Raw genomic sequence first — 57,671 nt, 5'->3', positions numbered from 1 at the left:
CGAGGCGCATGGCCAACCGCCGACGAAGTGTCTGACCAACACCCCCACGGGCAAGCAGGTCTACGTGCCGTGCGATCTGCTCAACGCCGGCGCCAATTTCCCGCCGGGGCAGCGTTGTCCTCCACCGCTTGAGCAGTACCCGAAAGATGTGGCGGACTGGTGTGGCGAAGGCCCCGGCCTTGCGAGTCCCGCGCCCGCGAGTCCCCCGCCCGCGAGTCCCACGAGCCCAACAGGTCCGACGACCCCTGTGCGGCCTACGACCCCCGTGAGCCCAACGCGTTCTGCGACTCCGACGAGTTCTGCGACCCCGACGAGTTCTGTGACCCCGACGAGTTCTGCGACCCCGACGAGTTCTGTGACCCCGACGAGTTCTGTGACCCCGACGAGTCCCACGACCCCGACGAGTCCCACGAGCCCGGAGGTTCCGGACAGCGCGAGCTGACGACGTCCTGCATGAGGTGGCCAAGTGCGAGAGCGTCCATGCGCGGCAAAAGATTGCTTCCACTGATTGCCATCGCCGCGGGGCTGGCGGCATGTAGCAAGGCGACTCACACCACTACACCCGCCGGGCCGCCATCGATCACCAGCGAGCCCTTCGGTCAGGTGAGCGGGACACCCGTAAACCGCTACACGCTCATCAGCGGGCACGGCATGCGTGTGCGGGTCCTGAACTACGGCGGCATCATTCAGTCGATCGAGGTCCCCGACCGCACCGGGCGCAACGGCAATGTGGTGCTCGGCTTTCCGACGCTGGACGGCTACCTGAACAACACCGGATCCGCCAAAACGTATTTCGGTGCGATCATCGGCCGCTACGGCAACCGGATCGCCAAGGGAGCTTTCTCGTTGAACGGCAACGAGTATCGCCTGCCGATCAACAACAACGGCAACAGCCTGCACGGTGGCAGCGCGGGTTTTGACACGAAGGTGTGGCAAGCCAGCCAGCAGAACGGTAGCGACAGCGTGGGCCTGAAGCTCCAATATGTCAGTCCCGCAGGAGAAATGGGCTATCCCGGCACGCTGACGACAACCGTCACCTACACCGTGAACCAGAAAAACGAATTGCGCATCGACTACCACGCGACCACCGATGCGCCGACCGTGATCAACCTGACCAATCACAGCTATTTCAACCTGGCGGGTGAGGACACGCTCGACGTCTACGACCAGAAGGTCACCATTCGCGCCGACCACTACCTGCCAACCGATTCGACACAGATCCCGACCGGGCAGATTGCCTCGGTGCAGGGCACACCGTTCGATTTCACATCGCCCACCGCGATCGGCGCGCATATCAGTGCGAATGACCCGCAGCTGTTGCTGGCCCAGGGTTACGACCACAACTGGGTGATCAACCGCGGCAACAGCGCGGGGCTGGTGGAGGCAGCCAAGGCCGAGGATCCGCAGACAGGGCGCACGTTGACTGTCTCCACTACCGAGCCCGGGGTGCAGTTCTACACGTCCAATTTCATCGGCGGGGCGTTCACGGGCACCAGCGGGCATATCTACCGGCAGGGCGCGGGATTCACGATGGAGACCCAGCACTACCCGGATTCGCCAAATCAGCCGAACTTCCCGACCACGACGCTCAACCCTGGCCAGGCCTACGATTCGACAACGGTTTTTGCCTTCAGCACGGCGTAAGGTTCGACCATGAACGTCGCGGGCAGGGCCCCGGACATCCACTATGCCAAGAGCGGCGGCCTGAACATCGCGTTCTCGGTGATCGGCGAGGGGTCCGACCTCGTCGTCGCGCCCGGCTTCATCTCGCACCTCGACATCATGTGGGAGGAGCCGTCGGTCGCCCACTTCTACTCACGGCTCGCGTCCTTCCGGCGCGTCGTGATCTTCGATAAGCGGGGGACCGGCCTCTCTGATCCGACAACGCATGCGCCGACGTTGGAACAGTCCGTCGACGATATGCGCGCCGTCATGGACGCGGCCGGATGTGAAAGTGCCGACCTCGTGGGCATTTCGGAGGGCGGCACGATGGCGATGCTGATGACGGCCAGCCATCCCGAGCGCGTCAAGGCGCTCGCCCTCTACGGCACGTTCTCCCGCCTGCTCCAAGCGCCCGACTACCCGCTCGGCGTGACCGAGGAGCAGCTGTCGGCGTTGATCGAGCTAAGCGCCAAGGGCTGGGGTGAGGGCGTCGGACTGGGTGCGTGGGCCCCGAGTCGTCGGGGCGACGCCGGCCTGCGGGGGTGGTGGGCGCGGCTGCAGCGCGTCGCCGCCAGCCCGGGCATGGTCCGCAACATCTTCGCGCTCTATCCCCAGTTGGACATCCGCGACGTGCTGCCCGCGATCCAGGTGCCGACGCTCGTGCTGCACCGCCGGGGCGACCGCATGGTGAGGCTCGAGATGGGGCGCTACCTCGCCGACCGCATCCCCGGGTCTAAGTTCGTCGAACTCGACGGCACTGACCACCTGTTCTTCACGGGCGACGCCGACGCCTTGCTCGACGAGGTCGAGGAGTTCCTCACCGGCGTCCGTCCGGTGCCCGCGGTCGAGCGCGTCTTGGCCACCGTGCTGTTTACCGACATCGTCGACTCCACGAAGCGAGCGGTCGAGCTCGGCGACGAGCGATGGAAGGAGCTGCTCGGTAGGCACGACGCCCAGGTGCGGCGCCAGCTCGAGCGCTTCGGTGGCCGTGAGGTCAACACGACGGGCGACGGCTTCCTCGCCCGGTTCGATGGACCCGCCCGTGCAATCCGGTGTGCCATGGCGATCCGCGACATTCTGCGGAGCCTGGGTCTCGAGGTGCGGGCGGGCGTGCACACCGGCGAGGTCGAGCTGCGCGACGACGACATCAGCGGCATCGCCGTCCACATCGCGGCACGTGTGGCAGCAGCGGCCCGGGCGGGCGAGGTGCTCGTCTCGCGCATCGTCGTCGACCTGGTCGCCGGGTCGGGCCTCAGCTTTGCCGCTCGCGGCGAGCACACCCTCAAGGGTGTGGCGGGCGAGTGGGGGCTGTTCGCCGTCGAGGGTTGATATTTGGCGGCGAATCCCAAATCGTTTGTGTCTCAACGTCGATCGATGGGTGGTGGATTTCCTGAAAGTTCCGTCCGCCCCGACGGAATGTGGCAACGACAGCGGCCGGCACATCCTGCTCCAATAACGGCACGGACAGCCAGTCGCATGGGCGTACGTGCACCAAATCCACTGCCGCCGCGGTCTTGTCGGCGTCGTAGAGGTACGGCCCGCAGATGCGGCCTAGCCAGAACGACCCGTCGGTGTCGCGGGTCCACACGAACGAACCGTCGTCGAGCTCCGCGAATCGGGCGACCCGACGGACGAGGCGCTCCTCTTCGGCCGGCTGACTTACGCGTTGCCCGAACCCGCACACGCCGAGCCGGCGAGCGCGGTCGATGGCGGCTTGCGGATCGACGGCATCGTCGCGCGATCGCATCGGCGCGCGGTAGACGGCGACCAGGTCAGTTCCCCGCTTCGATGGCCGCGACTCGTGCGGCAGCGTCGGGTCCGCAGAAGCGCTGGAGGTCTACACCGCCACCGGCCAGCAGATCGTCGATGCGGCGCTTGAGGTCACCCGATGTGAGGTGGGCATACAGGCTCGCCCCCGGGCAAGAAGTCTGGGCAAGATCCCGGTGGCCCGCCAGTGTGTTGGTCGCGATGCCAAAGGTCCGCGCGGCCCAGGCGAATGCCAGAGCGGCGCCGCGCAGCTGGGCCTCCGACACGCCCTCCTGGTCGAAGTCCCCTTCGCAGAGGACCAGGAAATGGCCCGTCGTGTCGTAGTCCGTTGCGGTGTCGCCCGCTAGCTCGGTGCTCCGGAGTTCGTAGATGTTGCCGTTGCGGTCGACGCCGACGTGATAGGCGATGTCGATCCATCCGTGCTGGTCTTGGTGATAGCGCTGATCCTGTCTGAGGTGGCCCGGGGCGTTGCGGTTGTCGCCAAGGACCACGGCCTCGTGGTGGAGGGTCATGCGAGTGATCGTCTGGCGCTTGCCTCCCGGGTGGGCCGGACGCGCACCCCAGGCGTCGCGGCATAGCAACGGTGCTGAAGTGGAAGCGGTCAGCTTGACGCTCGACCGCGTAGAACTCGAGCAGGCGCCGACCATGGACGCCACGCCGACGCTGCCGGCCAGCCCAAGCAGCTGGCGGCGGCTGACGAAGTCCGGCCGCACATCGGGCCGGCCGGGCGGTGGCCCACACATCGTCTTCACCATACGGAGGAGGATCGCGCCAGAGTCGCTTGTCAGGAAATATCCACGGTCCGCATACGTTCCTTGGGAGCAGTTACTAGGATTCGGCGCATGGCACTGGCGAACGGTGCGATTTTCGCTGGCTATACCATTCAGCGACTGCTGGGGGCCGGTGGGATGGGGGAGGTTTATTTGGCCCATCATCCCAGGCTGCCGCGGCTGGACGCGCTGAAAATCCTTCCTGCGGCACTAACCGAGGACGGCGAGTTCCGGCAGCGATTCAACCGCGAAGCTGACCTGGCGGCCGCGCTGTGGCATCCGCACATCGTGGGCCTTCACGACCGCGGCGAGTTCGAAGGCCAGCTGTGGATCACCATGGATTACGTGGACGGGACCGACGCTGGGCGACTGCAACGGCAGCACTACCCAGACGGCCTCCCCGAATGGTACGCGACCGAGATTGTCACTGCCGTCGCTGATGCGCTCGACTATGCGCACCAGCGCAAGCTACTGCATCGCGACGTCAAACCGGCGAACATCCTGCTCACAGGGTCTGAGGTGGAACGGCACCGAATCCTTTTGGCTGACTTCGGTATTGCCCGGCGAACCGATGACATCAGCGGCCTGACTGCGACCAACATGACAGTCGGCTCGGTTGCATATGCGGCGCCCGAGCAATTGATGGGCGAGTCGATAGACGGGCGAGCTGACGAATATGCGTTGGCCGCCACTGCTTTCCACCTCCTAGCCGGTGCGCCTCCATTTCAGCATTCCAACCCTGCAGTCGTCATTAGCAGGCACCTCAATGCGCCCCCGCCGCGGCTAGCAGAGCGGCGCCCAGAGCTGGCGCGGCTAGACCCGGTGTTGTCGAAAGCCCTCGCGAAGAACCCTTCAGAACGCTACCCGCGATGCCTTGACTTCGCGCATGCGCTCAGAGCGTGCATCGCCGGCGCGGCCCCTTATCCAGATGCGAACCTTCCCAGCAACATTCGGCCGCTCGAAAGAGTGTCTGCTGTGGGCGGGCCAGCGGGCCAGGCGCCGATCACTCAGCCAGCGATGCCGTCCTCATATCACCGAACGATGCATGTTCCTTCGCCGCAACGGCCCGCGCTGCGTGCAGCCACGGTCGTACCAATGATCTTGGCGGTATTGCTGTTCGGTGCCGCAGGCTTCGCGGTCACGCAGGTTCTACGCCCGGCCCCGCAGCCTTCCACCGCCGCGCCGCAGTGGCAGCCGTACGTCGACTACGCCAAACAGTTCACGGTGTGGTTCACGAGTATCAGCGCTCAATCGGCTGATAGCGACATCCAGCGGATCCTCGACGGATCAACCGGGTCTTTCCACGATGACTTCGCTAATAGAAGATCCGACTTCAGGCAGACGCTCGTGAATTCAAACGTGTCAACCCAAGGAACCGTTAACAGCGCCGGCCTGGACTCCATCAATGGCACGACGGCGCACGTTCTGATAGCCGCGACATCCAAGGTCACTAATAACGCTGGCGCATCGCAAGATCCAAGAAGTTGGCGATTAGACGTGCAAGTCGAAAAAGCCGGCGACACGTACAAGGTGTCACGAGTGGACTTCGTGCAATGACCCGCGCCGGGCTACTGCGCGTCGGATGGTGGTTGCTCGTGGTTGCACTCGCCGTCTCGACCGTGAGTGCGGCAGCCGTGGGCGGGTGGCAGATGCAGGTCAAAAGCCGCCAACTGCCTCCCGTCGCTGACCAACCCGCCGATCGTCAGAACGCAACACAGGCGGCAAGTACCGGTACGGTGAAATTGTTGAGCTATTCGCCAGACACACTTGAACAAGACTTCAGCGCTGCCGAAGCGATGCTCACCGGCGACTTCCTCGCCTACTACAAGCAATTCTCAACTCAGGTTGTCATGCCAGCCGCTCGGGAAAAGCGCGTCACTACGTCTGCCACCGTTCTCCGCGCCGGCGTCGAATCCCTTGCCAGCCAGAATGCCTCGATACTTGTCTTCGTAAACCAATCGACCACCACGAAGGAGAAACCGTCGCCGTCAATCGCGACAAGCTCAGTGCGGGTAGGTCTTGTCAAGGTGAACGGAACCTGGCTCATCGCCAAATTCGACCCGCAATGATCGACGCACGGAGCTGCCCACCAAGGGATGAACAACGAAACACGAGATCGTTGCGAGCGCCGGGCGGGTGCATTCGCGCCAAGTTTTGAGAAGATCCAACCCGAGCGCGGAATCGAAGTAGCGCCAGTATGCCCCCCTTTTCGGGCGCAACTCTCGTAAGAGACATCCAGGCCAGCGGCCTCTAAACCCTTCTCAGCGGCTTCTCAGCGGTCTATCCATACGCTGGCGCTCCCATGTTTACAGCAACTTACTTTTGCCTACCAGGCGCACGCGTCGAGGTCTCGATTAGGTGACGCGGCAACTGGTTTGGACACCTGTTCCGGATGACACCGACGACTGTCACACGCAACCGACGAGCGGACGTGACCCGGCTCGATCGCTACGACCGGCCGAGCTTGCGCACGCCGCGGTGATGGGCGCCCTGTGCGCCGCGATAGCGATCATTGCGGTCATCCTTCCGCACGCGGGGGCGTTGGGACTGCTGGGCACTGTGCCGATGGGCCTGCTGAGCTACCGCTACAGGATCCGCGTTCTAATCACCGCAACCGTCGCCGCTAGTGTGATCGGCTTCCTGGTCGTCGGCATGAGCGGATTCGGGGCGGTGGCCCTGTGTGCCTATGTCGGCGGACTGGCCGGAATCGTGAAACGCCGCCGTCGGGGCACCCCAACGGTGCTCGCGACGTCCCTCGGCGCCGGTGTTGCCGTCGGTGTCGCGGTGGTCATCGCGTTGACGTTCCTGGTGCGGCTTCGGCATCTGATATTCCACACGATCACCGCCACGGTCGACGGGGTCGCCACGGCGATATCCCGCGTGCCGCACCTGCAGGCGGTCGCGCAAGACCTCAAGCAGTTCTCCGCCGACGCGCTGCAGTACTGGCAGTGGCTCGTCGTCGGATACGCCGTCATAGCGATCATGGGTGCCTCGTTGATCGGCTGGTGGGCGTTGTCACGAGTGCTGCTGCGCCTCAGGGGAATTCCCGATGTGCACAAACTGGATGCGCCGATCAACTCCGGGTCGATCGAGCCCATCCCGGTGCGGCTGGACGGGGTGCGCCTTCGCTACCCGCACACCGACCGCGATGCGCTGCGCGCCGTCAGCCTGGACGTGCGGGCGGGCGAACACGTGGCCGTCACCGGTGCCAATGGTTCGGGGAAAACCACACTGATGCTGATCCTGGCCGGCCGCGAACCGACATCGGGCACCGTCGAACGCCCAGGCGCGGTGGGCCTCGGTCAACTCGGTGGCACCGCCGTCGTCATGCAACATCCGGAAAGCCAGGTGCTCGGCACGCGCGTCGCCGACGACGTGGTCTGGGGATTGCCGCCCGGCAAGAGCATTGATATCGAACGGTTGCTCGGTGAGGTGGGGCTGGCCGGCCTCGCCGAACGCGACACCGGCGGCCTGTCCGGCGGTGAACTGCAGCGCTTGGCCGTGGCCGCGGCGCTGGCGCGAGAGCCCGCGCTGCTCATCGCCGACGAGGTCACCAGCATGGTCGACCAGCGCGGCCGCGACACACTGCTCGCCGTGTTGTCCGGTCTGACCGACCGTCACCGAACTGCCCTGGTGCACATCACCCACTACGACAACGAAGCCGAGCACGCCGACCGCACGATCGACCTCAGCGACTCGGCGGACAACACTGCAATGGTCGAAGCCGCAAGGGCGCCGGCCCCGACAGCCGCCGTCGTACACCGATCAAACGCCCCGGTGCTCGAACTCAACGGTGTCAGCCACCAATATGGCAGTGGCACGCCGTGGGCGCAGACCGCGCTACGCGATATCAGCTTCGCGGTCCACGAGGGCGACGGGCTGCTGATCCACGGCGACAACGGCTCGGGCAAGTCGACACTGGCTTGGATCATGGCCGGGTTGACGGTGCCGACCACCGGCACGTGTCTGGTCAACGAGCGACCCGCCGCGGAGCAGGTTGGCACGGTCGCGCTCCAATTTCAGGCCGCCCGGCTGCAATTGATGCGCAGCCGTGTCGACCTCGAAGTTGCTGCGGCAGCGGGCTTTTCACCCGACGATCACGACCGGGTGATCGAGGCGCTGGCGGCCGTCGGCCTGGACGCCGCCCTGGCGAAGCGGCGCATCGACCACCTCAGCGGCGGCCAGATGCGCCGAGTGGTGCTAGCCGGATTGCTGGCCCGGTCGCCACGGGTATTGATCCTCGACGAGCCACTGGCGGGCCTCGACGCGGCCAGCCAGCGCGGACTGGTGCGCCTGCTCGCGGATCGGCGGCGTGAGACCGGCCTGACCGTGGTGGTCATCTCGCACGACTTCGCCGGCCTGGAGGAACTGTGCCCGCGAATCCTGCACCTGCGAGACGGTCGGCTGGAATCGGCGTCGCCGCATGCGCGGGGGACCAACGAGACGGCCACCCCGCCGGCCAAGCCGACCAGCCGCCAACGGCGCCCCGTTGTGCTGCTGCGCCCGGTGCCTGGACGCTCCGCGATGCACGACTTGTGGGCTGGCACCAAACTGCTTGCCGTTGGCGCCATTTCGGTGTTGCTGACCATCAACCCGGGTTGGGTAGCGATCGGACTTGTCGGCGCGCTGGTGCTCGCGGGAGCCCGGGTAGCACGCATTCCCAGAGGCGCGCTGCCGTCGGTGCCGCGCTGGCTTCCGATCCTGCTGGTCGTCGTCGGCGCCACCGCGGCGACGGCCGGCGGCCTGTTGGATTTCCTGCGCTTGACGGCGCTCTCGGTCGTGTTGCTCGGCCTGGGCGCGCTGGTGTCGTGGACGACCAATGTCGCCGAAATCGCGCCGGCGGTCGCCACTCTGGGTCGCCGGCTGCGACCGTTGCGGATCCCGGTCGACGATTGGGCGGTGGCATTGGGGCTCGCACTGCGTACCTTCCCGATGCTGATAAACGAGTTCCGCGTGCTCTACGCCGCTCGCCGGTTGCGGCCCAGACAAACACCGCGAACCCGCGGGGCCCGCGTCCGGCAACTGGCGGCAGACGTGATCGACCTGGTCGTCGCGGTCATCACCGTGACGCTGCGGCGCGCCGACGAGATGGGCGACGCCATCACCGCCCGCGGCGGCACGGGCCAGATCTCGGCAGGCCCATCGCGGCCGAAACGGGCCGACTGGGTGGCACTCTCGATCGTCACGGCGGTGTGTGCGGCCGCCTTGACGGCGGGGCTGGTGCTGGGCGTCTGAAGGCCAGAGGTACTCAGCGCCTGACCAGGCCGCCAATGTGGTAGACACGCGCTATGTCCGCGGTGGGCGACGATCGATTGCTAGCTCCGGGCGAGACGTGCTGGCGGATTGAGCGCGCCGATCAGTTCGCCTACATCATCGACGGGGCCGATTACTTCAGGCACGTCAAGGCGGCGATGCTGCGCGCCCACCACCGAATAGTCCTGGCCGGGTGGGATTTCGACGCCCGGACGACGTTCGAGCGAGGCGCCAAGACGCTTACCGGCCCCAACCAGCTGGGCGCCTTCCTGTATTGGATGCTGCGGAAGCGACCGGCACTCGACATCTACGTGCTGAAGTCCAACCTGCGCCTGCTCCCGGCCTTTGACGGCATCTGGTTCGGCGTCACCCCGGTGGCGCTGCTGAATCAGATCAGCAGCAAGCGGATGCATCTCGCCATCGACGGCGCGCATCCGATCGGCGCTGTCCATCACCAGAAGATCGTGGTCATCGACGATGCGGTCGCGTTCTGCGGCGGCGTCGACCTCACCCTTGACCGATGGGATACGCGTGCGCATCAGCACCACAGTCGCGGCCGTCGGACGATGGGGCGCAGGTATGGGCCGCGGCACGAGGTCGCCGCCGCGGTTGACGGTGCGGCGGCCCGCGCGCTCGGTGAGCAGGCACGGACCCGGTGGCTGACCGCGACGGGGCAGTCGTTGGAGCCAGTCGACCCGAAGCACGTCACCTGGCCGCGCGGGCTGGAAGTTACTCTGCGCAACGTCGACGTCGGGATCGCGCGGACGCTTCCGGAACTCGAGGACCGCCGCGAGGTGCGGGAAGTGGAGGCCCTCAACCTTGCGGCCATCGCGGCGGCCCGCGACACCATCTACCTGGAGAACCAATATCTTGCGGCCCGGCGGCTCGTCGATGCGCTTGCCGCTCGACTCAGCGAAGCCGACGGCCCGGAGATCGTCATCGTCATTCCGCGCCGGGGCAACAATCCCCTCGAGCGGGGAACGATGGACAGCGCGCGGCACCGGCTCATTCAAATCCTGTGGGCCGCCGACGAGCATCGCCGATTGGGTGTCTATTGGCCGGTAACCGATGGCGGTGAACCGATTTACGTCCACTCGAAGGTGCTGATCATCGACGATCGATTACTGCGCATCGGCTCGTCCAATCTCAACAACCGGTCGCTGGGCTTCGACAGCGAGTGCGACATCGCCATCGAGGCGGAATCGAATAATCCGCACCACGATGGCATCCGCCGCCAAATCACTTCGGTGCGGCATGAATTGGTGTCAGAACACCTCGGCGTGTCCGTCGACGAGCTCGAGAGCGCGGTGGTCGAGTGCGGGTCGTTCGTCAAGGCCATCGAGACGTTGCGGGGGGACGGCAAGACGTTGCGACCCGTCACCGAGGAGACGGTGGCCGGTGAGGCGAGTCCGCTGGCGGAGAACGACCTGATGGACCCCGATCATGTCCCGCGGTCACTGGCCCGGAGCGTGCAACGGTTCATCGCCGGATTCAGGGATTGACCGAACTACCGGCGTAATACCTTGGCGCGCAGTCGTTTCAGGTGCCTCCGCCCACCAGGTTGTTGTTCTGGGGGCAGTAGGTCTGAACCGAGATTGTCACGTAGGTGTTGGCCGAGTCGGCGAGTCCAGGATTACTGGCGCGAAAGGCCGCGGTGATCTGCGGCACCGAGACCCCTCGGCCGATGTCGCTGCACACCAGCTTGCCGTTCGCGATGGCGGCGTCGGGATTTGCGAATGAGATCCCTCGGTCATTGAGCGCCTGAATGTATTTGTTGTCCTGATCCGGGGTGGACACGATCGACGAGGGGCCGGCCGACGGCGGTGCACCCGTTGACCCAGGAGTCGCGCCGCCCTTCGGCGTAGCCGGTGCGGCCGGCTTCGGCGCAGCCTTGTTATCGCCGGTCAACAGCGAACGCCCGAACACGATCGCCCCCGCGAGAACCAGACCGGCCGCGACGAGCGCAGCCGCGATACGCCAAGTGGCACGCCATGATTGGCGGTCGCCCGCCCGGCCGAGTTGTCCGTCGTCGTCGCGACGGTCGTCGCCGCCGCTTTCGCCGTCGCCGTCATCGTTGCTTGACCACGCCAGCTCGGCCGCATCAGGCGCTGCGGAATTGGGTACGGCGACGGTCTCGTCATTGTTGAGTCCGACGGTCTTATCGCCCGCCGGGCCCGGCTCGGCCATGACGGTCATGGTAGCCATCGCCCGCTATGCGCCGCCACCCGCAACGATTTGTGTGATCGAGTCGGGCGCCACGCCCAATCCCCGCAGGCAGAATCGCAGCGCGCGGTTGCGAACGTCGGCGCGCGCGCACTGGCCCGTTGCCCGCTGGCGGTGAGTGTGTCCCCACACGACGCCGTGAATCGACTTCGCGGCCGTCGCCGGAAGGATGTCACGAAACACGCCGAGTTCCAGACCGCGCTGAAGCTGCTCGATGAGTGGCTCCAGAATCGCGTTGTACGCGGGCGACACCAGCTCGGGCGTAGAGGACATCGCGGCCTGGGCCTCCAGGGCAACCTGGCGCACTTCCGAATCGATGTTCTCGTCGAAGGCGAGGTCGAGTCGACCCTCGATCCAGGCGGCCACCGCCGCGGCGGGGGTGGAGGCCGCAGCCATCTTCGTTCTCAGGCGCAGCACCTCATCGCGTGTCACCTCCAGAAACAGCGCCGCAACCAGCTGGTTCTTTGATTCGAAATGCCGGTAGAACGCGCGAGTGCTGAGCTGCGCGCGGTCCAGGACCGCCGCCACGCTCAGCCCCTGGACTCCCTGCTCGCGGACGGTTTTCGACGCGGCGGCCACGATGGCGCGACGCACATCGGGGTCGGGGGCGAGCTTGTTTCCCCGCCGCGTGACTGGACGGCTCGCGTAACCATGCCGACGAGTGAGCGGGTCCCCCTGATCCGTCATCAACACCCAAAGGTAATCCTCTCCATTCGCGGATCCCACCTTCCTCGTTTGCCGTCGCGCTAGGCTGCGGCCATGTCGATCGACCGTGCCGGGCTTGTCGCGGGCACCATCCGGCTCGCTTCGGGCGTCCATTTCCTCGTCGACCCGCTGGGTGCGAATCGGCTGTGGGGTGATAGCGAAGAGCCGACGGCGACGGCGCGCCTGCTACTGCGATCGATGGGCTATCGCGACGCCCTGATCGGCGGTCTGCTTGCGACGGCGGCGCTGCGTGGCAAGAACACCCGGGGCTGGTTCCTCGCCTCCGGTGGCGCCGACGCGGCCGACCTGATCGGCGGCCTAAGCGTCCACGACGAACTCAAGCGCCCCCAGCAGCTCATCGGCCTCGGTGGCGCGGTCATCGGCATCGGCGTCGGACTGTGGGGCGCTACCCGTCGCAGACCGAAGCGTCAGCGAACGGCGTCGCCGATCAGCGACCAGTAACACCTTTCGCGCTCGGTCATTTCGTTCGACGTGATCGTGCCGAAAGCCGCGGCCTCGCGCGCGAAGGTGTCGGGCGCATCGGGCAGTGCGTCCGGGCCCTCGAGGCGAAAGCAACTCGGTGCCAGCGGTCCGAAAAGCAGAGCGCGGCGCAGCTGCGGCCAGTTATCCAGCCGCGGCTCGACGCCGGCGGCCCGGGCGAAAGTGATCGCCACCAGGTTCATTTGCGTTTTCTGCGGCGAACCCCTTGTGGCGCGATAAGCATCGATCGCCAGCCGCTGGTTGATCTCGCTGCTTGCCGGGATCGTCCCGCCCCACGTGTATGCGATCCACCTGGCTTGCAGTTCGAGTGGCACGAAGTATCCGCCCGACTGGTCCCACATGCCCACAAACGCCAGCCCCGGAAGGTCGGGATGAAAGGTGTAGCGGTCGGCGTCCATGTGCTGGGAGTCGAGGTCGAGGGTGACCCGGATTTCGTCACTGAGAAACGGCAGCGACAGATGGAAGCCGGTGCCCAACACCATCGCGTCGAACTCCTCGGCATGTTCGTCGAGGAAAGTGACCGTCGCGCCCGACACGGATTTCATCCATGGCCGCACCGTGATTCGGCCCTCTGCCACGAGCGGAAGGTAGTGCTGGTTGAGCGTGACACCAGCGGCGAACAAAGACGGGTCGGGCGCCGGCGCGCCGTACTGCTCGGGGCTGCCCGCCGCCTCGATCACGATCTCCTTAAGCTGCCTTTCCGTCTCGGCCGCTGGAAGCGCCTCGTTCGCCAGGACTCCGTATCGGGTGTAGAGGCGATGGTCGGAGGGAACGCCGGCGGCGAACTTGGGTGCGACGTACCTCTGCCGCCGCTGGGTGACGACGACGTGTGCGCCGAGTTGGGTGAGTTCCGCCGCGATCTCAAGGGCACTGATCGCGCAGCCTGCCACCAGGACGCGCTTGTCGCGATACGCGCCGCCGTCTCGATAGTGGTAGCTGGAGATGGCTCGCAGGGAGCCGGAGAAGTTGTCGAGTCCTGGAAGGGGTGGGATCGCCGGGGTGTGGAACCTGCCGCTCGCCACCACCACCCGGTCAAAGGGCTCGTCGCCGCCGGCGTGACGCACGAGCCACTTCGCTGCGTCCCGACTGATCAGTTCGACCCTAGTGCCCAGCCGGATGCGCGAGGTGAGCCCAAATGTTTGGGCGTAGCGCTGCAGGTAGTCGAGAATTTCGCGGTTGGGCAGGTAAACGTGGTTGTTCGCGTGCTCGAGGTCGCTGAAGGCCGTCACGGTACGACTGCTGTTGGTGTACATGGCCGGCCATACGCCGCTGCGACCATCCAGGCCCGTCCACTGGCCACCAAGCGACGGCCCCTGCTCGAAGATCGTGGGTTCGAATCCCTGCGACAGCAGCCATCGAGCCGCAATCAGCCCGCCGGGTCCGGCACCGACGATGGCGACGCTTTCCGGGCTCCTCGTCACCTCCGGAACTGTCCCACGACTCGAACTGCTTCGCGATGACTTTCGCGCACCTGCGGTCTGCCGGAATGAAACGCGCCCCGATGCGGTTGACTGTCACCGTTCAACGACGATGGGAGCGGACATGGGTTTCGGGGTGCTGACTTTTGTCACCGATGAGGGCATTGGCCCGGCGGAGCTGGGTGAGGCGCTCGAGGAGCGCGGGTTCGAGTCGCTCTTCCTCGCCGAGCACTCGCACATCCCGGTGGACGCGAAGACCCCGTATCCGGCCGGCGGTCCGATTCCCCCGAAGTACTACCGGACCCTAGATCCGTTCGTGGCGCTGACGGCGGCGGCCGTCGCCACCGAGAACCTTACCCTTGGCACCGGTATCGCCTTGCTTCCGCAGCGCGACCCGATCCTGACGGCCAAAGAGGTGGCGTCGCTGGATCTGGTGTCGCAGGGACGGTTCCGCTTCGGCGTGGGTGTCGGTTGGTTCCGCGAGGAAATCGCCAACCACGGTGTCGATCCCTCGGTGCGGGGACGCGTCTCCGAAGAGCGGTTGCGCGCGATGATCGAGATCTGGACGAACGAAAAAGCCGAATTCCATGGGGAATTCGTGAACTTCGATCCCATCTACAGCTGGCCCAAGCCCCTGACGAAGCCCTATCCGCCGTTGTACCTCGGCGGTGGGCCGGCGAACTTCAAGCGCATCGCCGGGCTAAAGGCCGGCTGGATCTCCCTGAGCCCGTCGGCGGACCTGTTGTCGGCCCCGCTCGAGGAATTGCGGGCAGTCGCCGATCACGACGTGCCCGTCATCCACGTCCACATGGGCGAGGAATGGGAGGCGAAAGATCTCGAGGGCTACCGCGACCTCGGCGTCGATCATGTTCTGGTGGAGCTGCCCACCGAGCCCCGCGATCAGACGCTTCGCCGTTTGGACGAGCTGCAGGCGGAATTCGACAAACTGGCGTAAACCTCAAGTGCCGCAGAACGTTTGGTAGGGGCCGAAATCCTCGGGTGCGGGGCTCGCGTAGCGCTCGAGGCCGGGTCGTTCCTCATAGGGGGCGCTGACCGCCCCCAGCAGTCGCTCGACCGGATCGAGATCGCCTTCCGTGGCCGCGGCCAGGGCCTCCTCGACCAGATGGTTGCGCGGAATGTAGATCGGGTTGACGCGATCCATCGACTCGGCGTTGGGACCCAGGCCTCGCCAGCGCGACATCCAGTCGTCGAAGCCGGCTTCGGATTCGGCGGTTCCTCGGGCCACCTTGCCGAGGCGGCGGAAGAACGAGGTGTAGTCGATGTCGTTGTCCTGCAGCAGGCCGAGCAATTCGTCGACCAACGACCTGACGACCTCGTCGGCGACCTCGGCCGGCAGACCGAGTTTGGCGCGCATACCCGATAGCCAGACCGCGTCATAGCGAACACGGAACGCGCCGAACGTCTTTTCCGCGAGCGCGACCGCCTCCTCGACGTCGTCGGAGAGCAACGGCAGCAGCGCCTCGGCGAACCGGGCCAGGTTCCACCCGGCGACCGCCGGCTGGTTGCCAAAGGCGTAGCGGCCCCAGCAATCGATGGAGCTGAAGACCGTCTCCGGGTTGTAGGCCTCCATGAACGCGCACGGCCCGTAGTCGATGGTTTCACCGGAGATCGTCATGTTGTCGGTGTTCATCACGCCGTGGATGAACCCGATCAGCATCCATTCGGCCATCAGCGATGCCTGGACCGCGACCACCGCCTCGAACAGCGCGAGGTACGGGCGCTCGGCCTGCGCCGCGCCGGGGTGGTGGCGGGCGATCGCATGGTCGGCCAGCCGTCGCAGCAGGCCGATGTCGCCGGTCGATGCGGCGTATTGGAAGCTGCCCACCCGCAGGTGACTGCCGGCGACGCGGACCAGCAGGGCGCCGGGCAGCAGCGTCTCACGCTGGACCGGGCGTCCGGTAGCCACGACGGCAAGGGATCGCGTGGTCGGCACGCCCAGGGCATGCATCGCCTCGCTGACGATGTATTCACGCAACATCGGCCCCACCGCGGCCAGGCCGTCACCACCGCGCGCGAACGGTGTGGGACCGGAACCTTTCAGGTGGATGTCGCGCACTTGCCCGTGGCCGTCGACGACCTCACCCAGGAGGAGAGCGCGGCCGTCGCCCAACCGCGGCTGGTAACCGCCGAACTGATGCCCTGCGTAGGCCTGGGCGACCGGAACTGCGCCTTCGGGGACCAGATTGCCCACCAGAAACCGCAGCCCGTCGGGACTGCGCAGCCAGGCGGCGTCGAGGCCGAGCTCCTCGGCCAGCGTCTCGTTGAGCACGAGCAGCCGCGTCTCGGGAGGCGTCTGGGCCTGCCAGCGGATGGCCATCTCCGGCAACTCGCGGGAGAATCGGTCGCCCAAGGCGACGGCCATTTCCGGTGTGACGCTCACGCCACCGAGACTACGGAAACTGCTGCCGGTCGCGACTAGCCGACGGCTTGTCGGATCAAATCGCGTGCCCGGTCCAGCATCGACGCGAACGGGCCGACGGCGAAATTCAGCTTCGCCGATTCCACGCCCGGATGCGGGCGGGTTGGCGCGATGGCCTCGGCCGCCCGCACCGCTGTTCCCATCCGCTTGAGCTCGTCGGCGTCGACCTCTCGCTTCAGCACCGGGAACTCCTCGTTCTCCTCGTGCTTCGCGTGGTCGAGCACGGCGTCGCGCAACTTGGTGAGCTCGTCGATGAACCGCTGCGAGGTGATGTCGAGCTTCTCGATCTGCGAGAGCGCCTCCTTGGCGTCGTGCTCTTCGGTCAACCGGGCGTCGACGATCGTGTCGCCGGCGCGCGCCTCGCGGCGAACCCGGGGGTGCACCACCATCTCCTCGGCTGTCTCGTGCACGGCCAGCAGCTGTCGCAACTCCACGAACGGCTTTTCGCGCGCCTGCGGGTCCGACGCGTGCAGCACTTCGTCGAACATGTCCTCGATGAGGTTGTGCTGCGCTTTGAGGAACGCCACGACTTCGTCGGGCGATTGAACAATCATGTCGGCCATCGCCGATACCTCCATTGGAGCAAGGGGAGCGCGGGCTTTGGGCTGTGCACCGCTTCGGCGGAAGATACCCCGCGGGGGAACACTCAAACGCCCCAGCTCCACCGCCCTTTTTGGGCATCGCTACGGTTTAGGGAATGTATGAAGAGGTCGACACCGACGCGGCGGACCCCGCCGACATAGGCTCGCGCATCGATCCGGTTCTGGCGCGCAGTTGGCTATTGGTCAACGGCGCGCATGCCGACCGGTTCGAGGCCGCGGCTCGCTCGCGCGCCGACATCGTCGTCCTCGACATCGAGGACGCGGTAGCGCCCAAGGACAAGGCCGCCGCCCGCGACAACGTCGTGCGTTGGCTCGGCGGCGACAACACCGACTGGGTTCGCATCAACGGCTTCGGTACCCCGTGGTGGGCCGACGATTTGGCCGCGCTGGCCCGCACCCGCGTCGGCGGGGTGATGCTGGCGATGGTCGAATCGGTGGACCACATCACCGAGACCGCGAAGCGGCTGCCCGACGTACCGATCGTCGCGCTGGTCGAAACGGCGCGCGGTCTCGAGCGCGTCACCGAAATCGCCGCGGCCAAGGGCACCTTCCGGCTCGCCTTCGGTATCGGTGATTTCCGGCGCGACACCGGGTTGGGAGAAGACCCGACCACGCTGGCTTACGCTCGGTCGCGCTTCACGATCGCCGCGAGGGCGGCCAACCTGCCAAGTGCCATCGACGGCCCGACAATTGGCTCCAACGCGCTCAAGCTCATCGAGGCCACGGCCGTCTCCGTCGAGTTCGGCATGACCGGCAAGATTTGCCTCTCGCCGGAGCAGTGTGCGGTGGTGAACGAGGGGCTGTCGCCCTCGCAAGACGAAATCGGCTGGGCCAAGGAGTTTTTCGCCGAGTTCGAACGTGACGGGGGAGAGATCCGCAATGGGTCCGACCTGCCGCGCATCGCCCGGGCCACCAAGATCCTCGAGTTGGCTCGCTCCTATGGCATCGAGGCATCGGACTTCGAGGACGAACCGGTCCACATGCCGGCGCCGTCGGACACGTATCACTACTGACGCAAGACGGAGGGCCCGATGAGTACCGTCGTGGACTTTCATTTCGACCCGATGTGTCCCTTCGCTTACCAGACGTCGCTATGGATCCGCGACGTCCGTGAGCAAGTGGGGATCACGATCAATTGGCGGTTCTTCAGCCTCGAGGAGATCAATCGCGAAGACGGCAAGAAGCATCCGTGGGAGCGTGATTGGTCCTACGGCTGGTCGCTGATGCGGATCGGGGCGCTGCTGCGTCGCACTGACATGTCGCTGCTGGACCGGTGGTACGCGGCGATCGGACGCGAACTGCACGCAGCAGGTGGCAAACCACACGACCCCGCGGTTGCGCGGCGCCTGCTGGGCGAGATCGGCGTCGATGCGGCGATGTTGGATGCGGCGCTGGACGACCCGACCACCCACGACGAGGTTCGCGCGGAGCATCAGCGGGTCGTCGACGCGGGCGGGTACGGCGTTCCGACGCTGTTCTTGTCCGGACAGTGCCTGTTCGGGCCGGTGTTGGTGGACCCGCCGACCGGGCCGGATTCGCTTCGGCTGTGGAGCGTGGTGACGGGCATGGCCGAGTTGCCGCATGTCTACGAACTTCAGCGGCCGAAGGCACCGGCCGACGTCGAACTCATCGGCCGGCGTCTACGTCCGTACCTCGATGGGCGCGATTGGGTGAGTATCAACCGCGGCGAAGTCATCGACCTCGAGCACCTCACCGGCCAAGGCTGAGGCTCTCGACTACGCGGCGTGCCGCGGCAGTGCGATGCCGATGCGGAATTCGAAGTCGTTGAACATCATCGTCGGGGCGCGCGGCGGGGCCGCTGACCGATAGGTCTTACCCGTTGGGGTCGTGAATTCGGCTGTGTGAGTGTGGGTTTCGTCGATGCTCGTGCTGACCCGCCACCCGGCGGCTTCCTTGGTGTAGTTGCAGCGCTCGCACAATCCGAGGCCGTTGTCCGCAGTGGTCGAGCCGTCCTGGGACCACGGACGCGCATGATCGCGATGTCGGATCGGCGCATCGCAATAGGGAGTGCGACAACGCTGATCCCGCAACTCGATGAAGGCGCCCAGCCCCCGCGGGAAAAGCCGCGCCCGTGATTCCATCGCCACCAGCGCGCCCGCCGGGGGACGGGCGTAGAGCCTGCGCAGCGTCGCCCGAGAGCGTCGGTCGCCGACGGCGGTGGAGATCATCGCGCGGGCGATCGCCGCCGGCACAGGGCCATACCCGCGGATATCGGCCGGCGCGTTACCACCGCCCAGCAGCGTTTCATCCGAGAGGACGACGTTGACCGCGACCGGAACGGGCACGGTCGCTTCGCGGCCCGTGACCCGTTCGACCAGCGTGTCGGCCATCACCTGTCCGCGTGACCGCCCGTCGCAGCGGGTGTCCGCCTCGCGACGCAGCGCCGCGTACACCGAAACTCCCTGGGCCACCGGCAACAACGCGGTCAGATAGGTCATGGTGTCGGGTGCCGGCCGAATGGTGACGGTGCGCTCGTTCTCGGCCTTGGCCGCCCGCTCGACAACGGCGTGCGGGTCCAGGCGGTAGGCGATCGCCTTGGCGGCCGCGGCCACCCGCGCGTCGCCCATCCCGTCCAGCCGGGCCGGGTCAGCGCACAACTCTGCATCCAGCGTGCGACGATCCTCGACGTCCAAGCAGGTGCTTTCCCGCACGATCAGGGTGGCCCGCCACTCGGAAAGCATCCCGCATTCCAGCGCCGCCAGTGTGTGCGGCATTTCGTGCACCAGCGCCTTGGCAAAGCCCAAATGCCGGCCGCCCCGGGCAGGGGCGTCGCGTCGTGCCAGTGCGATCTCGCTGGCCAGCCCGCGTCCACGTTGAGCCGCGGGCACCCCGGCGGCCGCCTCGGCCTCGCGGCGTGCCGTGTCCAGCGCGACCGCGGCGCGCGCCTGGCGCGCCGCCGCCGCGGATTTGGCTCTCTCCAGTTCGGCGATGTACGCGATCAACGCCGACTCGTCGGCCTCCGGATCGAGCGCCGCCAATGTATCGAACATACGTTCGAGAGTAGCAGCCGTCACCGACAGCGCTACTCTGACCGGGTGAGCGCCAGAAAGCGCATCCGGGTGGCGCGGGTATACGACGACGCCGGCGGTGATGACGGCCAGCGGGTCCTGGTCGATCGCATCTGGCCGCGCGGAGTCCGCAAGGACGACCCCCGGGTGGGAACCTGGTGCAAGGACGTCGCGCCGTCGAAAGAACTGCGTGAGTGGTACCAGCACAAGCCGGAACGGTTCGACGAATTCGCATCGCGCTACACGGCGGAACTGCGCGACAGCCCCGCGCTGCAGGAACTGCGCAAGCTGACCAAACGCGGCGCCGTCACCCTGGTCACCGCCACCCGGGACGTCGACATCAGCCAAGCGGCCGTCCTGGCCAAGCTCCTGAAAAGCCGCTGAGACGGTCGCGCGATGCGGCTGGGATTGCACGCGCTGGGAATCGGCACCGGCGCCGACCGCGCCGTGATCGATGCCGTCGCCTCGGCCGCCGACAGGTGCGGGTTCGCCAATTTGTGGGCCGGCGAGCACGTCGTCATGGTGGACTCCTCGGAGTCACGCTATCCGTATTCCGAGGACGGTGTCATCGGCGTTCCGGCACAAGCGGATTGGCTCGACCCAATGATCGCACTGAGTTTCGCCGCGGCCGCCTCATCGCGGATCGGCGTCGCGACGGGCGTGTTGCTGCTGCCCGAACACAATCCGGTCGTGGTGGCCAAACAGGCCGCGAGCCTGGACCGGTTGAGCGGCGGGCGACTGACACTGGGGGTAGGAGTCGGATGGTCCAGGGAGGAATTCGCCGCGCTCCGAGTGCCTTTCGAACATCGCGCGGCCCGCACGGCCGAATACGTCGCCGCCATGCGCACGTTGTGGCGCGACGATGTTGCCTCGTTCGACGGGACCTTCGTCGGCTTCGATTCGATTCGGGTCAACCCCAAGCCGATCCGCGATCGCCGTATCCCGATCGTGGTCGGCGGCAACAGCGATGCGGCGCTGCGGCGCGTCGCGGCATGGGCGGACGGCTGGTACGGCTTCAACCTCGACGGCGTCGAGGCGGTGCGCGAGCGGATCGGAAAGCTGCGGCGGCTGTGCGCCGAGGCCGGTCGTGACCGCTCCGAGCTGAGGCTGGCCGTCGCGTTGAGTGAGCCCCGCGTTCGCGATATCGATGCCCTCGTGGAGTTGGGCGTCGACGAGTTGGTACTGGTAGAAGCGCCACCCGGCCGTCCCGGGGTGGCCGCCGACTGGGTTTCGGCGCTGGCCGACCGATGGATGGGTAGGCTTCCCGGTTGACATGACTGAAGCCGAACCCATCCTGCGGCGGGAGCTGACCGATATCGCCGACGAGGTGCGCGCCGTCCCGCCGCCCCCACTACCGGAATTGCCAGCGCCATACGGTTTGCGCCTAGCCGACCCGGACGCCGACGCCGAGATGATCTCCGAGTGGATGAACCTGCCGCACCTGGCCGAGTCGTGGGAGTACGCCTGGCCGCCGGAGCGCTGGCATCGCTATCTGCGTGCGCAACTCGACAGCGGGTTTTCTCGCCCGTTCGTCGCCAGTCATGATGGGGCGGACCGCGGATACGTCGAACTATACCGGGCGGCAAAGGATTCCATCGCCACCCGATACGAGTACGACCCCTACGATCTAGGCCTGCACGTCGCGGTCGCCGATTTGGACTACCTACAACAGGGACATGTGAGCTTTTTGCTGCCGCACCTGCTGGCGAGCATGCTCAACCTCGACCCGCGATGCCGCCGGGTGATGTTCGATCCGGATCACCGTAATGTCTTGGCGCGCAAGTTTTGTGAGCGTGGCGGTTGCGTGTTTTTGGGCGAACACGATATGTCCAACCGGAGGATGGCCCTGTACGCGTTGGTCCGCACACCCGAGGATGTCCCCCGGCCGCGAGAGGCGTAATCAGTAGTCGTGCTGAGCCAGCGTGATGTCACCGAGCCGCTGGGTCTCGTCCAGCGACAGTGCGGCCGGAACCATCTCACTGGTCACCAGCCCGTGGCGGCTCGTCACCTCGTCGACAATATCGAAGCTGCGCGCGATCGATCGCGGCGTGTCGACGATGATCGTGGTCACCGGAACCCGCCGCGCCAGCTGGAATAGCTTGTCCCCGTGGGGTTTATGGTCCCCATGGAATCCCCAGATACCGCGCAGCACCGTCGCCCCTCGAGCCGTTTCCGAATGCAGCAGTCGCTGCACCAGCGCCCGGTGGATCGGCAGCCCATCCTGGATGGTTCCCTCGGCCGTGTACACCATCAGCTTCTGCCACAGGGTGCGTCCCTGGTCATCGGTCGCCGGCAGCTCCTGGGGCCGCGCGAACAGCTCACCGTCGCGTTTGCACAGCCGCACCCGCTCGACGGTCAATATCGGGTTGGGCGTCGCGGCGGCCAGTTCGATTGCGGCGGCAGCGACCTGCGCCGTCGACCCGATAGCGATGATCATCACCGGAACGTTGACGTTGCGCCCGAAGAAGTGAGCCCGGTAGCGCTCGCCGTGCGCCGTCCCGTCGACACCGAGAAGCACGATCGCACCGGCAAATCCGTGCCGGTACAGGAGGTCGCATATCGCGTGGTGCGCCCGTCTGCCGGCGACGCGTTCTTGACGGCCCACGTACACGGTGAGTTTCGCCGCATCCCCGTTGTGGGCTGCCTCAGTGACTTGCAAGTCCGCAAGACCATCGGTGCCCAGCTGCGGCGTCACCAGGCGCGCGCGTTCCAGGGTCACCAGCCCACGGCCGGTCATCGCGCCGACGTCGTCGACCAGGGAACGGATCTTCGATTCGACGTCGACCGCGGCGACCGCCACTGCCGGATCCTCCGACAGACTCAGCGACACGTCGCTGCGCAGCTCGCGGCTCGGCCCGAAACTGGCGATACCGCGCAACATCACACTCGTCGCAACGTCGGTGGTGCCGAACAGGTCCAGCATCTCGTCGGCCAGAAACCGCCCGCCGGCGCCGACGGCGCGTTGGCGCTCGCCGAAGTACGCGGTCAACTTCAGGCAGGGCTGGTTCATATGTGATCCGCAATCCACTGTCCGAGCAGCGCCGCGGCCATGCCCAGCACGACGCTGACGACGACGTTGGCCACCGCCGCCCACGTCTGGCGCTCCTCGCCGAGCCGCTGCGTTTCCAGCATCCACGTGGAGAAGGTCGTGTAGGCGCCGACGAACGCCGTGTCGACCAGCAGGGCCGCATCCCTGTTCAGCGCCAGCCCGCCGAGCAACCCGAGTAGCGCGGCACCGCTGACGTTGACCGCGAGCGTGCCGAACGGAAACGGCTGCGCCACACGCCGAGCCACCGCGCGATCGACCAGAAAACGAAGCACCGAGCCGAAGCCGCCGACGACCACGACGCCGGCCCACACCAACGCCGTCGTCGCCGCGCCGCTCATCCGCGCACCCGAACCCGGCGAACCAACACGGTGGCCAGGTGCACCGCCAGCAGGCCCAACACGATGCTGGTGACGGTGTAGCCGACGGCCAGGCCCCAATGGCCGTGTTCGATCATCTTCAGCGTTTCGACCTGCATCGTGGAGAACGTGGTCAAGCCGCCACACAATCCGGTGCCGAGCAGGGGACGCCGGTAACTCGACAGCGGCAACCGCTCTAGCAGCCGGGTCGTGAAATAACCGACCAGAAAGGCGCCGACGATATTGACCGCGAAGGTGGGCCATGGCCAGCTTGCGGGATCGTCGACCGTGAGAGTGCTCAGTGCCGCGCGGGCCAGGGCGCCCAGCGCGCCGCCGGCGAAAACCGCGGCCAACTCGCGATAGTCACGACCAGGCACCTAAGCAGCCTAGGCAGGACATCGGCAGAATTGGTACATGGCTCACCCGCGCGCCGGCCAGCCGGCCCGACCCGAAGACCTCGTCGATCTGCCTCACCTGGTGACGTCGTACTACGCGATCGAACCCGATCCCGACGACGTCGCTCAGCAGGTGGCGTTCGGCACGTCGGGTCACCGCGGCTCCTCGTTGAACGGGGCCTTCAACGAGGCCCACATTTTGGCGATCACCCAGGCCATCGTCGAGTACCGCGCGGCGCAGGGGACCACCGGGCCGCTGTTCATCGGCCGTGACACACATGGCCTCTCGGAGCCGGCCTGGGTGTCGGCGCTCGAGGTGCTCGCGGCCAATGACGTCTTTGCCATGATCGACGCGGCCGACCGGTACACGCCCACGCCGGCGGTCAGCCACGCGATCCTGACCTACAACCGCGGCCGCACCGACGCGCTGGCCGACGGGATCGTGGTGACGCCGTCGCATAACCCGCCGTCCGACGGAGGCTTCAAGTACAACCCGCCCAACGGGGGACCGGCCGACACTGACATGACCAACGCAATAGCCAAGCGCGCCAACGAGATTCTGCGCTCTGGAGCGGGCGTCAAGCGCGTGCCGCTGGCCCGGGCGCTGCCGACCGCCCAGCGCTACGACTATTTGGCCAGCTATGTCGAGGACCTGCCCAACGTGGTCAACATGGATGCGATCCGTGCGGCCGGGGTGCGGATCGGCGCCGACCCGCTCGGCGGGGCGAGCGTGGATTACTGGGGTGCAATAGCCGAGCGGCACAGGCTCGAGCTGACGGTGGTCAACCCGTTGGTCGACGCGACGTGGCGGTTCATGACGCTCGACCACGACGGCAAGATCCGGATGGACTGCAGCTCTCCGGATGCTATGGCCTCGCTGATCGCGAACCGGGACCGCTATCAGATCGCGACCGGCAACGACGCTGACTCCGACCGCCACGGCATCGTCACGCCCGACGCGGGGTTGCTGAATCCGAATCACTACCTCGCGGTCGCGATCGACTACCTCTATACCCATCGGCCGGCCTGGCCGGAGGGCATCGCGGTCGGCAAGACCGTGGTCAGCTCGTCGATCATCGACCGTGTGGTCGCCGGCCTCGGCCGCAAGCTCGTCGAGGTGCCGGTTGGGTTCAAGTGGTTCGTTGACGGCCTGATCGGCGGCACGATCGGCTTCGGCGGCGAGGAGTCGGCGGGGGCGTCGTTCCTGCGCCGCGACGGAACGGTGTGGACCACCGACAAGGACGGCATCATCCTGGCGCTGCTGGCTTCCGAGATCCTGGCCGTCACCGGCTCGAGTCCCTCCCAGCGCTACGACGAGCTGACCGCCGAGTACGGGACGCCGTCCTACGCGCGCATCGACGCGCCCGCCGACCGCGACCAGAAGGCCCGGCTGGCCAAGCTGTCGCCCGATGAGGTGACCGCGACCGAACTGGCCGGTGAGCCGATCACCGCCAAGCTCACCGCCGCGCCCGGCAACGGCGCGCCGCTGGGTGGGCTGAAGGTGACGACGGCCAACGCGTGGTTTGCCGCGCGGCCGTCGGGCACCGAGGACGTCTACAAGATCTACGCGGAATCCTTCAACGGCCCCGAGCATCTTGCCGAGGTGCAAAAGACCGCCCGCGAGGTGGTGAACCAGGTCATTGGGTAGGTGCCTGACCTGCGACTTTGAACGCATGTTCCCAGTGGTGTAGCTTCGATGGGCACAACTTCTCGGGGCTATGGCGCAGCTGGTAGCGCACCACACTGGCAGTGTGGGGGTCAGGGGTTCGAGTCCCCTTAGCTCCACCAATGTGACGTCGCGAGACATTAGTTCCATCAAGCCGCGAGGATCGCTTTGGCCACTTCGTCGGGGTGGGTCAGCATTCCATTGTGCGTCCCCGGAACGACGAGGGGTTGTACACCGAGCCGGGCCGCAAATTCTGGCCCCGGTTGTGGCAGCGCGCAATCGCTGTCGCTGGCGACATAGGCGGTGGGAAGACCGAGACTCGCCGCGTCGATGTCGAGACCGCCAAGGAAGTAACCGCCGGGCTGCGGCGTCATTAGATCGGCCACCAACCGCTGCAGCTCTGGGGCAACGCCTTGCATTAACAGCTGCTCGACGTATTCCAGGCTCGGTGCAATGGCGCCGAAAGGCGATCCGTCGATCAACCGCAGCATCAACTCGCGTGTGTGTGGTGTCTCATCGACAAGGGATCTGCCGCGAACCGGCACAAAAGCGTTGTAGTAGACGATCTTGGTGACCTGGCCGACGAGTAGGTGAGCGGCACCCGTGGCGGGATAGCCTCCCCAGCTGTGCGCGACGAGGATCACGTTGTCCAGTTCGCGCCGGCGCACCTCGTTGACGACGTAATGGACTGCGTCCCTGAGTCTGTAGCCCGACGGATCATCGCCGTCGCCCAGACCAGGCAGCGTCAAGGTGATCGCATGATGGTTCGCCGCGCGAAGCCGCCGGGCAACCGGACGCCAGCACCAGGCGCCATGCCAGGCGCCCGGAATCAGCACATACGTCGACCCCTGCATCGCTTTGGCCGGGGAAGGAGCCTGTTGGTCCAATGGCGTTGTCTCCAAGATATTCATCTACCGTCCTTTAGTTGACAAAAAATACGGACGTGCCCACCGGCAGGGCGTGGGCCATCATCGGGCGGCAACGGCTGCCCGCAAAACGACTGCCGTTTAGTCGAATTCAGACACGGCAACTCGTCGTTTCAGGTTTGATTTCGTCGGCTAGCGCTGGGGTTACCAGAACATCACGACGGCGGCTGCCACCAGCAACACCGTCACGATGCCGTGAAGGGCAAGTTGTCGCAGAACGCCGCCTTGGACAAGAGGGTCCCCTTCGGTCGACTGCGAATAATCCGGCACCACATATTGATTGCGCTTTGCGCTGAATTCCATTCTCGGGCTTCGCTTTGCCGTGATGCTTTGTTCATCGATCGGGTCGGTCGCGTGAAGCCGCTGGCCCGAAGTCGTTTTGCACACAGTGTCGGGAAGCCTTGTCAGACATCGGGAGGTCGCCGAAAATAGCTGCCCACGACATGATGCTCAGAAAGACCAGCTGTATCGCGATCAAGCTGTGAGCGCATAGTTGTCGTACGGTGCCCGCCAGGGACGGCCGCGGTGGGTAATGCTCAGGAAATCGCGTCATGGTATGCCTTTCGGTGTCAGGAATCGGAAGGATGTTTGCGTACCGAAATCACTTCAGTGAGTAGCGAATTGGCAGGTGTTTGAGGCCACCGACAAACGTTGTCGCGGATAATTCGGGCTTGCCCGCGAGCTCGATCGATCCCAGCCGAGGGAGCAGTTCTCGGTAGAGACTGCTGATCTCCATCCGCGCCAGCCCGGCGCCGAGGCAGAAGTGCACGCCATACCCGAAGGCCAGATGCTTGTTGGGATCGCGGCCGACATCGAAGCGGAACGGATCGTCGAAGACCTCCTCGTCACGGTTTCCGGACACATACGCCAGATACACCGACTCGCCTTCGGCGATGTCGACCCCTCGAACAGTGGTGTCGGCAGTTGCGGTGCGCATGAATTCCTTGACCGGCGTCGTCCACCGGATCATCTCCTCGGCAGCCGTCGGCATCAGAGTGAGCTCCTGCTTCAATCGCCGTAATTCACTGGGGTTTTCGATGAGCGCACGCATTCCACCAGAGATGGCGTCCTTGGTGGTGTCGTGGCCGGCACTAGCGATGGCCACGTAGTAGGACGCGGTGTCCATGTCCGAGAGCGGTTGGCCGTCGATGCGCCCGTTGGCGATGGCCGAGGCGAGGTCTTCGGTGGGTTTTCGACGGCGTGACGCGGTCAGCGTGGCGAAGTAGTTGAGGAAGTCTTGCACCACCGCGATCCAGGCCTCGGGTTCTTGGCCGCGCTGGTGTTCGGCGTCATCGCGGCCGAACATCTCCTGGGTAAGCGTGCGCATCCGAGGGAAGTCCGATTCAGGAAGGCCGAGCAAGGACAGGATGACGTAAAGCGGGAAGTCGGCGGCGATGTCGGTGACGAAATCGCACTCAGGTCCGATCTCGCGCATTTTGTCGACATAGCGCTTGGCCAGCTGGTCGACTCGCGCCTTCAGGTCGCGCATGGCCTTGGGGCGAAACCAGTCCGCTCCGATCGCACGCACCTTGCGGTGGTGTGGGTCATCCATGTCGACCAGGGTGCGGATGCCGGTCCCGGCTTCCCGCTGTGCCATGAGCAGATCGTCGGCATCGGCGCGCGTGAGCATCGGCCGGGGCGCGCTGATGAACAGGTCATTATCGCGCTCGATCGCCATGATGTCCGCGTGCTTGGTGATCGCCCAGAACGGCCGATACGGCGGATGGTCCACCCACGCAACGGGATTGTGTGCCCGCAGTTGCCGTAGCGCCGTGTGCAGCCGTTCGTCGTCGGCGTACGCCGACGGGTCGGCCAGAACTTCGGCGGCATTATCGACTGCGGGTGTATTCATTGAGTTCCTTACTCTGCAGTTTCCGGGAGTCTGATCGGCGCGAGGCGGCCGAGGATCTCGTCGCGCCGTGCCTCGAACTGCTCGGGCAGCTGGAATCGTTTGCCCAGTTCCTGCGGCGATTCGTCGCAGTCCCAGCCGCCCTCGTTGTGTGTCACGGCCAGTTCGAATAGGGCGCCGCCGGGCGAGCGGACGTAGACCGACTTGAAGTACTTGCGGTCGCGCACTTCGGACATGTCCGTATAGCCCGCGCCCTCGATCTCGAATTTCAGGTTGTCCTGATTCTCGAGAGTGTCTGCGTTCCAGGCGAAGTGGTGGATGGTTCCGGCACCGTAGGTCCACGTCCCGGGCTCGTCCGCGCGATTGACGACAAGCTCGACCGCGCCGCCGAGCCCGGACTTGCCGGCTCGCAACGCAAACCGGCTGCCTTCCGTCGGGCCTTCGTGTGCACCGAGGTGATTGGCGGCGAACTCGACAGCGGTGTCGGGCCCCGTCACGTGGACACCGACACCGTAAATGCCGTGGATGGCGTACTCCTCGGGCACCCCGCTGCCGCTGTAACCACGCCGAGGGTCGTTGTCGACCTCGACCAGTTGGTACTCGATGCCGCACGGATGCCGGAACAGCACGCGACGTCGATCGAACACGGTCGCGTCCTGGACGTCCGCGGCCCGCTCGTGCAACCGAGAGGACCAATAGTTCAGCGAACCCGCCGGAACGGCAAGCAATACCTCACGCGCCTGGTTGGTGCCGCGCCGGCCGTAGATTCCGGCCTGGCCAAAGGGAAAGGTGGTGAGCACCGCGCTCGGGTCGCCGTCGGCGTTGCTGTAGTACAGGTGGTAGATCGGGAGCGTCCCGTCGAACAGCACCGTGCGTTTGATCAGCCGCAGCCCGAGTACCTTGACGTGGAAGTCAACGTCTTCTTGGGCTCCGTTCACCGACATGGTGATGTGGTGACTGTCGATGATGTACGGCATTCGAGTTCGCCTTTTAGCCGACGCTGGGAAGTGGGATGGCGGTGAACACCGCGTCGGGATCGTAGTGATTTTTGGCGGCGACGAGCCGTGTGGCGTTGTCGCCGTATGCGTTTGCGATTTGATCGTGGTCGTCGGGCCCGAGCAGATTGGCGTATCCGCCTGGAAGCGCGTGCGGCGCAAGCGCGTCCGACAACGCTTCTGCCCAGGCGCGGTGAGCGGCGCCGTCTCCGGCCTCCCAGCACGCGACGATCTCGACGACGAAATGCGGGCGGCGGTTTGCGAACGCGGTCTGGTCCGGGGCTACGCGAGTCGATGCGCCGTGACAATGGTGGATGGAGACGAGGCTGCGCGGCGAGGTCAGTGTCCGTGCGGCCTCCACCAGCGCATCGATGACTTCGGGCGTGTACCCCGCGACCGTGCGGGTGCGAACCGCCCAGCACAGTCCACGGACACACCCCACGTCGAAAAGGCGCAGTATTTCACCGTAAGCGACGGGCGCGACTTGTGTGATCAGTGGCGTTCCGAGCGTTGCGAGCAGATCGACGGCCGCTAGGCCGCAACGAATATCGCCGCTCCACGCCGGCTGCAGATAAACCGTCAGGTTGCCGTCCGGGCCGGGCAGCAGTCCACTCTGGACGGTCAGCGCGTCGGGCGCCGTCGACAACAGGTCACGCAGCCCACGCCATACCGTCGCGGCCTGCGACCACGGAAACATGATCATCCCGCCGATCAACCGGTCCACCGGATGCAACCGCACCCGCATCGAGGTGACCACGCCGAAGTTGCCGCCACCACCGCGCAGTGCCCAGAACAGCTCTGGCTCGTGAGTCGCGTCGGCTGTGACGATTCGGCCATCCGCCAGGACCACCTCGGCGCCGACCAGGTTGTCCGAGGCAAGGCCGAACCGCCCGTTGAGCGGTCCGTAGCCCCCGCCGAGCGTCAGGCCGGTCATGCCGACAGCACCGCAGTTGCCGGTGGCGGCAACGAGCCCGTACGGCGCGACCGCGTCGATCAACTCGGCCGCTGTGGCGCCCCCACCCACCGTTGCGATCCGCGCCTCGGTATCGACGGTGACACTTCGCATCCCGGACATGTCGATCACCAGACCGCCGTCGTACGCAGCGCGACCGGCCCAGTCGTGGCCGCCGCCGAGCACCGAGAGCCGCATCCCACGGTCACGCGCCACACGGATTGCTTCCTGTACGTCGCACGGTGACTCGGCCCGCATGATCAGTGCTGGACGATGCTGCACCGCCGCATTCCAAATCAACGGCGCACCGTCGGGCACACGCAGCTGGGTGGCGTTGATCCGGCTAGCCAGGTCGTTGGCTGCGGCGGCTATCAGATCGGTTGTACTCATTTGTCTCCTATCGGGACCGGGATGAATGTTGTTGCCAACAAAGGCTTTTCCCCACCGCGCGGCATGACTCGCACACGAGCGCCAGCTGCGCCGGCAATACTCCCGCGCCAGTCGTGGCGGCATTTGCTCCCTTCACACGTGTGACGCTAAGAAGCGACGGGGCCAACGGCGAGTCCGCGCCCACTGATTGGGCGTTTCTCGCTGATCACTGCGCGCCGCGTATCCACCAGCATCGTCACCGGCCGTGGTGGCCTTGGGTTCTAAGCTCTTCGAGCCGGGTTAGCGCGATGACCGGGATTGACAGCGACGTTCGACTCTGATGGCGGTGTACCGGTGCAATTTGTTTTTGTTGACGATCTCCCAAAGCCGCGCGTGGTCGGCTCCATCAGGTGTGATTCTGTATGCGCTCACCACGAATTGTTTTGAACCGACGTTGATTTCGCACTCCAACCGGTCGCGATACGAGTCGCAGTCCTTCACGTAGGTCAGTGCATTGCCGCGGGGTGGCATCCGTCCGTTGATATTCCGATAGACGGTGTCATGAAGGCGCATCAGGGGCAGCAGCACCAGTTGTTCCACCGGAGTCATGTTGTGCATGGGGCCAGCCGCAGTACTTGCACCTGCGCGATTCGCCCTGTTCGTGGCTGTCACGCACATGACGCTAAGAAGCAGCGGGACCGGCGGCCACTCCGTGCCCACTAAGCGGGTATCTCTCGCTGATCACCAATTCACGGTGTGTGCAGGAGCCCTGCGATACGGGCACCGGTGGCCCTGGTCGCGGCGAGCAGTCCGAGCGGCGGCCGTGGTCCCGCGACGATCGTCGACAGGGCTGCCACAGCGCCGTTGCGAAGCGGAATCGCTACCGCGACACAGCTCATATCCGCTCTCAACTCGCCCGCGTCCACGATCGGTGCGGTATAGCCCAATTCGGTGTGGGCCCGCGCAGCCGCGCATCTGGGCGGTACGGGGGCGCCGGGCTGAACGACCACTCCGGACGGAACCCGAGCGTCGACCGCGTCCAAGTACACCAGCTCACCGCCGATCATCGCGGACAACTGCACTGCGGCACCGGTGGCGGTTGCGAGTTCGGCGATCGGTCGACGGGCGACCGCACGCAATCGCCGCTCCGAGCTCACTCGCGCGCCCAGCGCCAGCAGGCTCGCGCCGAGCCGATAGCGGCTACCTTCGCGACTGACCGCCCCTACCGCGATTAATTGCTGCAGCATTCGACGGACCGTCTCCCGGGGGATTCCGCTCACATTCGCCAAGTCGAGCAGCCGCACTGGTTCCATTGCACCCACGTGATCTAGCAGCTCAAATGCGCTCCTGATGACCCCGCGACCGTCATTGTGAAAGGAGCCGCCCGTCGCGTCCGCGCGCCTACCGCTGGCCACACGATCGGTCAATCGATCCAACTCGGATTGGTCCACCATCGACCCCTTTATGCTCTGATGCCCACACAAATGTCACGACATCTCAGGGTCTAACGCACAAACACAGCAAACTATGCCGAATATCGAGAATGAACAACTTTCGTTCACCGATGAAAGGCTCACGGGCATGGGCGCGGACTGATCCGCCATTGAGAGTGTCAGCCAGCCCTGTGCGCCAGGAGGAGGCCGGCAGCTTCGTCCGGCTTTGTCTCGTCACGGTCGCGCGGTGGAAGAAGGAGGCTGACGATCCGGGTGCCGGTGGCCCTGGTGGCAGCCAACACTCCGAGCGGCGGTCGCGGTCCCGGGACAAGCACCGACACCACCGCCGCCGCGCCGTTGCCCAGCGGAATCGCTACCGCGACACAACTCAGGTCCGCTATCACTCCGCCGGGGTCCACAATCGGTGCGGTGCCGCCCATTTCGGTGTGGGCGCGAGCGGCCGCAGTTCTCGGCGGTACCCGAGCTCCGGGTTCGGCTGTGAATCCCACCGGTACCCGAGCGTCCACCGCGTCCAGGTACACCAGGTCACTGCCGATCGTCGCGGACAAGTGGACTGCGGCACCGGTGGCGGTTGCGAGTTCGGCGATCGGTCGCCGGGCGGCCGCCCGCAGTCGTCGCTCCGAGCCGACTCGCGCACCCAGTTCCAGCAGGCTCGCGCCGAGCCGATAGCGGGTACCTTCGCGACTGACCGCCCCGACTGCGATTAGCTGCTGGAGCATTCGACGCACGGTCTCCCGGGGGATCCCGCTCGCATTCGCTAAATCGACGAGCCGCACCGGTTCCAACGCACCCACGTGCCCCAGCAGCTCAAATGCGCTCTGGATGACCCCGCGACCATCGTCGTGAAACGGGCCGTGCATCGCGCCCGCACATTGAGCGCTGGCCACACGACCGGACATGTGATCCAACTCAGACTGGCCCACGCCTGACCCGCTGCTTGACCCCGACGCGGCGATCGAGAGTGTTAGCCGGCCTTGTGCGCCGTCAGCAGAAAGGCCGGCAACTTCATCCGGCCCTTCTCGTCGCGGTCGTGCGGCGGAAATTCGGGCCAGCGGTCTCCGGCTGGGGGGATGTTCGCGTGGATGAAGGCGGGCCGGATGTCGTCGATCTCCCAGTACTTGCTCACCGCGGCGCGCAACTCGTCCTGCTCGACCTCGTTCGGCTTGGGCTCCATCTCGGCGGGGAGGGCGCCCTTGGCGAACACCAGCACGAAATAGCTGGCACCCGGCGCCGCGGCCCGGTGGATCGAGCGCAGGTAGCCGTCGCGACCCTCGACGGGCAGCGAGTGGAACAGCGTGCTGTCGGCAATCGTGTTGAATCGCCCTTCCGAACCGGGTGGGTAGCCGGTGAAGGACGTGATGTCGGCCTGCACGAAGTTAGCCGTGGTCAGGCCGCGCTCTTCGGCCGCCTTGGTAGCCGCAGCGACGGCGGTCGGAGTGATGTCGATGCCGACGACGGTGACGCCCCGCGCTGCTAGTGCCAGCGACAGTTCGGCCACCCCGCATCCGGCGTCGAGCACGTCGCCGCGAAACTTGCCGGCGGCGATCAGCGCCGCCAACTCCGGTTGCGGCTCACCGATGTTCCACGGCGGCGGGCCCTCGAATTCGCCCTGCTCGCGGTAAGCGCTGTCCCAGTCCATGATTTCGGATGACATGTTTCCCCTTAGGTCCGGTTGTCGATTACGTGCCGGTATCGGAGTAGTGGCGCAACATCTCGGCCGGTGCCGCGGGTCGGCTCAGGCAGTACGGCGGGGGGCGGCCTTGTGAGATGCGCTTGGCCAGCCTTCGTGATTGCCTGGCTACGTAGCCAATGAGCGCGGGGCGGCTCAGCAGGCCATGGAAATACAGGCCGTCGGCGGCAGCTAACGGCGCCAGCATGACCGGTACGCGGTCAGCTGTGAGCACCCCCAAGTGTCCGACCAACCGATGCAGCCCCGGCCGATACCCAGTCGCGCAGATCATCACGTCGGGCTCGATCCGGGTACCGTCGGCCAGCGCCACCGTGGCACCCTCGAGCGAACTGACCGCTCCGACCACCTCGACGGACCCGTCGCGGACTGCGTCGACAACCTCGGGGTCGACAACTGTTGGCGCGGCGTGCAGCCGGTGGGCTTTCGCGAAGGGGCCCTCATCGGGAACGGGCAGGCCGACTGCTTCGAGATTGCCGAATGCGCGGCGGCGCGCGCGGGCGGCGATTCGGTCGGCTATCCGCGGGGGCAGGTGGAACAAGGGTATGGATATCACGTCGTTGGGCAGTCCCCCGGGTCCTTTGCGCGGCAGGATGTTTGGTGGAGTTCGCACTGAGAGCCAAACTTTGGTCGCTGCGCCTGTGGTCAGGTCGTGGGCGATTTCCATGCCCGACGATCCGGAGCCGACGACCAGCACGCGCTTGTGAGCGTACGGCGCCGGATCTCGATACCGAGTTGAATGCAGTAGCTCACCGCTGAAGATGCCCGGCCAGTCGGGGATGAATGGCGTGTGCTCGTAACCCGTTGCGACCACGACGACTCGGGCGTCGAGGTCGCCGTTCGACGTCGTCAACCGCCATCCCAGGGAATGTTCGTCGATGCGCTCAACCGCGGTATTCAGGTGTAGTTCGATGCCATCCTCGTGCGCATGGGTGTCCAGGTGCTCGACGATTTGGTCACGAGTCGGATAGAGCGGAGTGCCTTTCGGGTACCGCCGCCCGGGTAGATGGGAGAACTGTCGACCGGTGTTGAGTCTGAGCCGGTCATACCGCCCGCGCCAAGACGCCGCCACTGCATCGGCCCGATCGATGAGCAATGATCGAATTCGTTTGTCTTTCAGGCTCAATGCCGCAGAAATCCCGGCTGGGCCCGCACCGATAATCACAACTGACCGGTTAGGCATCCGTTGTCACTCCCGCTCCGGCGCAACAGCTGGCGATACCGTAAGCGGCGCGTTGTGTCTGTCCACGCCGATGACGTTAAAAAGCCACGGGACAAGCTGTGAAACCTCTGCCCACTGAGTGGGTTTTCTGCTGTAACGTGTCCTCGGCTCGGCCCTCTGACCTGCGAATATTGCAAACAAGGCCGGCTGTGCGGCAAGCGGGCCTCGACACCATGCCGACGACTGCATGAAACTTTGGGTGGCGGCGTGCGAGCGTAGAAGTAATCCCGGAGGGTCGAAGGTTATGAGACCTGCAACCTATGTCATTGCCTCCACGCCTCGTTCGGGTAGTTCGCTCCTCGCCGGTGGCCTCGTCGCGACTGGAGTTGCCGGGCGGCCCGAAGAGTACTTCACGCCCGACCACATCGGGTCCTACAAGGAGGACTTGAAACTGCCGGCGAATTGCTCGTGGACCGAATATCTGGCGAAGGTCATGGCGTTCGCGGCGACGGAGAACGGTATTCGGGGTATGAAAATTCATTGGCGGCATGTCGTTTCGCTCGCGCAAGCACTGGGTTTTCGTGGCGATCCGGGAAATGTTCTCGAGATGCTTTTTCCGGCAGCAGTTTTCGTCAATATCGTCCGTGCCGATCGGCGCGCGCAGGCCATATCGCTGTTTCGTGCCGAAGCGACCGGCGAGTGGTTCCGGTCTACCGGCTCGTCGAGGAAGGTGCGCCCCTGGGGGCTCTACCTGGACCGCCCCACACCGGGCCGGCCGGCGGCCGATCTCACCGGCGTGGCACCGACGTACGAGCAGATCACCGAGATGGAACGGACCCTGGACGCCGAACAAGCGGCTTGGACCAACTACTTCACCACTCGGCGTCGTGAGGTCCTGACGGTTCGGTATGAAGATCTCGACAAGAACTATCGCGGTGAGATTGCGCGAGTCCTGCGATTCCTCGGCGCCGATCCCGTGCACGCCGCCGCTTTGCCCGAACCGCCGCTCGAGCGTCAGTCCGACCACGTCAACGAACGCTGGCGGCGACTGATTGACCAAGAGCACCGCCATAAGTCGACGCCCGGATTTTGCAGGCCTTGACGCGGCAGGGCGGCGGTGGAAGAACTGGCGGTGTGACTCGCATCGTCGACTCGGACCAGCATCTCTACGAGAGTCGGTCGCTGTGGGCCGACCATATCGACCCGGATGCGCGCGACGACGCCTTGAGCCTGGTCGACGATGAACTCGGTTACACCTGGCTCGACTGGCGCGGCGCTCACCTCGCCCTCGCCGACGTCCACCTTCCCGGCAACACCGCATCCTGCGGGGCGCACCGCAACCGTCAACGGGCCGGGAAGCCCCCCTCCTATCGGTACGACGACGCGTTACCTGCCTCCTACTGGCAGCCCGCGGCCCGGCTTCGCTGGCTCGACGCGGCGGGACTCGACGAGGCGGTCCTGTTCCCCAATTTCGGCCTGCTCTGGGAGCGCCGCCTGTCGCCGACGCTTCCGGCGATGACCGCCAACATGGCGGCATGGAACCGGTGGTGCGCGGTCGTGCAGGCCGAAGGCGATGGACGATTGCATCCCGTCGCGCATCTGACGTTGCGCGACCCGGAATGGCTCGAGGCCGAGCTGGAGACGCTGGCGGCCGCCGGCATCACACTGGCCATGATCGGCGCCGGTCCGGTGGACGGCCGGGAGCTGTCGCATCCCGACCATGACCGGATCTGGTCCGCATTCGTCGACCACGCCGTCACGCCGGTCTTCCACGTCGCCGATCAGGTGCGGGTCTTCGACGATTGCTGGTATCAAGACGATCCGGTGCAGGATCTGGTGCCCGCCACCGAGGCCGTATTCCTGTGGGTGCCCCCGGCGCTGGCGTTGTCCGACCTGATCCTGCACGGCGTGTTCGACCGTCACCCAGGTTTACGGTTCGGCGTGGTCGAGCTCAGCTCCGCCTGGGTGCCGCAATTTCTGATGCTGTTGGACGGTGCGTCCGCGTTCACCGCCCAACTCAACGGCAAGCCGGTGGCCAAACTGTCCCGGCGACCCAGCGAGTACTTCGTCGACCACGTCCGGGTGTCCTCCTTCTCATACGAGAACCCCAAGCAGCTGGCCCAGATGGCCGGCGACGTGTTCATGTTCTGCAGCGACTACCCGCACTCCGAGGGGACAGCGACGCCGCTCGACGACTATCGGCGGATGGGCTGCGACGGGCTGGAAATGCCCGGCCTCTTTCACGCCAACGTCGACTCGTTGCTCAACCGATAGAGCGGCTGAGCTGTGTCTCGCGCGTGACCTCGCCGCGACGGTGACGAAGCACGCTCGTCATGATGACGGTGCTCGCGGCAATCGCCGCCCTCGCGATGGCAGCATGCGTCGGCTACTATTTCGGCCGGCGCGTGGGCTCGACGCCGTCAACCTGGCGGAAGCGAACGAGTCGGATCGCGCTGGGGAGGCTGGCAATCAGCCTGCTCCTGTTGATGACCGCACGCCGCATCGGCCAGAGCTTCGGGGCTAAGCGCATGCCGCCGGGCGTCGCGGCCCTATTGAGGCGCTAGGACAAGGACTCTCATGTCGGCACTGCGGGGCAAGGTCGCACTGGTCACCGGCGCGTCGTCGGGCCTGGGCGCCGAAACGGCCCGGCTGTTATCCCGCCAGGGCGCAACGGTTTTCGGCATCGGTCGCGATACCGGGCGCTTGGCCGAGGTATTCGCCGATGTGGAACGGGGTTCGTACGCATCGGTGGATGTCGCTGTGGCGCAGGCTTGTCGGGATGCGGTGGATCAATGCGTTCGCGAGTTCGGCGGACTGGACGTCCTCGTCAACATCGCCGGCAAGCACCAGATGCGTAGAACCGAGTCGATGACCGACGACGACTGGGCACAAGATCTCGGCGTCAACCTGAACGGGCCGTATTACCTGTGCAGGGCGGCGCTACCCCGTCTGCTGGAGCGGGGCGGCAACATCGTCAACGTCAGCTCGATCGCCGGTGTCGAAGGCCAGGCGTATTCGGCCGGCTACTGCGCCGCCAAGCATGGACTGATCGGGCTGACTCGCGCGTTGGCGGTGGAGTACACCGCGGATCGCCTGAGGGTCAACGCCGTGTGTCCGGGCGGCATGCTCACGCCGCAAATTGAACAGTTCAGCGCGCCGGACAACCCGAACTACGACCTGATCATGCGCACCGCCTCGCCGCGCGGGATGATGCAGCCCCTCGACGTCGCGAACGTGATCGCCTTCCTCGCGAGCGACGCCGCCGTCGCCGTCCACGGCGCCGTCTACCGGGTCGACAACGGCAAGGGTGCCGGCTAGCACGGCGGCGTAGCCTGCTGTGAATGACCACCGAGCTGCAAACCACCGTCGATGAAATCGCCGACGGTATCTTCCGGTTTTCCACGTGGGTACCGGGCATCACCGAACACGGCTTCACGTTCAACCAGTTCCTGCTGACCGCGGAGCAGCCGTTTCTGTTCCACTGCGGGATGCGGCAGCTCTTTCCGCTGGTGTCCGCGGCCATCGCCAAGGTGATACCGCTGGAACGCCTGCGCTGGATTTCGTTCGCCCACATCGAGGCCGACGAGTGCGGGGCGATGAACGCGCTGCTGGCCGCGGCGCCGCAGGCCGAGGTCATTCACGGGCCGCTGGCATGCATGCTCTCGCTCAACGACATGTGCGACAGGCCACCGGTAGTCGCAGGCGACGTGCACGATATCGGCGGTCATCGACTGCGATTCATCCCCACCCCACACGTGCCGCACAACTGGGAGAGCGGGCTTTGGTTCGACGAGACAAGCTCCACGCTATTGGCCGGAGATCTGCTCACCCACACCGGTCAGTGCCCCGCGCTCACCGAATCCGACTGCATCGCACCGGCTTTAGAGGCTGAGGCGGCCTTCCGCGCCACCGCGCTGACCCCCAACCTTGGACCCACGCTCGAGCAGCTGGCGCAGTTGCGGCCCACGACCCTGGCGCTGATGCACGGCGCCTCCTTCGCCGGCGACGGCGCCGCGCAGTTGCGCGGCCTGGCCGACGGATATGCGGGGATGGCCGGTTGATCTCGACGTCGAGATTGCCGTGAGGGCTGTGATTGAGCCTTGGGTCACGACCATGGCGGCAATCTCGGCGTGGCGCCGTTGATCGCAAGCAACCCGGGTTTGGCATTGGACGTCGACCTCGCCACTCGGGCGACGACAACGGTTGCGTCCCCAAGAATCGGCATGCCGAGATGGTAGACCTGCGATCCCGGTATTCGCTGCGACTGCCCAATGGCGCAGAATCTGCATCGTGGACCGGCCCGCGAGCGCGCCACATCAGCTGCCATTGGCGGCGGCGGGCGCGCGCTGGCTGATCGCCGCCGCCGTCCTCGGTTCGGGAATCGCGTTGCTGGACGGCACTGTCGTCAACGTCGCGCTGCCGGCCATCGGGCGCGAGATGGGCGCGGGCTTGGCCGGTCAACAGTGGGTCCTCGACGGCTACCTGCTGACATTGAGTGCGTTGCTGCTGGCGGGTGGCGCCGCCGGAGATCGTTACGGCCGTCGCCGAATCTTCGTTGCGGGACTGGTCGTTTTCACCGCCGCCTCACTCGGGTGTGGCGTCGCACCGACCATCGGCTGGCTGATCGGCGCCCGGCTGGTTCAGGGGGTCGGTGCCGCGGCGCTGGTTCCCGGGAGCCTCGCGTTGATCGATGCCGGAATCACCGACGAGGACCGCGGCCGTGCGGTGGGAATCTGGGCGGGGATGTCCGGAGTGACCACGGCGCTCGGCCCTTTGATCGGCGGCTGGCTGGTGGATACGGCCTCATGGCGCTGGGTGTTCTTTTTGAATGTTCCGCTCGCGGTGGCTGTGGGGTGGATCGCCAGCCGACACGTCACTGAATCCCGCGATCCAACCGTGCGGGGCCGCCCTGACATCCTCGGGACCGCCGCAATCACGGTGGGCCTGGCCGGAGTGATCTACGCGCTCATCGAGTTTCCTTCTCGCGGTTGGACATTGGCGAACCTGACCGCCTGCGCGGTCGGTGCCTTGGCGTTGGCCGCTTTCCCGCTGATCGAAGCGCGTGCACAGTCGCCGCTGTTGCCTCCAACCCTGTTTCGTTCCCGGCAATTCACCGGCGCCAACCTCACCACCCTGGCCGTCTACACGGCGGTCGGCGGCGCCCTGTTCCTGCTGGCCCTGCAGCTGCAACAAAGCTTGCACTACTCTGCGCTCGCCGCCGGCCTGTCGATGTTGCCGCTGACGATCATCATGCTGATCGGCTCCCCGTGGGCAGGCGCGCTCGCGCAGCGCACCGGGCCACGGCTGCCCATGACGGTCGGCCCACTGATCGCCGCCGCCGGCCTGGCGCTGATGACTCGAATCGTGCCCGGGACAACGTATCTGGCCGCGGTGCTGCCCGCTGTGGTCGTGTTCGGCGTCGGACTGGCCATCACCGTTGCGCCGCTTACCGCAGCCGTTCTTTCGGCCGTACCCGACGGCTATGCGGGGACCGCGTCGGGCGTCAACAATGCCATTGCGCGTGTCGCCGGACTGATCGCGATCGCCGTCCTCCCGGTCGCGGCCGGAATTCGAGCGGGCCCCGGCCAGCCGCTCGGCGCCGGCTTCGCGCTCGCGATGGCCATCACCGCGGCCGTCTGCGTAGTCGGCGCAATCACCTCGTTCCTGACCATCCGCACCGGCGCCGACATCACACAACAGGTGCTGCCGGGAATCAACCACGCCTGCCAGCAGCCCTGCACCAGACGCCCCACGAGCGCGCGCGACGCGGCATAGTCCGGGCAATGGCGGTAACGGAACCCACGAACCACGACCGTAACGTCTGTCGTATGACGAGAAATCTCAACTATCGCCTCGCCCGCCACGCGCCGGCGGTGCTTAGCCTGTTTCGGTTGGTCTACGGCCTGCTCTTCGCCGGGTACGGCTCGATGATCCTGTTCGGTTGGCCCGTTCGTCCGGCGTGGCCGGTCCAGGTGGGGGCCTGGCCCGCCTGGTATGCCGGCTTGATCGAACTCGTGGCGGGGCTGCTGGTTGCGGCCGGATTGTTCACCCGCGCCGCGGCATTCATTGCCTCGGGCGAAATGGCGGTCGCGTATTTCTGGATGCATCAGCCGCGCTCGCTCTGGCCGATCGGAGATCCCCCGGCGGGCAATGGTGGAACGTTGGCGATTCTCTTCTGCTTCGGTTTCTTCCTGCTGGTCTTCATGGGCGGGGGGAGCCATTCAATCGATGCGCGGCGCGGCAATCCGCGGCGCTGATCTCACTCGCCCCAGCGGCCGTGCGACGCCATGACCTCTACGAGGGCTGGGTTTCCCGACTGGCGTTCACGCAGCAGCTCGCCCGGCATCGAATAGGGTGGCGCCGCCTCGGGGCTGCGTTGCGCGTGCGCGACGATCGCGTCCACCAGCGTGCGCGCCATGGACAGCCGCGGGTAACGGGCGTGGATCGCCGCGGCCGTCTGCTCGTCGATCGCCTCGGCATTGCGGCCGAAATCCGCGCCGATGCCGGACTGCGTCAGTGAGCAGAGCGCTCCGCGCCGATTGGCGATGCCCATCGAGGTGTGTAGGGCGATGGCCTCCCAGACGCCGTCCACGACCGCGCGCTCGCAGCCCTGCTCGGTCAGGAAAGCCGCCGCGAGGTCTGCTCCCTCGACCTCGAACCGCTCCTTGCCGGGTGCCGCGGTCCCGACTCCCAGGTCGTGCAGGACGCATCCCAAAAACAAGGCCTCGCTGTCATAGTCGGCGCCCGATCGCATCCCCTCGCGGGCCGCGAGCAGTTCCCCGAACAGGTAGCTGCGCACGCTGTGGTTGAACACCGACGCCGACTCGGTGGACTGCGCCAGCCGCATCGCGGCCTGCGCGACGGTGGTGTCGATCAGATCCGGAACCTGTTGCATGGGCAATTACGTTAGGCCGGCGCCTGCGACGTGGGGAGTGGCTGCAACGCCAAGCTTCCCACGATTTAGGCCATACACAAGGGTGCAGGGAACGCTTCCGCTCGGGCGGCGATAATGACATTCTCTAGTTCGGAGAAGCCATTTCCGCACGCGGGGTTCCGGAGGAGGTCGACGGTGGGCGCTGACATCGACGGGAAGGTCGCCCTGGTAACCGGAAGCAGCCGCGGGCTGGGCAAGGCGATCGCCGCGCGGCTCGCGGCCGAGGGTGCGACGGTGGCGCTGACCGCTCGCACCATGGATCCCGATCCCAAATACCAAGGGTCGCTGAGCCAGACCCGCGACGAGATCGCGGCCGCGGGCGGCCGGGCCATCGCGGTGCAGGCGGACCTGTCCCAGTCCGAGGAGCGTGAACGGCTCTTCGCCGAGGTAGTGCAAGCCGTCGGCGCACCCGACATCCTGGTCAACAACGCCGCGGTGACCTTCCTGCGGCCGCTCGACGGGTTTCCCGAGCGACGGGCCCGGCTGATGATGGAGATGCATGTGCTCGGCCCATTGCATCTGTGCCAGTTGGCGATTCCCGCGATGCGCGAGCGCGGCCGGGGCTGGATTCTGAACGTGACGTCGGTGGGTGGCGACCTGCCGCCGGGGCCGCCGTTCTCCGACTTCGACCGCGCCGCGGGCTTCGGGATATACGGCACGGCCAAGGCCGCGCTCAATCGGCTCACCAAAAGCCTTGCCGCCGAACTCTACGACGACGGCATCGCCGTCAACGCCGCCGCTCCGTCGAATCCCGTCGCGACCCCCGGGGCCGGCACCCTCGACCTGGCCAAGACCGACACCGAGGGGATCGAGCTGATCACCGAGACCGCCTTTCGGTTGTGCACGGGCGATCCGAAGACCATGACCGGTCGCATCGCGCACACCCAGCCGTTTCTGGCCGAAGTGGGCTGGCTGAAATCGGCGGGCTGAATGGCCGCTGAGCTCGACCTCGACGAGCTGCGGCGGCGGCTCGCCGGCGCGGGTGTCACCGGAGTCGAGTCACTGCCCGGGGGAGCGTCCAGCCTTACGTTTCGGGGCGTGCGCGATGGCCGGGCGGTGGTGATCAAGGTCGCTCCGCCCGGCGTCGAGCCGGTCGCGCACCGCGACGTGCTGCGCCAGGCCCGCATCATCAAAGCGCTTGCCGTGACGGGGGTTCCGGTTCCCGAGGTCCTGTGGGAGGACGCCGGAAAACCGCCCCTGTTCGTTATGTCTCATGTGGAAGGCGACTGTGTGGAGCCGTTGTTCGACGGTTGCCCATCGACCCCTGACCTCGCCGAGCGTTACCGCAACGCGTGCCGGGTGATGGCCGCCCTGCACCGCGTGTCGCCGAGCGACTTGGATTTCGGCACTGAACCGGTCATCGATCCGGTCGCGGAAGTCCGGCGCTGGTGCGACACGCTGCGAACCGTCGATGCCGCCCTGGTGCCCGGCTGGCAAGGTGTGCGCGACGCATTGTTGGGTTGCGCGCCAACGGGTTTGGCGCCGAGTGTGGTGCACGGTGACTTCCGGCTGGGCAACCTGCTCGCGGTCGGAGCGCGCGTCAACGCGGTGATCGACTGGGAGATCTGGTCGATCGGCGACCCGCGCGTCGACGCGGGCTGGTTCCTGATCAACTGTGATCCTGATACCTACCAACGCGTTCCGGATTCGGCGGGTCTGGCACCGCCGGTCGCTGAACTCGCGGAAATTTATCGAGGCGAACTCGGCTGCCCGGTGCCCGATTTGCCCTGGTTCGTCGCACTAGCGTGCTTCAAGTCAGTGGCGACGTGGTCGCTCATCGTCAAGCACAACCGCCGAAGGCGGTCTCCGCGAGCCGAATTGGAAGCCATGGCGGCCACGCTGCCGCGGCTGCTGGAGCGCGCGCACTCAATGCTGGACTAGTGGCACCGCACGAACGGGTTTTCACAGTACATTCCGACGCCACCCCAGTTCCGTTCCGAATCGCCTTCGTCTTGCGTAGGCGCTCGCAGTGCCGGGACTGCCCCCGATATCAATTGGTTGATGACGATGTTGGCTCCCCCGGACCCATCAGTTTGCGGGTCCGCGTTGGCCAGACCGGTGGCGCCGAAGAAGTTCGCGACACACACCCCGCCGGCAAACAATCCGGCCGTGCACGCGCGAAATTTCATGCCGCCCTCTCCGATCGTCTGCCGCGAACTAATGGTGAATAGAGACACCATTTTAACCCCCGGCGAACGAGGCGGATACAGAATTTCCCCCGTTCTTGCGCGGCAAGATCGCAGGTCAATTACGAACGTGCAACAGCTTTGATTGGCTGGCCAGCAAATTTCGCGACTCGCATCTCGCGCTGCGTACGGTGTCGCGCGTGAGGCCGATCGCTGTGGTTATGCACCGCGTTGCGGTTGTCGCCGTCTGCTTCGTCATCTCGGTGGCCACGGCGCCCCCGGGAACTGCGGATCCCGAAGTCGAGCCCGCCGCCGCCGAGGCGGCCCCGCCGGCCGACGGCCAGGTACCCTCGGCCGATCCGGCAGCCCTGGACACTCCCGATGGCTGGACGTTGACCCTCGGGGCGAGGGACGAGTCGCAAGTTCCCGTCGCGCCGTTGACGACGGCGGTCTCGTCTCGCGAATACCTCGCCAGCGGGACATTCGTTGCTTCGCTCAAAGGACCGGAACCGCCTCGAGGCGTCCTCGAGGTGGGTTACGAGATCGGCTGCGGAATCGACATGAGCACGTCCAACGGCGTCACGATGGCGGGTAGCGCCGGCGTCAGCCCGGGCCTCGCCTTTACCGGAATATTCACCGGTGTGCCCGGTGTCGTGCCGTTGGTGACCACGCCGATGAACGGCGTGCTCAGCGTGGGGCTCAAGCCCGGCGTCATCATCGTGGTTCCGGTGGTCAAGAAACAGTTCAAGGGTTCCGATCCCTGGGTCATGATCAGCAACTTCCACGTCAAGATCGACGGATGCGTGGGTCAGTCGTTCATCCGCTCCTACGCGACCCTGACTCGAGTGACCGATGAATCCGACGTGGTGCTGTCCTACGTCGGCGTCACGAAAGCCGTTTGAAAGCCGCCTAGCCGCGCGCGATCCCGGCCAGCTTGTCTGCGAACTTTGCCTCGGCGGCCGCGCGCAGCCGCAGCAGATGCTCGGAGGGGAACAGATCGGGAGCCGGCGCGCGGTCCTTCAGCAATTGGCGGGCCAGCGTCACCTTGTGCACTTCGGTCGGACCGTCGGCAAGGCCGAGCACGAACGACTCCACCAGGTATTGCACAAACGGCATCTCATGAGTGGTGCCCAACGATCCGTGTAGCTGAAGCGCCCGCGACGACACGTCGTGCAGCACCTTCTGCATCATCGCCTTGACCGCCGAGATGTCGGCGCGTACCGCCTTGTAGTCGTTGAATTGGTCGATCTTCCAAGCGGTTTGGAGCGTGAGCAGCCGAAAGGCCTCGATCTCCATCCACGAGTCGGCGACCATCTCCTGGACCAGTTGCTTGTTCGCCAACACCTCACCCTGGGTGTAGCGCGACACCGCCCGCTCACAGATCATGTCGAAGATGCGCCGGACCAGCCCCACCGTGCGCATCGCGTGGTGAATGCGTCCGCCGCCCAACCGGGTTTGTGCGACGACGAAGGCCCCGCCGCGCGGGCCGAGCATGTGATCGGCCGGCACCCGGACGTTTTCGTAACGCACGTAGCCTTCGCGCCCACCGCCGGGCGGCTGATACCCCAGTCCGACGTCGCGCATCACGTTGATGCCGGGCGTGTCGCCCGGCACGACGAACATCGAGTAGCGCTGATATGGTGGCGCCTCGGGGTCGGTCATCGCCATCACGATGATGAACGACGCCATCGACGCGAACGACGAAAACCACTTCTCTCCGTTGATGATCCAGTGATCACCATCGGGCACCGCGGTGGTGCGGAACACCTTCGGGTCCGCGCCGCCCTGCGGTTCGGTCATCGAGAAGCACGACACGATGCGGTTGTCCAGCAGCGGCTCGAGGTAGCGCGCTTTGAGCTCGGGAGTGCCGTAGTGCGCAAGGATCTCACTGTTGCCGGAATCGGGTGCCTGCGACCCGAAGACTATCGGCGCGCATTCCGACCGGCCCAGAATCTCGTTGAGCAGAGCCAGTTTCACCTGACCGTAGCCGGGACCGCCTAGATGCGGCCCCAGGTGGGTGGCCCACAGGCCGCGCTGCTTGACGATCTGCTGCAGCGGCGGGATCAGCGCCTGACGCACCGGATCGCCTAGGTCGTGAGACTCCTTGACGATCAAGTCGATCGGCTCGCACTCGCTGCGCACGAAGTCCTCGACCCATTCGAGTTGTTGCGCCCACTGGGAGTCGGTGGAGAAGTCCCACGCCATGTGTCGTCCTCTCTGCGTTGCGGCTCAGCGAGACCACTTTTCGCGGCGCTCCGCCGCCTCGTCGGTGGCATGTGCGATCACCTGGTTGCGGTTTTCCAGCTCGAGCGCCGACGACAGACCGGCCGCGTCGGTGTTCACTTGTAGCGCGCGCTTTGTCAGTTGCACACCGAGCGGGGCAAGATCCGCGATCAGCGACGCCAGCTCCAGCGCGCGGTCGGCCAACCGATCCGGCTCGACGACTTCACTGACCAGAGCGCGCCGATCGGCCTCGGCGGCCGAAACGGTGCGGCCGGTGAGCATCCAATCGGCCGCGACGCTGGTCCCGACGATGCGGGGCAGGTGATAGCTCATGCCCATCTCTGCCCCCGACAACCCGAGCAGGATGGCCCCGTTGCCGAATGATGCGGCGGCCGAACAGATCCGGATGTCGCAGGCGAGACACAACGCGAATCCCGCACCGACACAGGGGCCGTTGACCGCGGCGATGACGGGCTGCGGCAATTGGCGGATAGCTTCGGCCAACCCGGCCATGTCCTCCTGGAACCGCAAACGGTCCGCCGCCGGCGCGCCGGCCTCCGGCACGTTGGGCCCGAAGTCACGCATGTCGATTCCGGCGCAGAAGCCGCGACCGGCACCGGTCAAAACCACGGCGCGCACCGCGTTGTCGACTGCGACATCGGCCAGCGCCCGACGCAACTCGGTCTGCATGACCTCGTTGATCGCGTTGAGGCGCTCGGGTCGGTTCAGACGCACAACGGCGACGCCGTCGCGCGGACGTTCGAGTTCCAGCGTGTCGGACAGCGGAGATCCCCTTCGATCACCACCGATCGTAATGCGTCTCTCGGCTGAGGAGAATATCCCTCTCCTAGACGGCGAAGCTATTCTCCGGTGGGGGTCGTGTCCGCAAGCGCGGCTATGTCTGCGGGTGGCCGGCCCGCGCGGCGGCCCGCCGGGCGGCCTCGGTGTGCTCGGCGGCGGTCACCACCACCGCGTCGGATCCGGGGTACACCGTCGCCTCGTGGCCCGTCACCAGCCATCGCACCACGTACGGCGGCGAGCCGTCTTCAGCGCGCACCCCGATGATCTCCGCATGCTGATCATGCCGTTCCGTTGTCGTGCCCTTGACAACGAGGAAGTCGCCGACCCTGGCCTTCATCGCCCGCTCCCTTCTCTCGGGGTTGTGAGACGTGCCGACCCTTCCAATCGTGCGCGCTTTGCTCACCCAACGGAAGACGCAGCGGGCGCAATCCGAAAATGACTGCGGCAGGGGCGGGTTCAGGCGTCGAAGTTCGTGCCCGCCGTGACGGGCTCCCATTTCGCGATCTCGTCCGCGCGCGCGTCGGCGACATAGCGATACAGGCCCAAGGCGTCGGGCCCCAGCAGCAGGAACCCCGGGGGCTCGTCCGACTCGACCGCAGCGATGATCGCCGAGGCGGCCTTGGCGGGGTCGCCGGCCTGGTTGCCGTCCATCGTGTCGTTTTCCTTGCGGCGCTGCCCCGCGGTGCCGGCGTAGTCGTCGATGACGGTGGCCGACTGCACGAGCGAGCGTCCCGCGAAGTCGGTTCGGAATGCCCCGGGCTCAACGACGGTCACCGAAATGCCCAGGGGTGCGAGTTCGCCCCGAAGCGAGCCGCTCATGCCCTCGATGGCGGCCTTGGCGGCCGAGTAGTAGCCGGATCCCACCGGATTCACGGTGGCGCCGATGGAGGAAATGTTTACGATCGCGCCGCTGCGGCGGGCCCGCATGCCGGGTAACACGGCCTTGATCATCGCGACGGTGCCGAAAAAGTGCGTCTCGAACAGGGCGCGGACTTCGGCGTCGTCGCCTTCCTCGACCGCGGCGCGATAGCCGTAGCCCGCGTTGTTGACCAGAACGTCGACGCCACCGAACCTCTCGTCGGCCTGCGCAACGGCGGAGGCGACCTGATCGGGCTTGGTGACGTCGAGCGCGACCGGGAGCACGCGCTGCGTCGCGGGGTCTTCCAGGTCGGCGACCTTCGCGACGTCGCGGGCGGTGACGACGGCGTTGTGGCCGGCGGCGATGACGGCTTCGGCGAGCGCGCGGCCGAGTCCCGTCGAGCAGCCGGTGATGAGCCAGGTGGACATGAGAACGCCTCCGTATCAGTCGAGGCACAACGCACACCGGCAGGGCCTGGACGCCATATGCTTGGTCTCGATTTGTCGGGAAGATGCTAACTATGCCGCACGGGTTTCCCAAGCAGCGGCGGCCCTGATGACGTGCGGGTCGTGCGGCACGGAGTTGCGCCCCAACGCGAAATTCTGTGATCAGTGCGGCAAGCCCACGACGGCGGTTGGCGAGGTCGCCGAGTACAAACAAGTGACGGTGCTGTTCGCCGATGTCGTGCACTCGATGGACATCGCCGCGGCGGTGGACACCGAGCGATTGCGCGACATCATGTCCGAGTTGTTGCGGCGGTCAACCGATGTGGTGCGCCGGCACGGCGGCATCGTTGACAAATTCACCGGCGATGGGGTGATGGCACTGTTCGGCGCGCCCGTCGCATTGGAGGACCATGCCGTCCGTGCGTGCCTGGCCGCCTTGGACATTCAGCGGGAGGCCGACAAGCTTGCCGAGGAAGTCAAACGGCGAGATGCGCTCGCGCTGAGCCTGCGGGTCGGCCTGAATTCGGGGCGTGTCATCGCCGGCGCCGTCGGCACGGCGCCATGGAGTTACACCGCGGTCGGCGAGCAGGTGGGGATGGCGCAACGGATGGAGTCGGTGGCACCGCCCGGGGGAGTGATGCTCAGCCAGTCCACCGCCAGGCTGGTCGACCATTGCGCGACCCTGGGTGAGCCCGAATTGGTTCGGATCAAAGGACGCGAAAACCCCGTCGCCGCGCGGCAACTCCTTGCGATCGGCCCCCGGCGGACCGACCGCGTCGAGGCGGCCCTGGTGGGCCGGCGCCGGGAACTGGCGGCACTGGACGGCGTTGTTCAGCAAGCGATTCAGGGACGCGGCGGTGTGGTGAGGCTGGTGGGGGCGGCCGGCATAGGCAAGAGTCGTCTGGCCCACGAGGTCGCGGCCAGCGCGGCTTCGCGAGATGTAGAAGTGGTCTCGGTGGCCGCCGAATTGCACGACGGCGAAAAGCCGTTCACGGTGGTGACGCGGCTGCTGCGGTCGGTCATCGGCATTCGTGATCAGGACCCACAATCCGCCCGAGAGACGATGCGGGCACGGACCTTTGACGTCGACGAGCAGGACCTATTGCTGCTCGACGAGCTGTTCGGAATCGGCGATCCGCTCGTGGCCGCGCCGGCACTGGATCCCGATGCACGGCGGCGACGGCTGACGGCGCTCATCGCGCGCGTGGTGCGCCAGCGCGCGCAACCTACCCTGTACATCGTCGAGCGTGCGGGCTGGAGCGACGCGGTCAGCCAGTCGATGCTGGCGGACCTTGCGACCGTGATCCCCCAAACCTGTTCAGTGCTGCTCATCACCCACCGCCCCGAGTACGGCGGTGCACTGACAAGGATCGCGGGCGCACCCTCGATTGTCCTTGATCCCCTGGATGATTCCGATTCTGCGGCATTGGTCGCCGAGCTGCTCGGCATGGACCCGTCGGTGGCGGACGTGGCGGCGATGATCATCGCGCGAGCGTGCGGCAACCCGTTCTTCGCCGAGGAGATCGTGCGTGACCTCCGCGACCGCGGCGTGCTGGCGGGGCAGCCCGGAGCCTACGCGTGCACCACCGCGGTTACCGACATCAACGTTCCCGCCACCGTGCAGGCCGCGATCGCGGCGCGCATCGACCGCTTGCCCGCGCCGGCGAAGCGAGCGCTTGGTGCCGCGGCGGTGATCGGGGACCGCTTCAGTGCCGATCTCTTGACGAGCCTGAGCATCGAGCCCGCGCTCGAGCCGCTGCTCGACGCGGACTTCATCGATCAAATGACCACGCGCCGCACACATCTCGCGCTGCTGGGACTCGACCAATCTCAGGAGTACGCCTTCCGCCAGCGCCTGATTCGTGTGGTGGCTTATGAATCAATGCTCAGGTCGACCCGTGTCGAGCTGCATCGGCGGCTGGCCGCGGTCATCCAAGCGGGCGGGCCGGGCGTCGAAGTAAATGCGGAGCGGGTGGCCGAACATCTGGAAGCCGCGGGCGACCTGCGCGAGGCCTATCCCTGGCACATGCGCGCCGGCGCGATGGCCACCAAGCGCGATATCGGTGCCGCCCGGCTCAGCTGGCAACGCGCCCGTCACGTCGCCGACCGGTTGCCATCGGACGAGGTCGGGGTGATGCGAATGCGCATCGCGCCCCGCGCCAGCCTCTGCGCCACCGCCTGGATGGCCGGAGGGTCTGTCGCCGGAGCCGGCTTCGACGAGTTGGCCGAACTGTGTGCCGAAGCCGGGGACAAGGTGTCGCTCGCCGTCGGCTTGGGCGGGCAGGTCATGGCGCGGACGTTTCACAACGAAATCAGGGAGGCGTCGCGGCTGGCGACCGAGTACATCGGTCTGCTCGAATCGATCGGCGACCCGACGATGATGATCGGCGCGTCCCATCCGGCGGTGGTCGCGAAATGTGAAGCCGGCGAGATGGCTGAGGCACTGCGGCTCTGCCAGCGGGTGATCGAGCTGGCGGCCGGTGATGCCGCCCGCGGCAACGTTTTAGTCGGATCGCCGCTGGCTATGGCCAAGGCGATGAGCGGTTTCATCAAGTGCTGTATGGGGATGGCCGGTTGGCGGCAGGATGCCGATGAGGCGATGGCCCTCGCCCGCGGATCCGATGCGATCACCGAGGTCACGGTGACGATGTACAAATACGCCCCGGTGATGTTCGGCGCGATCATGCTGGACGGCGACGCCCTTCGCGATACCGCCGCGGCCCTGCACAACGCCGAGCGTTCCGGCAATGACTTCTCCGTGGGCTTCGCTCGGTTCACCCGCGGCCTGGCGCTCATCCATCACGAAAACGCTGACAGCGCACGCGGATTCGACATGCTGGCCGACGTCCGCGAGTCGAGCGCCCAAGAACGGCTCAGCATGACGATACTGCCACCGGTCGACGCCTACCTCGCCCGCGCGAAGGCCGACGCCGGCGATCTCGATGGGGCGATCGAGCTGTCCCGCGGTGCGGTCGACGGCATGTACACGACCGGTGGGACGCTCCACCTGGGCATGGCCGTCGAGGTGATGTCCGAACTCCTGCTGCGCCGCGGCGGAGCCGACGATCTGGCCGAGGTCGGCGCCGCGATCGAGCGGTTGTCTGTGGTGCCGGCCGACCCCGACTTCGTGCTGCACGAACGTTCGCTGCGACGGCTGCGGGCACTTACCTAGCGGGCGTTCGCCGTTACGGCCGCGGCGCGGGGAGGGCGTCCCACTGCCGCTGCACCTTGCGTTCGCTGGGCGTGGGCATCAGACCCGACGGCGCGAACAACTTCGACGGTAACGGGTCGTCCTCGGTCAACGGTCTGCCGCCACCTCGAATTGCGTTGAGCGCAACGATGATTCCGGCGATGAGCACGATGACCACAACCAACGCGAAGAGGATCGACAGGGTGCCCTGGATGAACGTGTTCCGAATGACCTCGTCGAGCTGATGGGCGTTTTTTGCCGAACCGAACGCCGTCTTGCCCGCATTCTTCGCCGCCAAGTACTGCGTGTGCTGAGTCCAGTAGCCGACCGCGGGATCCCCGGAGAAGATCTTCTGCCACGACGCGGTCAACGTGACGGCCAGGTCCCACAGCAGCGGCACTCCCGGGATCCACGCCCACCTCAGTAGGCCCTTCTTGATGACGACCACGGTGACGACGGTCAGCGCGATCGCCGCGAGGAGCTGGTTCGCGATGCCGAACAGGGGGAACAACGTGTTGATTCCGCCCAGCGGGTCGGTCACGCCCATCAGCAGGATGCTGCCCCACGCGGCGACCACGGCGAGGCGGCAGACCCATACACCTGGGCGCCAACTCGGGTTTCGCAGTTTGGCCAGCGGGCCGCCGAAGTTTCCGAGCGTGTCGGAGAGCATGAACCGGTTTACCCTGGTCCCGGCATCGAGGGTGGTCAGGATGAACAGCGCCTCGAACATGATCGCGAAGTGGTACCAGAAGGACTTGAGAGCGGCGCCGCCGAACACCCGCTGCAGCACGTCGGACATGCCGAGCGCCAGCGTCGGTGCTCCGCCGGTGCGCGACACGATCGTCTTCTCGCCGATGCTGGTGGCGGCCTGGCTGATTTGGTCGGCGGTGGCCGGGGCGCCCGACAACCCGAGTCCGTTGACGTAGTGGGCGGCGCTGGCCGCGGTGCCCCCGGTCTGCGCGGCCGGCGCGTTGAGGGTGAAGTACAGGTGCTGGTTGATGATTGACGCGGTGATCAGCGCCATGACGGCGACGAAGGATTCGGTGATCATGCCGCCATAGCCGATCAGCCGCATCTGGCTTTCCTTCTCCAGCATTTTCGGCGTGGTCCCAGATGAGATCAACGAGTGGAATCCGGAGAGAGCGCCGCACGCGATGGTGATGAACAGGAACGGGAACAGCGAGCCGGCGAACACCGGGCCGTTGCCCCGGGTGGCGAAGTGCGAGATTGCGGGTGCCTGCATTTCCGGCCGGGCGATGACGATTCCGATGGCGATGAGCGCGATGGCGCCGACCTTCATGAACGTCGACAGGTAGTCGCGCGGCGCGAGCAGCAACCACACCGGCAGTACCGACGCGGCGAAGCCGTAGACGATCAGGCACCAGCACAGCGTGACGGGGGACAGGGTGAACCAGGATGCGCCCCATGATGTTTCGGCGACCCAGTTGCCGGAGACCACGGCGAGCATGAGCAGCGCGAAGCCGATCAGGGATACTTCCGCAACCCGTCCGGGCCGCAGGAACCGCAGGTAGCAGCCCATGAACAGAGCGATGGGGATGGTCATGGCGATGGAGAACACCCCCCATGGGCTCTCGGCCAGTGCCTTCACCACGATCAGTGCCAGCACCGCGATCAGGATCACCATGATGACGAGGACACCGAGGAGGGCGGCGGCCCCGCCCACGACGCCGAGCTCGTCGCGGGCCATCTGGCCGAGGGAACGGCCCCGGCGCCGGGTGGAGATCCACAGCACCAAGTAGTCCTGCACGCAGCCGCCAAACACCGCGCCGATGACAATCCAGATGCTGCCCGGCAGGTAGCCCATCTGGGTTGCGAGCACCGGACCGACAAGCGGTCCGGCTCCGGCGATGGCGGCGAAATGATGGCCGAACAACACTCGCCGGTCGGTGGGCACGTAATCGGTGCCGTCGTCGAGGACCTCGGCCGGCGTGGCGTGGTCGTCGCGCGGGCGGACGATCTTCATTTCGATCAGCCGGGCATAGAACCGGAACCCGATGATGTAGGTGCAGATGGCCGCGACCACGAACCAGACCGCGTTCACCGTCTCCCCGCGGGCGTACGCGATGATCGCCCAGGCGATGGCACCGAGCACGGCGATCACCGCGAAGACGATCTTGTGCCGGACGGTGATCGGTGAGCGGTCGATGATCGCGACGGCCGGTAAGTCCTCGTCGGTGCGGATGTAGCTGACCTGGCTGTTATCGCTTTCCCGTGCTGCGATGCGCTCCGTCACGCTCAAACCCTACGACGGCCGGGGGTCTGTTGCCCGAGGAGAATCAGTACAGCGCTCGGACCGTGTCGATGGTGTCGGCTTCGGCCGGGCCCTTGTCGTCGCGGTAGCGCACGACGCGGGCGAACCGCAGCGCCAGTCCGCCCGGGTAGCGCGATGACTCTTGTAGCCCGTCGAACGCGATCTCGACGACCTGCTCGGGCCGCACCACGACGACGTGGCCGTCGGTGCCGCCGACGGCGAGCTCGGTAAACCGGGCGGTCTGCCAATCCAGCATGGCGTCGGTCATTCCCTTGAAGGTCTTGCCCAGCATGACGAAGCCGCCGGTGGCCGGATCACGCGCGCCGAGATGGACATTGGAGAGTTTTCCGCGGCGGCGCCCCGAGCCCCACTCCACGGCGAGCACCACCAGATCGAGCGTGTGTACCGGCTTGACCTTGAGCCAGCCGGCTCCGCGACGGCCCGCTTGATATGGCGCCCCCGGCGCTTTCGCCATGACGCCTTCGTGCCCGGCGGCCAGCGTCGCGTCCAGGAAGTCCGTGGCGGCCGCGGGGTCGGACGTGACGAGCCGGTCCACCCGCTGCGCGGGTGGCACCAGCGAGTCCAGGGCGGCCAGCCGGTCGGTGGTCGGGGCATCGAGCAGGTCGACGCCGTCGCGGTGCAAGATGTCGAAGAAGAACACCGAAAGTGGCTGTGCCAGTTGGGCTGCGGCCACGTCGACGGATCGGCCGAACCGTGACGCGGTGATCTGGAAGCGGTGTGGCCGGTTGTCCGGCCGCAGCGCGATCGCCTCCCCGTCGGCGATGAACTCGCTCACCGGTAGTGCCAGCGTCGCCTCGACCACCTCCGGCAGCCGGGCGGTGACGTCGTCGAGGCTTCGGGTGTAGACCGTGACTTGGTCACCGGCGCGGTGGATCTGCACGCGCGCGCCGTCCAGCTTCGCCTCGAAAATCGTTGTGCCGCCATGGCGTTCGATCGCATCGGCGACGCTGGTCGCGGTCTGCGCCAGCATCGGGCCGACCGGTTGGCCCGCCCGCAGGGTGAACGCCTCCAGTGCGACGGCCCCGCCGGTCAGACCGGCTGCCGCTACCGCGGGTAGATCCCCGCCCAGCATCGCGGCGCGCTGCACCGCGGCGGCAGGGATTCCGGCGGCGCGGGCCACGGCGTCGGCCATGATCCCGGCCAGCGCGCCCTGGCGCAGTTCGCCGCTCATGAGTCGCAGCAGAAAGGTCTGTTCGGTTTCGGTCGCGGCGGAGAACAGGCCCGCGACGAGTTCGGCGCGCCGCGCCTGGGACCCTTTGCCCGAGACGGCACCGATCTCGGAGAACGCGGCGTCGACACCGCAGACGGTCAGGGTCGGATTCGACGCGGGTGGCGGCCGCGACCGCAGCGACGCCCATCCCACGCCGATCTGGCGTTGCCGCAGCTCACCCGAGAGCCACGACACGATGATCGAGACGAGCTCGGGATCCGGCGCGGCGCGACTGAGCAGCTCGGCGATGTGGGCGACCTTGGCCAGGCGCGACGAGGTGCCGCCGACGTCCGCAGACGTCGCCGCCACGTCGAGAAGGAGCACGGTGGCCAGCTTGGCATGGCTCGGTGACAAGCCTTCGGAGCCGACACGATAGCGTGCCTAGATAACGTTACAGATTGCGTGGAATCTGACAAGCCATAAAAGGGAGGTCCGGATGGAGATCAACGGGAAGAAGGTCGTCGTCATCGGCGGCGCTTCGGGCATGGGGCGTGCCAGCGCCGAACTTCTGCACGAGCGCGGCGCGCAGGTCGCTGTGCTCGATCGTGAGGGCTCCGACGGCAAGGAGGTCGCAGAAGGCGTCGGCGGCAAGTTCTACCCGGTCGACGTCACCGACTTCGGCGGCACCGAGGAAACGCTGCAGGCCGCGGTCGACGACCTGGGTGGGCTGCACGTGGTGATCACTACCGCGGGCGGCGGCATCGCCAAGCGCACAATGACCAAGACCGGCCCCCACGACCTGGAGTCCTTCCAATCGGTGATCGATCTCAACCTCATCGCCACCTTCAACATCAGCCGGCTGGCCGCCGCGCACATGAGCAAGAACGAGCCCGAGGACGAGGAGCGGGGCGTCATCATCAACACGGCGTCCATCGCGGCCTTCGAGGGCCAGATCGGGCAGGTCGCCTACACGGCCGCCAAGGCGGGCATCGCCGGCATGTGCCTGACCATGGCGCGCGACCTTGGGTCGCTGGGCATCCGGGTGCTGGCGATCGCGCCCAGCCTGTTCGCCACGGGTTTGACCAAGGGCATTCCGGACGAATTCGCCTCGGCGCTGACCAAGGACGCGGCCTTCCCCAAGCGCCTCGGCCGGCCGATCGAGTACGCGAAGCTGGTCGCCGCGATCGTGGACAACCCGATGCTCAACGGCCAATGCCTGCGACTGGACGCAGGGCAGCGATTCGCGCCTAAGTAAGACAACCCGGCCGCAGGGGGCCGCGGCAATACAGTATCCTCTTTAGGCGGCCGCCCCGCTCCCCCTCGGAGCGGGGCAGGCAGTCAGCACGGTAGCGAGGAGGCCCCGATGGGTATCGCACTGACCGACGACCATCGCGAACTCGCCGAGGTAGCCCGCGCGTTCCTCACCTCGCAGAAGGCGCGCTGGGCGGCGCGCTCGCTGCTTGATTCGCCGGACGAACCCCGGCCCCCGTTCTGGCAGAACCTGGTGGAACTCGGCTGGCTCGGCCTGCACGTCGACGAAGAACACGGCGGCTCGGGCTACGGACTGCCCGAACTCGTGGTGGTGACTGAAGAACTCGGACGCGCGGTGGCACCGGGCCCGTTTGTGCCGACCGTGATCGCGTCGGCGGTCATCGCCAAAGACGGTAGCGCCGAGCAGAAATCGCGGCTGCTGCCCGGGCTGATCGACGGAACTCTCACCGCTGGTATCGGCGTGGACGGCCAGGTGCGGGTCAAGGACGGCACAGCCGACGGCGAGGCCGGGATCGTGTTGGGCGCCGGGCTTGCCGAGCTGTTGCTGATCGCGGCCGGCGACGACGTGCTGGTGCTGGACCGCGGCCGCGCCGGCGTGTCGGTGGACGTGCCCGACAACTTCGATCCGACCCGGCGTTCCGGGCGGGTGCGCCTGGAGAATGTGAGCATCGCCGCCGCGGACATCCTGCCGGGGGCCCGGGAATCGGCGCTGGCGCGGGCGCGGACATTGCTGGCCGCGGAGGCGGTGGGCGGGGCTTCGGACTGTGTCGACGCGGCCGTCGGCTATGCGAAGGTGCGCCAGCAATTCGGCCGCACCATCGCCACTTTCCAAGCGGTAAAGCATCATTGCGCAAACATGTTGGTGGCCGTCGAATCCGCGATCGCGGCGGTGTGGGACGCCTCGCGCGCCGCGGCGGAGGATGAGGAGCAGTTCCGTCTCGTCGCCGCGGTGGCCGCGGCGCTGTCATTCCCGGCCTACGCGCGCAACGCCGAACTCAACATCCAGGTGCATGGCGGCATCGGCTTCACCTGGGAACACGATGCGCACCTGCACCTGCGCCGGGCGCTGGTGAGTTCGGCGCTGTTCGGCGGCGACGCCCCGGCCGGCGAGGTCTTCGATCGCACCGCGGCCGGCGCTGTCCGGGAG

Annotated in this window: 54 protein-coding genes, 1 tRNA gene and 1 pseudogene; 28 read left to right on the top strand and 28 right to left on the bottom strand. The window is 66.3% G+C overall.

All coding sequences use genetic code 11. The annotated features are described in order from the left end of the window. Nucleotides 1–603: 603 nt before the first annotated feature. Entirely contained in the window at nt 604–1,644 is a 1,041-nt protein-coding gene (locus tag A5745_RS18815; protein WP_240563012.1) for an aldose epimerase family protein, read from the top strand. 9 nt (nt 1,645–1,653) lie between these two features. Next, nucleotides 1,654–2,991: an adenylate/guanylate cyclase domain-containing protein gene (locus A5745_RS18810; RefSeq protein WP_076118016.1), complete on the top strand. Its 1,338-nt coding sequence runs from the start codon at nt 1,654–1,656 to the stop codon at nt 2,989–2,991. Here A5745_RS18810 and A5745_RS18805 read toward each other — a convergent pair. Further along, the gene (locus tag A5745_RS18805; protein ID WP_076118014.1) at nt 2,945–3,433 is read right to left on the bottom strand and encodes a GAF domain-containing protein; all 489 of its coding nucleotides are present in this window, start codon (nt 3,431–3,433) and stop codon (nt 2,945–2,947) included. The two genes, A5745_RS18810 and A5745_RS18805, sit on opposite strands and share 47 nt — an antisense overlap. 1 nt (nt 3,434) lies before the next feature. Further along, nucleotides 3,435–4,184, bottom strand: coding sequence for a peptidoglycan recognition family protein (locus A5745_RS18800; RefSeq protein ID WP_254848618.1), 750 nt, complete (start codon nt 4,182–4,184; stop codon nt 3,435–3,437). 87 nt (nt 4,185–4,271) lie between these two features. Here A5745_RS18800 and A5745_RS18795 point away from each other — a divergent pair, with 87 nt between their 5' ends. The 4 genes from A5745_RS18795 (at nt 4,272) to A5745_RS18780 (ending at nt 10,954) form a co-directional block, all read left to right on the top strand. Next, nucleotides 4,272–5,756 (top strand): serine/threonine-protein kinase, encoded by a 1,485-nt coding sequence (locus A5745_RS18795; protein ID WP_076118012.1) that lies wholly within the window; start codon nt 4,272–4,274, stop codon nt 5,754–5,756. After that, nucleotides 5,753–6,268, top strand: coding sequence for a hypothetical protein (locus A5745_RS18790; protein WP_076060746.1), 516 nt, complete (start codon nt 5,753–5,755; stop codon nt 6,266–6,268). Before A5745_RS18795 ends, A5745_RS18790 begins: the two co-directional genes overlap by 4 nt. 412 nt (nt 6,269–6,680) lie before the next feature. After that, nucleotides 6,681–9,434, top strand: coding sequence for a DUF2232 domain-containing protein (locus tag A5745_RS18785; protein WP_076118010.1), 2,754 nt, complete (start codon nt 6,681–6,683; stop codon nt 9,432–9,434). 53 nt (nt 9,435–9,487) lie between these two features. After that, on the top strand, nt 9,488–10,954 hold the full coding sequence (locus tag A5745_RS18780; protein ID WP_175879855.1) for a phospholipase D-like domain-containing protein: 1,467 nt from the start codon (nt 9,488–9,490) through the stop codon (nt 10,952–10,954). A gap of 37 nt (nt 10,955–10,991) precedes the next feature. Here A5745_RS18780 and A5745_RS18775 read toward each other — a convergent pair whose 3' ends face one another. After that, nucleotides 10,992–11,639, bottom strand: coding sequence for a DUF732 domain-containing protein (locus tag A5745_RS18775; protein ID WP_170874467.1), 648 nt, complete (start codon nt 11,637–11,639; stop codon nt 10,992–10,994). Between the two features lie 24 nt (nt 11,640–11,663). Then, entirely contained in the window at nt 11,664–12,362 is a 699-nt protein-coding gene (locus A5745_RS18770) for a TetR/AcrR family transcriptional regulator (RefSeq protein WP_083662986.1), read from the bottom strand. A 72-nt stretch (nt 12,363–12,434) separates the two neighbouring features. Between A5745_RS18770 and A5745_RS18765 the strand changes: the two genes are divergently transcribed. Then, complete coding sequence (locus A5745_RS18765; RefSeq protein WP_076118007.1) at nt 12,435–12,842, top strand: DUF4267 domain-containing protein; 408 nt, start codon at nt 12,435–12,437, stop codon at nt 12,840–12,842. Here the strand turns inward: A5745_RS18765 and A5745_RS18760 are convergent. Next, nucleotides 12,809–14,302 carry an NAD(P)/FAD-dependent oxidoreductase gene (locus A5745_RS18760; protein WP_076118005.1) on the bottom strand — a complete coding sequence of 498 codons (1,494 nt, stop codon included), beginning with the start codon at nt 14,300–14,302 and terminating at the stop codon, nt 12,809–12,811. The two genes, A5745_RS18765 and A5745_RS18760, sit on opposite strands and share 34 nt — an antisense overlap. A 121-nt stretch (nt 14,303–14,423) precedes the next feature. On the opposite strand from A5745_RS18760, the gene A5745_RS18755 reads away from it, so the two are divergent. After that, a complete protein-coding gene (locus tag A5745_RS18755; protein ID WP_076118003.1) occupies nt 14,424–15,254 on the top strand; it encodes an LLM class F420-dependent oxidoreductase in 831 nt (276 codons plus the stop codon). Between the two features lie 3 nt (nt 15,255–15,257). Here A5745_RS18755 and A5745_RS18750 read toward each other — a convergent pair whose 3' ends face one another. Together A5745_RS18750 and A5745_RS18745 are read right to left on the bottom strand one after the other, a co-directional pair. Beyond that, nucleotides 15,258–16,700 (bottom strand): YdiU family protein, encoded by a 1,443-nt coding sequence (locus A5745_RS18750; RefSeq protein ID WP_076118000.1) that lies wholly within the window; start codon nt 16,698–16,700, stop codon nt 15,258–15,260. A gap of 35 nt (nt 16,701–16,735) precedes the next feature. Further along, nucleotides 16,736–17,302 carry a hemerythrin domain-containing protein gene (locus A5745_RS18745; protein ID WP_076118026.1) on the bottom strand — a complete coding sequence of 189 codons (567 nt, stop codon included), beginning with the start codon at nt 17,300–17,302 and terminating at the stop codon, nt 16,736–16,738. A gap of 134 nt (nt 17,303–17,436) precedes the next feature. Between A5745_RS18745 and A5745_RS18740 the strand changes: the two genes are divergently transcribed. After that, a complete protein-coding gene (locus A5745_RS18740) occupies nt 17,437–18,354 on the top strand; it encodes a CoA ester lyase (protein ID WP_076060762.1) in 918 nt (305 codons plus the stop codon). An 18-nt stretch (nt 18,355–18,372) separates the two neighbouring features. Beyond that, nucleotides 18,373–19,068 (top strand): DsbA family protein, encoded by a 696-nt coding sequence (locus tag A5745_RS18735; protein WP_076060764.1) that lies wholly within the window; start codon nt 18,373–18,375, stop codon nt 19,066–19,068. 9 nt (nt 19,069–19,077) lie between these two features. On the opposite strand, the gene A5745_RS18730 is transcribed toward A5745_RS18735, so the two are convergent. Continuing rightward, the gene (locus A5745_RS18730) at nt 19,078–20,352 is read right to left on the bottom strand and encodes a DUF222 domain-containing protein (RefSeq protein ID WP_076117997.1); all 1,275 of its coding nucleotides are present in this window, start codon (nt 20,350–20,352) and stop codon (nt 19,078–19,080) included. Nucleotides 20,353–20,397: 45 nt separating this feature from the next. Between A5745_RS18730 and A5745_RS18725 the strand changes: the two genes are divergently transcribed. From A5745_RS18725 to A5745_RS18715, 3 genes are read left to right on the top strand one after another with little or no spacing between them, the layout of a single operon-like run. Next, a complete protein-coding gene (locus A5745_RS18725) occupies nt 20,398–20,754 on the top strand; it encodes a DUF488 domain-containing protein (RefSeq protein ID WP_076117994.1) in 357 nt (118 codons plus the stop codon). A gap of 12 nt (nt 20,755–20,766) precedes the next feature. After that, nucleotides 20,767–21,642: an LLM class F420-dependent oxidoreductase gene (locus tag A5745_RS18720; RefSeq protein WP_076117992.1), complete on the top strand. Its 876-nt coding sequence runs from the start codon at nt 20,767–20,769 to the stop codon at nt 21,640–21,642. A 1-nt stretch (nt 21,643) separates the two neighbouring features. Beyond that, a complete protein-coding gene (locus A5745_RS18715) occupies nt 21,644–22,270 on the top strand; it encodes a GNAT family N-acetyltransferase (RefSeq protein ID WP_076117990.1) in 627 nt (208 codons plus the stop codon). Here A5745_RS18715 and A5745_RS18710 read toward each other — a convergent pair whose 3' ends face one another. The 3 genes from A5745_RS18710 to crcB (A5745_RS18700) are packed head-to-tail and all read right to left on the bottom strand — an operon-like array spanning nt 22,271 to nt 24,152. After that, nucleotides 22,271–23,380, bottom strand: a complete 1,110-nt coding sequence (locus A5745_RS18710; protein WP_076117987.1) for a DUF190 domain-containing protein — start codon at nt 23,378–23,380, stop codon at nt 22,271–22,273. It abuts the gene before it with no gap. Next, nucleotides 23,377–23,757 (bottom strand): fluoride efflux transporter CrcB, encoded by a 381-nt coding sequence (gene crcB, locus A5745_RS18705; protein ID WP_076117985.1) that lies wholly within the window; start codon nt 23,755–23,757, stop codon nt 23,377–23,379. Before crcB (A5745_RS18705) ends, A5745_RS18710 begins: the two co-directional genes overlap by 4 nt. Further along, nucleotides 23,754–24,152, bottom strand: coding sequence for a fluoride efflux transporter CrcB (gene crcB, locus A5745_RS18700; RefSeq protein WP_076117983.1), 399 nt, complete (start codon nt 24,150–24,152; stop codon nt 23,754–23,756). The genes crcB (A5745_RS18705) and crcB (A5745_RS18700) overlap by 4 nt, the downstream gene beginning before the upstream one ends. A gap of 37 nt (nt 24,153–24,189) precedes the next feature. Here crcB (A5745_RS18700) and pgm point away from each other — a divergent pair, with 37 nt between their 5' ends. Next, nucleotides 24,190–25,818: a phosphoglucomutase (alpha-D-glucose-1,6-bisphosphate-dependent) gene (pgm, locus tag A5745_RS18695; RefSeq protein WP_076117981.1), complete on the top strand. Its 1,629-nt coding sequence runs from the start codon at nt 24,190–24,192 to the stop codon at nt 25,816–25,818. Between the two features lie 64 nt (nt 25,819–25,882). Continuing rightward, nucleotides 25,883–25,958 (top strand) — tRNA-Ala (locus tag A5745_RS18690). A gap of 27 nt (nt 25,959–25,985) precedes the next feature. On the opposite strand, the gene A5745_RS18685 is transcribed toward A5745_RS18690, so the two are convergent. The 10 genes and pseudogenes from A5745_RS18685 to A5745_RS18645 form a co-directional block, all read right to left on the bottom strand. After that, entirely contained in the window at nt 25,986–26,747 is a 762-nt protein-coding gene (locus A5745_RS18685; RefSeq protein ID WP_254848617.1) for an alpha/beta fold hydrolase, read from the bottom strand. A 159-nt stretch (nt 26,748–26,906) separates the two neighbouring features. Then, complete coding sequence (locus A5745_RS24800) at nt 26,907–27,065, bottom strand: hypothetical protein (protein WP_170874468.1); 159 nt, start codon at nt 27,063–27,065, stop codon at nt 26,907–26,909. A 298-nt stretch (nt 27,066–27,363) separates the two neighbouring features. Then, on the bottom strand, nt 27,364–28,614 hold the full coding sequence (locus A5745_RS18680; RefSeq protein ID WP_076117979.1) for a cytochrome P450: 1,251 nt from the start codon (nt 28,612–28,614) through the stop codon (nt 27,364–27,366). Between the two features lie 8 nt (nt 28,615–28,622). Then, nucleotides 28,623–29,588: a VOC family protein gene (locus A5745_RS18675; RefSeq protein WP_076117977.1), complete on the bottom strand. Its 966-nt coding sequence runs from the start codon at nt 29,586–29,588 to the stop codon at nt 28,623–28,625. A 13-nt stretch (nt 29,589–29,601) separates the two neighbouring features. Then, nucleotides 29,602–30,948 (bottom strand): FAD-binding oxidoreductase, encoded by a 1,347-nt coding sequence (locus A5745_RS18670; protein WP_076117975.1) that lies wholly within the window; start codon nt 30,946–30,948, stop codon nt 29,602–29,604. A 235-nt stretch (nt 30,949–31,183) separates the two neighbouring features. Next, nucleotides 31,184–31,536, bottom strand: a pseudogene (locus tag A5745_RS18665) (nitroreductase/quinone reductase family protein). Between the two features lie 140 nt (nt 31,537–31,676). Next, nucleotides 31,677–32,381 (bottom strand): helix-turn-helix domain-containing protein, encoded by a 705-nt coding sequence (locus A5745_RS18660; protein ID WP_083662983.1) that lies wholly within the window; start codon nt 32,379–32,381, stop codon nt 31,677–31,679. A 158-nt stretch (nt 32,382–32,539) separates the two neighbouring features. Further along, nucleotides 32,540–33,241, bottom strand: a complete 702-nt coding sequence (locus tag A5745_RS18655; RefSeq protein ID WP_076117971.1) for a helix-turn-helix domain-containing protein — start codon at nt 33,239–33,241, stop codon at nt 32,540–32,542. Between the two features lie 104 nt (nt 33,242–33,345). Then, a complete protein-coding gene (locus A5745_RS18650) occupies nt 33,346–34,035 on the bottom strand; it encodes a class I SAM-dependent methyltransferase (RefSeq protein ID WP_076117969.1) in 690 nt (229 codons plus the stop codon). 25 nt (nt 34,036–34,060) lie between these two features. Beyond that, on the bottom strand, nt 34,061–35,251 hold the full coding sequence (locus A5745_RS18645) for an NAD(P)/FAD-dependent oxidoreductase (RefSeq protein ID WP_076117966.1): 1,191 nt from the start codon (nt 35,249–35,251) through the stop codon (nt 34,061–34,063). 226 nt (nt 35,252–35,477) lie between these two features. Between A5745_RS18645 and A5745_RS18640 the strand changes: the two genes are divergently transcribed. From A5745_RS18640 to A5745_RS18610, 7 genes are all read left to right on the top strand, one after another. Next, on the top strand, nt 35,478–36,332 hold the full coding sequence (locus A5745_RS18640; protein ID WP_083662981.1) for a Stf0 family sulfotransferase: 855 nt from the start codon (nt 35,478–35,480) through the stop codon (nt 36,330–36,332). Nucleotides 36,333–36,364: 32 nt separating this feature from the next. Next, a complete protein-coding gene (locus A5745_RS18635) occupies nt 36,365–37,504 on the top strand; it encodes an amidohydrolase family protein (RefSeq protein ID WP_076117961.1) in 1,140 nt (379 codons plus the stop codon). 62 nt (nt 37,505–37,566) lie between these two features. Continuing rightward, nucleotides 37,567–37,794, top strand: a complete 228-nt coding sequence (locus tag A5745_RS18630; RefSeq protein ID WP_076118022.1) for a hypothetical protein — start codon at nt 37,567–37,569, stop codon at nt 37,792–37,794. 13 nt (nt 37,795–37,807) lie between these two features. Further along, nucleotides 37,808–38,548, top strand: a complete 741-nt coding sequence (locus A5745_RS18625; RefSeq protein WP_076117959.1) for an SDR family NAD(P)-dependent oxidoreductase — start codon at nt 37,808–37,810, stop codon at nt 38,546–38,548. Nucleotides 38,549–38,583: 35 nt separating this feature from the next. Next, complete coding sequence (locus A5745_RS18620) at nt 38,584–39,291, top strand: MBL fold metallo-hydrolase (protein WP_076118020.1); 708 nt, start codon at nt 38,584–38,586, stop codon at nt 39,289–39,291. Between the two features lie 229 nt (nt 39,292–39,520). Then, the gene (locus tag A5745_RS18615; protein ID WP_076117956.1) at nt 39,521–41,005 is read left to right on the top strand and encodes an MFS transporter; all 1,485 of its coding nucleotides are present in this window, start codon (nt 39,521–39,523) and stop codon (nt 41,003–41,005) included. Nucleotides 41,006–41,058: 53 nt separating this feature from the next. Further along, on the top strand, nt 41,059–41,487 hold the full coding sequence (locus tag A5745_RS18610) for a DoxX family protein (RefSeq protein WP_076060802.1): 429 nt from the start codon (nt 41,059–41,061) through the stop codon (nt 41,485–41,487). 2 nt (nt 41,488–41,489) lie between these two features. Here A5745_RS18610 and A5745_RS18605 read toward each other — a convergent pair whose 3' ends face one another. After that, on the bottom strand, nt 41,490–42,125 hold the full coding sequence (locus tag A5745_RS18605; RefSeq protein WP_076117954.1) for an HD domain-containing protein: 636 nt from the start codon (nt 42,123–42,125) through the stop codon (nt 41,490–41,492). A 174-nt stretch (nt 42,126–42,299) separates the two neighbouring features. Here A5745_RS18605 and A5745_RS18600 point away from each other — a divergent pair, with 174 nt between their 5' ends. From A5745_RS18600 to A5745_RS18585, 3 genes are all read left to right on the top strand, one after another. Continuing rightward, nucleotides 42,300–43,094: an SDR family NAD(P)-dependent oxidoreductase gene (locus tag A5745_RS18600; protein ID WP_076117951.1), complete on the top strand. Its 795-nt coding sequence runs from the start codon at nt 42,300–42,302 to the stop codon at nt 43,092–43,094. Further along, nucleotides 43,095–44,045, top strand: coding sequence for a phosphotransferase family protein (locus A5745_RS18595; protein ID WP_076117949.1), 951 nt, complete (start codon nt 43,095–43,097; stop codon nt 44,043–44,045). It begins immediately after the preceding gene. A gap of 460 nt (nt 44,046–44,505) precedes the next feature. Further along, nucleotides 44,506–45,192, top strand: a complete 687-nt coding sequence (locus tag A5745_RS18585) for an MspA family porin (RefSeq protein ID WP_170874471.1) — start codon at nt 44,506–44,508, stop codon at nt 45,190–45,192. A 7-nt stretch (nt 45,193–45,199) separates the two neighbouring features. On the opposite strand, the gene A5745_RS18580 is transcribed toward A5745_RS18585, so the two are convergent. The 4 genes from A5745_RS18580 to A5745_RS18565 form a co-directional block, all read right to left on the bottom strand. Continuing rightward, a complete protein-coding gene (locus A5745_RS18580) occupies nt 45,200–46,495 on the bottom strand; it encodes an acyl-CoA dehydrogenase family protein (protein ID WP_076060811.1) in 1,296 nt (431 codons plus the stop codon). Nucleotides 46,496–46,519: 24 nt separating this feature from the next. Further along, the gene (locus tag A5745_RS18575) at nt 46,520–47,296 is read right to left on the bottom strand and encodes an enoyl-CoA hydratase/isomerase family protein (RefSeq protein ID WP_076117944.1); all 777 of its coding nucleotides are present in this window, start codon (nt 47,294–47,296) and stop codon (nt 46,520–46,522) included. Nucleotides 47,297–47,408: 112 nt separating this feature from the next. Then, nucleotides 47,409–47,651, bottom strand: coding sequence for a DUF1918 domain-containing protein (locus tag A5745_RS18570; protein ID WP_076060814.1), 243 nt, complete (start codon nt 47,649–47,651; stop codon nt 47,409–47,411). 119 nt (nt 47,652–47,770) lie between these two features. After that, nucleotides 47,771–48,601 carry an oxidoreductase gene (locus A5745_RS18565; protein WP_076117941.1) on the bottom strand — a complete coding sequence of 277 codons (831 nt, stop codon included), beginning with the start codon at nt 48,599–48,601 and terminating at the stop codon, nt 47,771–47,773. 127 nt (nt 48,602–48,728) lie between these two features. Between A5745_RS18565 and A5745_RS18560 the strand changes: the two genes are divergently transcribed. Next, entirely contained in the window at nt 48,729–51,791 is a 3,063-nt protein-coding gene (locus A5745_RS18560; protein ID WP_076117938.1) for an adenylate/guanylate cyclase domain-containing protein, read from the top strand. Nucleotides 51,792–51,804: 13 nt separating this feature from the next. On the opposite strand, the gene A5745_RS18555 is transcribed toward A5745_RS18560, so the two are convergent. Together A5745_RS18555 and A5745_RS18550 are read right to left on the bottom strand one after the other, a co-directional pair. Continuing rightward, on the bottom strand, nt 51,805–54,051 hold the full coding sequence (locus A5745_RS18555; RefSeq protein ID WP_371337043.1) for a carbon starvation CstA family protein: 2,247 nt from the start codon (nt 54,049–54,051) through the stop codon (nt 51,805–51,807). 55 nt (nt 54,052–54,106) lie between these two features. After that, nucleotides 54,107–55,636, bottom strand: a complete 1,530-nt coding sequence (locus A5745_RS18550; RefSeq protein ID WP_076118018.1) for an ATP-dependent DNA ligase — start codon at nt 55,634–55,636, stop codon at nt 54,107–54,109. 112 nt (nt 55,637–55,748) lie between these two features. On the opposite strand from A5745_RS18550, the gene A5745_RS18545 reads away from it, so the two are divergent. Further along, nucleotides 55,749–56,507: an SDR family NAD(P)-dependent oxidoreductase gene (locus A5745_RS18545; RefSeq protein ID WP_076060821.1), complete on the top strand. Its 759-nt coding sequence runs from the start codon at nt 55,749–55,751 to the stop codon at nt 56,505–56,507. Nucleotides 56,508–56,615: 108 nt separating this feature from the next. Then, on the top strand, nt 56,616–57,671 hold a 1,056-nt coding region (locus A5745_RS18540), incomplete at its 3' end, for an acyl-CoA dehydrogenase family protein (protein WP_139329686.1).

Origin of the sequence: Mycobacterium sp. IS-2888 (assembly GCF_001954215.1) — a bacterium.
In the GTDB taxonomy this organism is placed as follows: Bacteria; Actinomycetota; Actinomycetes; order Mycobacteriales; family Mycobacteriaceae; genus Mycobacterium.
Note: the sequence above shows the minus strand (reverse complement) of the source record. Positions and strands in the feature narration are given on the sequence as shown.

Coding starts and splice junctions, on each gene's coding strand:
- A5745_RS18645 (WP_076117966.1), bottom strand. CDS start 35,251: ATGCCTAACCGGTCAGTTGTGATTATCGGTGCGGGCCCAGCCGGGATT.
- crcB (WP_076117985.1), bottom strand. CDS start 23,757: ATGAGCGGCGCGGCGACGACGGCGTTGGTGTGGGCCGGCGTCGTGGTC.
- A5745_RS18710 (WP_076117987.1), bottom strand. CDS start 23,380: ATGAACCAGCCCTGCCTGAAGTTGACCGCGTACTTCGGCGAGCGCCAA.
- A5745_RS18655 (WP_076117971.1), bottom strand. CDS start 33,241: ATGCACGGCCCGTTTCACGACGATGGTCGCGGGGTCATCCAGAGCGCA.
- A5745_RS18565 (WP_076117941.1), bottom strand. CDS start 48,601: ATGTCCACCTGGCTCATCACCGGCTGCTCGACGGGACTCGGCCGCGCG.
- A5745_RS18675 (WP_076117977.1), bottom strand. CDS start 29,588: ATGCCGTACATCATCGACAGTCACCACATCACCATGTCGGTGAACGGA.
- A5745_RS18790 (WP_076060746.1), top strand. CDS start 5,753: ATGACCCGCGCCGGGCTACTGCGCGTCGGATGGTGGTTGCTCGTGGTT.
- A5745_RS18765 (WP_076118007.1), top strand. CDS start 12,435: ATGTCGATCGACCGTGCCGGGCTTGTCGCGGGCACCATCCGGCTCGCT.
- A5745_RS18605 (WP_076117954.1), bottom strand. CDS start 42,125: ATGCAACAGGTTCCGGATCTGATCGACACCACCGTCGCGCAGGCCGCG.
- pgm (WP_076117981.1), top strand. CDS start 24,190: ATGGCTCACCCGCGCGCCGGCCAGCCGGCCCGACCCGAAGACCTCGTC.
- A5745_RS18560 (WP_076117938.1), top strand. CDS start 48,729: ATGACGTGCGGGTCGTGCGGCACGGAGTTGCGCCCCAACGCGAAATTC.
- A5745_RS18720 (WP_076117992.1), top strand. CDS start 20,767: ATGCGGCTGGGATTGCACGCGCTGGGAATCGGCACCGGCGCCGACCGC.
- A5745_RS18755 (WP_076118003.1), top strand. CDS start 14,424: ATGGGTTTCGGGGTGCTGACTTTTGTCACCGATGAGGGCATTGGCCCG.
- A5745_RS18795 (WP_076118012.1), top strand. CDS start 4,272: ATGGCACTGGCGAACGGTGCGATTTTCGCTGGCTATACCATTCAGCGA.
- A5745_RS18625 (WP_076117959.1), top strand. CDS start 37,808: ATGTCGGCACTGCGGGGCAAGGTCGCACTGGTCACCGGCGCGTCGTCG.
- A5745_RS18685 (WP_254848617.1), bottom strand. CDS start 26,747: ATGAATATCTTGGAGACAACGCCATTGGACCAACAGGCTCCTTCCCCG.
- A5745_RS18670 (WP_076117975.1), bottom strand. CDS start 30,948: ATGAGTACAACCGATCTGATAGCCGCCGCAGCCAACGACCTGGCTAGC.
- A5745_RS18715 (WP_076117990.1), top strand. CDS start 21,644: ATGACTGAAGCCGAACCCATCCTGCGGCGGGAGCTGACCGATATCGCC.
- A5745_RS18735 (WP_076060764.1), top strand. CDS start 18,373: ATGAGTACCGTCGTGGACTTTCATTTCGACCCGATGTGTCCCTTCGCT.
- A5745_RS18745 (WP_076118026.1), bottom strand. CDS start 17,302: ATGGCCGACATGATTGTTCAATCGCCCGACGAAGTCGTGGCGTTCCTC.
- A5745_RS18580 (WP_076060811.1), bottom strand. CDS start 46,495: ATGGCGTGGGACTTCTCCACCGACTCCCAGTGGGCGCAACAACTCGAA.
- A5745_RS18775 (WP_170874467.1), bottom strand. CDS start 11,639: ATGGCCGAGCCGGGCCCGGCGGGCGATAAGACCGTCGGACTCAACAAT.
- A5745_RS18785 (WP_076118010.1), top strand. CDS start 6,681: ATGGGCGCCCTGTGCGCCGCGATAGCGATCATTGCGGTCATCCTTCCG.
- A5745_RS18740 (WP_076060762.1), top strand. CDS start 17,437: ATGTATGAAGAGGTCGACACCGACGCGGCGGACCCCGCCGACATAGGC.
- A5745_RS18780 (WP_175879855.1), top strand. CDS start 9,488: ATGTCCGCGGTGGGCGACGATCGATTGCTAGCTCCGGGCGAGACGTGC.
- A5745_RS18595 (WP_076117949.1), top strand. CDS start 43,095: ATGGCCGCTGAGCTCGACCTCGACGAGCTGCGGCGGCGGCTCGCCGGC.
- A5745_RS18545 (WP_076060821.1), top strand. CDS start 55,749: ATGGAGATCAACGGGAAGAAGGTCGTCGTCATCGGCGGCGCTTCGGGC.
- A5745_RS18630 (WP_076118022.1), top strand. CDS start 37,567: ATGACGGTGCTCGCGGCAATCGCCGCCCTCGCGATGGCAGCATGCGTC.
- A5745_RS18650 (WP_076117969.1), bottom strand. CDS start 34,035: ATGTCATCCGAAATCATGGACTGGGACAGCGCTTACCGCGAGCAGGGC.
- A5745_RS18610 (WP_076060802.1), top strand. CDS start 41,059: ATGACGAGAAATCTCAACTATCGCCTCGCCCGCCACGCGCCGGCGGTG.
- A5745_RS18640 (WP_083662981.1), top strand. CDS start 35,478: ATGAAACTTTGGGTGGCGGCGTGCGAGCGTAGAAGTAATCCCGGAGGG.
- A5745_RS18800 (WP_254848618.1), bottom strand. CDS start 4,184: ATGGTGAAGACGATGTGTGGGCCACCGCCCGGCCGGCCCGATGTGCGG.
- A5745_RS18730 (WP_076117997.1), bottom strand. CDS start 20,352: ATGTTCGATACATTGGCGGCGCTCGATCCGGAGGCCGACGAGTCGGCG.
- A5745_RS18680 (WP_076117979.1), bottom strand. CDS start 28,614: ATGAATACACCCGCAGTCGATAATGCCGCCGAAGTTCTGGCCGACCCG.
- A5745_RS18660 (WP_083662983.1), bottom strand. CDS start 32,381: ATGGTGGACCAATCCGAGTTGGATCGATTGACCGATCGTGTGGCCAGC.
- A5745_RS24800 (WP_170874468.1), bottom strand. CDS start 27,065: ATGGAATTCAGCGCAAAGCGCAATCAATATGTGGTGCCGGATTATTCG.
- A5745_RS18810 (WP_076118016.1), top strand. CDS start 1,654: ATGAACGTCGCGGGCAGGGCCCCGGACATCCACTATGCCAAGAGCGGC.
- A5745_RS18570 (WP_076060814.1), bottom strand. CDS start 47,651: ATGAAGGCCAGGGTCGGCGACTTCCTCGTTGTCAAGGGCACGACAACG.
- A5745_RS18770 (WP_083662986.1), bottom strand. CDS start 12,362: ATGACGGATCAGGGGGACCCGCTCACTCGTCGGCATGGTTACGCGAGC.